The organism is Aeromonas aquatilis (assembly GCF_054052405.1).
Map to the genome: position 1 here is coordinate 1 of NZ_JBSTYP010000026.1, position 57,671 is coordinate 57,671.

General features: G+C 58.0%; 45 protein-coding genes (1 of these 45 running past the window's edge). 19 read left to right on the forward strand and 26 right to left on the reverse strand.

The genetic code is table 11. The annotated features are described in order from the left end of the window. Nucleotides 1–154 precede the first annotated feature (154 nt). Together ACW5W8_RS12090 and ACW5W8_RS12095 are read right to left on the reverse strand one after the other, a co-directional pair. Nucleotides 155–1,360, reverse strand: coding sequence for a c-type cytochrome (locus tag ACW5W8_RS12090; protein ID WP_498628103.1), 1,206 nt, complete (start codon nucleotides 1,358–1,360; stop codon nucleotides 155–157). Next, on the reverse strand, nucleotides 1,357–3,282 hold the full coding sequence (locus tag ACW5W8_RS12095) for an NAD(P)-binding protein (protein WP_498628104.1): 1,926 nt from the start codon (nucleotides 3,280–3,282) through the stop codon (nucleotides 1,357–1,359). Before ACW5W8_RS12095 ends, ACW5W8_RS12090 begins: the two co-directional genes overlap by 4 nt. Nucleotides 3,283–3,649: 367 nt before the next feature. Here ACW5W8_RS12095 and ACW5W8_RS12100 point away from each other — a divergent pair, with 367 nt between their 5' ends. Then, nucleotides 3,650–4,024: a DUF805 domain-containing protein gene (locus ACW5W8_RS12100; protein ID WP_075114395.1), complete on the forward strand. Its 375-nt coding sequence runs from the start codon at nucleotides 3,650–3,652 to the stop codon at nucleotides 4,022–4,024. An 82-nt stretch (nucleotides 4,025–4,106) separates the two neighbouring features. On the opposite strand, the gene ACW5W8_RS12105 is transcribed toward ACW5W8_RS12100, so the two are convergent. The 7 genes from ACW5W8_RS12105 to ACW5W8_RS12135 all read right to left on the reverse strand — a co-directional run bounded on the left by ACW5W8_RS12105 (nucleotide 4,107) and on the right by ACW5W8_RS12135 (nucleotide 19,356). Then, complete coding sequence (locus ACW5W8_RS12105; RefSeq protein ID WP_498628105.1) at nucleotides 4,107–5,210, reverse strand: ElyC/SanA/YdcF family protein; 1,104 nt, start codon at nucleotides 5,208–5,210, stop codon at nucleotides 4,107–4,109. A gap of 335 nt (nucleotides 5,211–5,545) precedes the next feature. After that, nucleotides 5,546–6,298 carry a DNA/RNA non-specific endonuclease gene (locus ACW5W8_RS12110; protein WP_498628106.1) on the reverse strand — a complete coding sequence of 251 codons (753 nt, stop codon included), beginning with the start codon at nucleotides 6,296–6,298 and terminating at the stop codon, nucleotides 5,546–5,548. Between the two features lie 235 nt (nucleotides 6,299–6,533). Continuing rightward, nucleotides 6,534–8,426 carry a PTS fructose transporter subunit EIIC gene (locus tag ACW5W8_RS12115; protein WP_498628107.1) on the reverse strand — a complete coding sequence of 631 codons (1,893 nt, stop codon included), beginning with the start codon at nucleotides 8,424–8,426 and terminating at the stop codon, nucleotides 6,534–6,536. Nucleotides 8,427–8,868: 442 nt separating this feature from the next. Then, a complete protein-coding gene (locus ACW5W8_RS12120; protein WP_498628108.1) occupies nucleotides 8,869–11,307 on the reverse strand; it encodes a GH92 family glycosyl hydrolase in 2,439 nt (812 codons plus the stop codon). A gap of 306 nt (nucleotides 11,308–11,613) precedes the next feature. Then, the gene (locus tag ACW5W8_RS12125) at nucleotides 11,614–14,139 is read right to left on the reverse strand and encodes a GH92 family glycosyl hydrolase (RefSeq protein WP_498628109.1); all 2,526 of its coding nucleotides are present in this window, start codon (nucleotides 14,137–14,139) and stop codon (nucleotides 11,614–11,616) included. A 62-nt stretch (nucleotides 14,140–14,201) separates the two neighbouring features. Then, entirely contained in the window at nucleotides 14,202–16,604 is a 2,403-nt protein-coding gene (locus ACW5W8_RS12130) for a GH92 family glycosyl hydrolase (protein WP_498628110.1), read from the reverse strand. Between the two features lie 55 nt (nucleotides 16,605–16,659). Then, entirely contained in the window at nucleotides 16,660–19,356 is a 2,697-nt protein-coding gene (locus ACW5W8_RS12135; RefSeq protein WP_498628111.1) for a GH92 family glycosyl hydrolase, read from the reverse strand. Between the two features lie 76 nt (nucleotides 19,357–19,432). Between ACW5W8_RS12135 and ACW5W8_RS12140 the strand changes: the two genes are divergently transcribed. After that, the gene (locus ACW5W8_RS12140; protein ID WP_498628112.1) at nucleotides 19,433–19,597 is read left to right on the forward strand and encodes a hypothetical protein; all 165 of its coding nucleotides are present in this window, start codon (nucleotides 19,433–19,435) and stop codon (nucleotides 19,595–19,597) included. Nucleotides 19,598–19,994: 397 nt separating this feature from the next. Here the strand turns inward: ACW5W8_RS12140 and manA are convergent, their stop codons facing one another. Beyond that, a complete protein-coding gene (manA, locus tag ACW5W8_RS12145) occupies nucleotides 19,995–21,185 on the reverse strand; it encodes a mannose-6-phosphate isomerase, class I (RefSeq protein WP_498628113.1) in 1,191 nt (396 codons plus the stop codon). 116 nt (nucleotides 21,186–21,301) lie between these two features. On the opposite strand from manA, the gene ACW5W8_RS12150 reads away from it, so the two are divergent. Together ACW5W8_RS12150 and icd are read left to right on the forward strand one after the other, a co-directional pair. Continuing rightward, nucleotides 21,302–22,174, forward strand: a complete 873-nt coding sequence (locus ACW5W8_RS12150) for an AraC family transcriptional regulator (protein ID WP_498628114.1) — start codon at nucleotides 21,302–21,304, stop codon at nucleotides 22,172–22,174. 156 nt (nucleotides 22,175–22,330) lie between these two features. Continuing rightward, entirely contained in the window at nucleotides 22,331–23,584 is a 1,254-nt protein-coding gene (icd, locus tag ACW5W8_RS12155; RefSeq protein WP_033114311.1) for an NADP-dependent isocitrate dehydrogenase, read from the forward strand. A 72-nt stretch (nucleotides 23,585–23,656) separates the two neighbouring features. Here the strand turns inward: icd and ACW5W8_RS12160 are convergent, their stop codons facing one another. The 3 genes from ACW5W8_RS12160 to dsdX all read right to left on the reverse strand — a co-directional run bounded on the left by ACW5W8_RS12160 (nucleotide 23,657) and on the right by dsdX (nucleotide 26,827). Beyond that, on the reverse strand, nucleotides 23,657–23,833 hold the full coding sequence (locus tag ACW5W8_RS12160) for a hypothetical protein (RefSeq protein ID WP_005337712.1): 177 nt from the start codon (nucleotides 23,831–23,833) through the stop codon (nucleotides 23,657–23,659). 308 nt (nucleotides 23,834–24,141) lie between these two features. Further along, on the reverse strand, nucleotides 24,142–25,473 hold the full coding sequence (gene dsdA / locus ACW5W8_RS12165) for a D-serine ammonia-lyase (RefSeq protein ID WP_498628115.1): 1,332 nt from the start codon (nucleotides 25,471–25,473) through the stop codon (nucleotides 24,142–24,144). 16 nt (nucleotides 25,474–25,489) lie between these two features. Then, a complete protein-coding gene (gene dsdX / locus ACW5W8_RS12170; RefSeq protein ID WP_498628116.1) occupies nucleotides 25,490–26,827 on the reverse strand; it encodes a D-serine transporter DsdX in 1,338 nt (445 codons plus the stop codon). A 223-nt stretch (nucleotides 26,828–27,050) separates the two neighbouring features. Here dsdX and dsdC point away from each other — a divergent pair, with 223 nt between their 5' ends. Continuing rightward, complete coding sequence (gene dsdC, locus ACW5W8_RS12175) at nucleotides 27,051–27,995, forward strand: DNA-binding transcriptional regulator DsdC (protein WP_498628117.1); 945 nt, start codon at nucleotides 27,051–27,053, stop codon at nucleotides 27,993–27,995. 152 nt (nucleotides 27,996–28,147) lie between these two features. Here dsdC and ACW5W8_RS12180 read toward each other — a convergent pair whose 3' ends face one another. The 3 genes from ACW5W8_RS12180 to ACW5W8_RS12190 form a co-directional block, all read right to left on the reverse strand. After that, nucleotides 28,148–28,324 carry a hypothetical protein gene (locus ACW5W8_RS12180; RefSeq protein ID WP_005337704.1) on the reverse strand — a complete coding sequence of 59 codons (177 nt, stop codon included), beginning with the start codon at nucleotides 28,322–28,324 and terminating at the stop codon, nucleotides 28,148–28,150. 311 nt (nucleotides 28,325–28,635) lie between these two features. Further along, nucleotides 28,636–29,085 carry a C40 family peptidase gene (locus tag ACW5W8_RS12185; RefSeq protein WP_005337703.1) on the reverse strand — a complete coding sequence of 150 codons (450 nt, stop codon included), beginning with the start codon at nucleotides 29,083–29,085 and terminating at the stop codon, nucleotides 28,636–28,638. Between the two features lie 194 nt (nucleotides 29,086–29,279). Continuing rightward, complete coding sequence (locus ACW5W8_RS12190) at nucleotides 29,280–30,188, reverse strand: hydrogen peroxide-inducible genes activator (protein ID WP_498628118.1); 909 nt, start codon at nucleotides 30,186–30,188, stop codon at nucleotides 29,280–29,282. A gap of 146 nt (nucleotides 30,189–30,334) precedes the next feature. Here ACW5W8_RS12190 and ACW5W8_RS12195 point away from each other — a divergent pair, with 146 nt between their 5' ends. Beyond that, nucleotides 30,335–30,937 (forward strand): peroxiredoxin C, encoded by a 603-nt coding sequence (locus ACW5W8_RS12195; protein WP_236562004.1) that lies wholly within the window; start codon nucleotides 30,335–30,337, stop codon nucleotides 30,935–30,937. Between the two features lie 255 nt (nucleotides 30,938–31,192). Here ACW5W8_RS12195 and ACW5W8_RS12200 read toward each other — a convergent pair whose 3' ends face one another. The 6 genes from ACW5W8_RS12200 to ACW5W8_RS12225 all read right to left on the reverse strand — a co-directional run bounded on the left by ACW5W8_RS12200 (nucleotide 31,193) and on the right by ACW5W8_RS12225 (nucleotide 37,389). Next, nucleotides 31,193–32,158, reverse strand: coding sequence for an alpha-L-glutamate ligase-like protein (locus ACW5W8_RS12200; protein ID WP_431360827.1), 966 nt, complete (start codon nucleotides 32,156–32,158; stop codon nucleotides 31,193–31,195). Nucleotides 32,159–32,161: 3 nt separating this feature from the next. After that, a complete protein-coding gene (locus ACW5W8_RS12205; RefSeq protein WP_498628119.1) occupies nucleotides 32,162–33,700 on the reverse strand; it encodes an inactive transglutaminase family protein in 1,539 nt (512 codons plus the stop codon). 3 nt (nucleotides 33,701–33,703) lie between these two features. After that, nucleotides 33,704–34,492 (reverse strand): ATP-dependent zinc protease family protein, encoded by a 789-nt coding sequence (locus ACW5W8_RS12210; RefSeq protein WP_005337698.1) that lies wholly within the window; start codon nucleotides 34,490–34,492, stop codon nucleotides 33,704–33,706. Between the two features lie 52 nt (nucleotides 34,493–34,544). After that, complete coding sequence (cmoB, locus tag ACW5W8_RS12215; protein WP_498628120.1) at nucleotides 34,545–35,522, reverse strand: tRNA 5-methoxyuridine(34)/uridine 5-oxyacetic acid(34) synthase CmoB; 978 nt, start codon at nucleotides 35,520–35,522, stop codon at nucleotides 34,545–34,547. Beyond that, nucleotides 35,519–36,265 (reverse strand): carboxy-S-adenosyl-L-methionine synthase CmoA, encoded by a 747-nt coding sequence (gene cmoA / locus ACW5W8_RS12220; RefSeq protein ID WP_498628121.1) that lies wholly within the window; start codon nucleotides 36,263–36,265, stop codon nucleotides 35,519–35,521. The genes cmoB and cmoA overlap by 4 nt, the downstream gene beginning before the upstream one ends. A gap of 275 nt (nucleotides 36,266–36,540) precedes the next feature. Beyond that, nucleotides 36,541–37,389: a DUF72 domain-containing protein gene (locus tag ACW5W8_RS12225; RefSeq protein WP_498628122.1), complete on the reverse strand. Its 849-nt coding sequence runs from the start codon at nucleotides 37,387–37,389 to the stop codon at nucleotides 36,541–36,543. Between the two features lie 162 nt (nucleotides 37,390–37,551). Between ACW5W8_RS12225 and ACW5W8_RS12230 the strand changes: the two genes are divergently transcribed. The 3 genes from ACW5W8_RS12230 to ACW5W8_RS12240 all read left to right on the forward strand — a co-directional run bounded on the left by ACW5W8_RS12230 (nucleotide 37,552) and on the right by ACW5W8_RS12240 (nucleotide 40,444). Then, a complete protein-coding gene (locus ACW5W8_RS12230) occupies nucleotides 37,552–37,803 on the forward strand; it encodes an FmdB family zinc ribbon protein (protein WP_005337686.1) in 252 nt (83 codons plus the stop codon). A gap of 32 nt (nucleotides 37,804–37,835) precedes the next feature. Next, nucleotides 37,836–39,602: an aspartate--tRNA ligase gene (gene aspS, locus ACW5W8_RS12235; protein ID WP_124928985.1), complete on the forward strand. Its 1,767-nt coding sequence runs from the start codon at nucleotides 37,836–37,838 to the stop codon at nucleotides 39,600–39,602. 101 nt (nucleotides 39,603–39,703) lie between these two features. Next, on the forward strand, nucleotides 39,704–40,444 hold the full coding sequence (locus ACW5W8_RS12240) for a YebC/PmpR family DNA-binding transcriptional regulator (protein ID WP_482322302.1): 741 nt from the start codon (nucleotides 39,704–39,706) through the stop codon (nucleotides 40,442–40,444). A gap of 606 nt (nucleotides 40,445–41,050) precedes the next feature. Here ACW5W8_RS12240 and adhE read toward each other — a convergent pair. After that, nucleotides 41,051–43,717 carry a bifunctional acetaldehyde-CoA/alcohol dehydrogenase gene (gene adhE, locus ACW5W8_RS12245; protein ID WP_498628123.1) on the reverse strand — a complete coding sequence of 889 codons (2,667 nt, stop codon included), beginning with the start codon at nucleotides 43,715–43,717 and terminating at the stop codon, nucleotides 41,051–41,053. An 829-nt stretch (nucleotides 43,718–44,546) separates the two neighbouring features. On the opposite strand from adhE, the gene ACW5W8_RS12250 reads away from it, so the two are divergent. From ACW5W8_RS12250 to ACW5W8_RS12280, 7 genes are all read left to right on the forward strand, one after another. Continuing rightward, entirely contained in the window at nucleotides 44,547–45,182 is a 636-nt protein-coding gene (locus ACW5W8_RS12250) for a YchE family NAAT transporter (RefSeq protein WP_498628124.1), read from the forward strand. Between the two features lie 279 nt (nucleotides 45,183–45,461). Next, nucleotides 45,462–47,081, forward strand: a complete 1,620-nt coding sequence (locus ACW5W8_RS12255; protein ID WP_498628125.1) for an ABC transporter substrate-binding protein — start codon at nucleotides 45,462–45,464, stop codon at nucleotides 47,079–47,081. A gap of 98 nt (nucleotides 47,082–47,179) precedes the next feature. Continuing rightward, a complete protein-coding gene (gene oppB, locus ACW5W8_RS12260) occupies nucleotides 47,180–48,100 on the forward strand; it encodes an oligopeptide ABC transporter permease OppB (RefSeq protein ID WP_005337672.1) in 921 nt (306 codons plus the stop codon). 14 nt (nucleotides 48,101–48,114) lie between these two features. Beyond that, on the forward strand, nucleotides 48,115–49,026 hold the full coding sequence (gene oppC / locus ACW5W8_RS12265; RefSeq protein ID WP_139407229.1) for an oligopeptide ABC transporter permease OppC: 912 nt from the start codon (nucleotides 48,115–48,117) through the stop codon (nucleotides 49,024–49,026). 54 nt (nucleotides 49,027–49,080) lie between these two features. Continuing rightward, a complete protein-coding gene (locus tag ACW5W8_RS12270) occupies nucleotides 49,081–50,061 on the forward strand; it encodes an ABC transporter ATP-binding protein (RefSeq protein WP_498628126.1) in 981 nt (326 codons plus the stop codon). Then, complete coding sequence (gene oppF / locus ACW5W8_RS12275; protein WP_498628127.1) at nucleotides 50,062–51,057, forward strand: murein tripeptide/oligopeptide ABC transporter ATP binding protein OppF; 996 nt, start codon at nucleotides 50,062–50,064, stop codon at nucleotides 51,055–51,057. A gap of 298 nt (nucleotides 51,058–51,355) precedes the next feature. Further along, nucleotides 51,356–52,300, forward strand: coding sequence for a TerC family protein (locus tag ACW5W8_RS12280; protein ID WP_482322899.1), 945 nt, complete (start codon nucleotides 51,356–51,358; stop codon nucleotides 52,298–52,300). A 63-nt stretch (nucleotides 52,301–52,363) separates the two neighbouring features. Here ACW5W8_RS12280 and alr read toward each other — a convergent pair whose 3' ends face one another. Beyond that, on the reverse strand, nucleotides 52,364–53,590 hold the full coding sequence (gene alr / locus ACW5W8_RS12285) for an alanine racemase (protein ID WP_498628128.1): 1,227 nt from the start codon (nucleotides 53,588–53,590) through the stop codon (nucleotides 52,364–52,366). Nucleotides 53,591–53,763: 173 nt separating this feature from the next. Between alr and ACW5W8_RS12290 the strand changes: the two genes are divergently transcribed. After that, a complete protein-coding gene (locus tag ACW5W8_RS12290) occupies nucleotides 53,764–54,213 on the forward strand; it encodes a methyltransferase family protein (RefSeq protein WP_498628139.1) in 450 nt (149 codons plus the stop codon). Between the two features lie 95 nt (nucleotides 54,214–54,308). On the opposite strand, the gene tapW is transcribed toward ACW5W8_RS12290, so the two are convergent. Together tapW and ACW5W8_RS12300 are read right to left on the reverse strand one after the other, a co-directional pair. Beyond that, nucleotides 54,309–55,448, reverse strand: a complete 1,140-nt coding sequence (gene tapW / locus ACW5W8_RS12295; RefSeq protein ID WP_498628129.1) for a type IVa pilus ATPase TapW — start codon at nucleotides 55,446–55,448, stop codon at nucleotides 54,309–54,311. A 58-nt stretch (nucleotides 55,449–55,506) separates the two neighbouring features. After that, nucleotides 55,507–55,863 carry a DMT family protein gene (locus ACW5W8_RS12300; RefSeq protein ID WP_005353120.1) on the reverse strand — a complete coding sequence of 119 codons (357 nt, stop codon included), beginning with the start codon at nucleotides 55,861–55,863 and terminating at the stop codon, nucleotides 55,507–55,509. Between the two features lie 112 nt (nucleotides 55,864–55,975). Between ACW5W8_RS12300 and ACW5W8_RS12305 the strand changes: the two genes are divergently transcribed. Beyond that, entirely contained in the window at nucleotides 55,976–56,710 is a 735-nt protein-coding gene (locus ACW5W8_RS12305) for a substrate-binding periplasmic protein (RefSeq protein WP_498628130.1), read from the forward strand. Nucleotides 56,711–56,806: 96 nt separating this feature from the next. Next, a protein-coding gene (gene btuC / locus ACW5W8_RS12310; protein WP_498628131.1) for a vitamin B12 ABC transporter permease BtuC crosses the window boundary here: on the forward strand, nucleotides 56,807–57,671 show its 5' portion. The gene runs 143 nt beyond the window's last position; 865 of the gene's 1,008 nt are visible here — the first part of the coding sequence; the start codon lies at nucleotides 56,807–56,809; the stop codon falls past the right edge of the window.

Sequence of the window (57,671 nt, forward strand, 5' to 3'; positions counted from 1 at the left end):
GGTTCTCTGAGCATGGTGCAGTCCATTTATTGACCATGCAGCAATTAGATCAAACCCCGGGATCGGCGTCCAGGGGTTTGTCAGCAGTCTGCAACGGGCCTCCAGTGGAGGCCCGTTTTCTTATGGCACTTGGCCAAGAGAGAGCTGGCAGCCCTTACTCCTTGCCGTGCAGCTGGCGCTGGGCCTTGACCGCCGCCGCTTTGACGGCGGTGCCTTCATTGCCCCAGGAGGCGCGCAGGGTGTTGACCAGCTCGGCAAGCCGCTCGTCATCCATGGTCCAACCATAGCCCGGCATGTGGTAACCCAGATGGCCGTGGGTGACCGGGGTCTCGGCGCCGTGCAGCAGCACATTGATCAGGCTAGACGGATCGCTCGCCAGCACGGTGCGGTTGTTGACCAGCGAGGGGATGACGTGGTCATTGCCTTGGCCGTTGACCCCGTGACAGGTGGAGCAGTACATGGCGTAGTCCGCCTTGCCGCTGGCACTGGCATAGGCTCGGGCCCCTTTCTCCGCCACCGGCTCATCTTTCAGATCGGTGAGATAGGTGGCGATGCTGGCCAGATCGGCGTCGCTGAAATACTGGCTGCTGTGAGTGATCACTTCCCCCATGGGGCCCGCGACCGCTTCATGCTGGCTGCGGCCGGTTTTCAGCAGGTCGATCAGCGCCTGCTTGCTGTATCGGCTGCCGCGAATATCGGGGGCATACCAGCCATCCAGCGCCGCCCCGCTCAGGTAGACGGGATCCGCCTCGGTCAGCGCTTTCTCCTGCATGCCAAGCCCGCGCGGGGTGTGGCAACTGCCGCAGTGGCCGGCGCCTTGCACCAGATAGGCGCCGCGGTTCCACTCTTCGCTCTTGCCTGCGACCGGGGTGAAGCGGCTGTCGTCGTGATAGACCCAGTTCCAACCCATCAGCGGCCAGCGCATATTGAGCGGCCAGGGGATGTCGCTCTCCTTGTTGGCGATGGCCAGCGGTTGCACCTCCTTCATCAGGTAGTGATAGAGATTTTCGAGATCCTTATCGCTCATCTTGGCGTAGGCGGTGTAGGGCATGGCCGGATAGAGGCGATGGCCATCGCGGGCCACCCCTTCGCGCATCACCTTGATGAACTCCGGCAGGCTGTAGTTGCCGATACCGTGGGTCTTGTCGGGGGTGATGTTAGTGGCAAATACGGTGCCGATGGGGGTCGGGAACCCTTTGCCGCCCGCCAGCGGCTTGCTGGTTTCGCTGGTGTGACAGGCAGCGCAATCGCCGAGCTTGGCCACGTATTCCCCCGCAGACATGGCGGGGGCTGCGTTGGCGGCAAGGGCGGGCAGGGCCAGCAGCAGGGCGCTGGCGGTCAGTGACAGGGCGCGGCTCATTGGGCACCTCCCTTGCTCATGGCGACCAGTTCGTTGACGGCGCGCCACGCTTCGTCGATGGCGGCGTGGGCGTAGGGGCTCCAGCCTGCATCCGAGTTGGCGATGGTGATGTTGCCGATCGGCTGGCGACCCAGTTCAATCCATTTTTCGCACTGCGCTTCGTCATCAAACAGGGTGTTGGTGACATAGGAGTAACCGTGAGACCAGCGGTTGACCGTGATGGCGAGGATATCCTGCTCATGGTTGAAACCGGCGCTGCCGAGCATCCCCTGCAACTGTTCGCGGATCATCTGCTCATGCTGTTCGAACGGCATGCCGAGGATCATGGCGCGCCCCTTGCGGGACTGCTCGCGTGCCGAGAGGCCGCTGCCCGGCAGGGTCGGCACATAGACCATGTGCAGGCACATCGGCTGATCCGGGCTCTTGGGATGCTCGTAGCCACCCATGCTGACCGGATAGTCGAGCTTGACCCGGCTGTAGGGGGCTGCCGGGGAGTAGACCTCGTGTACCCCCAGCTTGACGAATGCTTGCCAGTTCTTGATCACCACCTTGGTGTAGACCAGCGGCGCCTTGGCATTCTGGCGCAGCGCCTCCTTCTGGGGCTCCGGCATCTCGGGCACCATGTATGGGATCATCATGTTGTAGCCAGCCATGATCGACTGCCTGGCGCGCACCCGGTGCAGTTTCCCTTCTTTGATATAGGTGACATCCACAGCCAGCTTGCCATCGGCGAGGCGCACGTTTTTCGCCTGCAGCGCCGTGCTGCCAAGGCGCAGTTGTACCTTGTGCTCCGGCAGGTCGAGCTTGCTGTAGTCAAACTTGGCCAGCACCACATCCTGCATGGTGTGACCCGGTGCCACCTGCGGGATGAGCTTGCGCACCATCAGGCGGGTGAGGCCGGCGTTGCCATCCGGGAAGTGGAAGATGTAGGGATCGTCCAGCTCGGCCTGCTCCTCGGCATCGAGCGGCGTCAGGTTGAGGCCGCCAAAGCCGGGCAGGGCACAGAGGCGGGCGTCGGCGCAGGCGGTGGCATCGATGCCGACGGCCTGAAAATCGTTGGTACGTTGCTGGAAGTAGGTGATGGCACGTTCGCTCAGGCCCACCTTGTCGCGCAGGAAGGTGGTGTAGCTGTTGCGGGTGATCCACTCATCCTGCTGCTCGCGGGTCATGCCGCTCAGGTAGTCGGTCTTCTCCTCGTGCAGGGCCAGCAGGGCTGCCTTGTCGGCATCATCGAGCGGGAAGTCACCGATAAACTCCGCCAGTGGCCGGCCATTCAGGCGATCGCGCGGGATGTCATCCGCCACGTTATGGCCCGGATCGCCGTTTACTATCTTGTTGACGCCAAAGTGCTTCTCGTCGAAATAGACGCCGCGGCTGAGCCCCAGATCCGGATAGAAGGTCTGCTGGAAACCGGCGGCCAGCTCGTCGATGTTGACCTCCAGCGCCTTGAGCAGACCGAGCGCCACCGGGCTGTAGACCGAGCGCGGCGATTGCAGGGATTCACTACCGCCGTAACCCAGTCGCAGGCCATCGGAAGTGGTGAATTCGTTGCGCTTGGCGTGGCCGCCGAAGTCATCGTGGTTGTCGAGCAGCAGGATCTTTTTATCCGCGCCGAGCAGTTGCTGATAGAAGCAGGCGGCGGCCAGACCGCTGATGCCGGCGCCGACGATCACCAGATCGTACTCCCCCTCAAGGGGAACATTGGCAAAGTCATACTGTTTGCCATCGCGGGCGATGCTGTGGGCCGGTTCGAAAGAGCCCGGGTGGTTGCCGCGCAGGCCGGTGAGGGCGGGCGGGTAGGCCAGGGTTTTATCCGCCAGCGTGCTGCCGCCTTCGGCAGCCTTGAGCAGATTGATGGGGGCGACGCCCGCGGCAATGGTGATGGCAACGCCGTTGAGAAAATCTCTGCGTGTAATACTCATGGCTATCCCTGTGTTAGGAGAAGTAATGAATAAGTGGATTCATTATGGGAGGGAGACACAGATCCTGTTCAGGATTGGGCGCCGAATCTACCGTTATCCTCACGCTGAGTCCATACGATTGCTAATGGATTATTAAGCACCATTTTCCTGCTTGTGACGAGAGTGATGCGCTGATGGGGGTAATTTGCCCTGTTACAGGGCAAATTATCTTCCGGCTCGGTCGGTCAATGATTGCCGCAGCAGATTAGTTTGGGAGGCGTTCGGGCATCCTTGTCGACTCGGGGGGATGATCGCGCTAAGCTCTTAACTACTTGTTTTATCGAATCTCTTTTTTATTCATAGGCATAAAGGCCACTCAGGAGGCGCAATGAACTGGTATATCTCGGTCCTCAAGCAATATGCGGTATTCAGCGGACGGGCCCGTCGCACCGAATACTGGATGTTCGTGCTGTGCAACATCATCGTCATGCTGCTGCTCGGCATGGTGGACAAGCTGATCGGCGGCGACAAGGAGCTGATCAGCTCCATTTATTCGCTGGCGGTGCTGCTGCCATCGCTGGCGGTGGCGGCCCGTCGCCTGCACGATACCGACCGCAGCGCTTGGTGGCTGCTGCTCGGGCTTATCCCAATTATCGGCACCCTGGTGCTTATCTACTTTATGGTTTGCAACGGTCAGCAGGGGCCAAACCGCTTCGGTGACGATCCCAAAGCGGCCCCCTCGCAGGGCTTTATCGTCAGCTAACGGGCGCGGCTTGGCCAATCATCGGCCAATCAAAAGAGAGGGAGGCATCACGCCTCCCTCTCTTTTTCGTGTTGATGGCCGATCAACGCTCGATCAGCGGGGCGGAGCGGTAGCTCCACATGCCGTAGGTGCGCAGGGCATCGCGGTAGATGCCGAGCAGCTCGCTCTCGCTCGGGGTGGCAAGCTCCTCGAGGGGTTTGTCGGGGTAGCTGACGCTCGCCACCTTGATGTTGGCCGGGCCAATCTGGTCGCAGGCGATTTCCAGCACCGCCTGGCCGCGGCGCACATGGCTGGCAGAGCTCACCAGCACCGCATAGTCAATCTGGTGGCGGGCGAGGGCATAGGCGCTGTAGAGGGCGTTATCCACCGTGCTGGTGGCGTAGTTCTCTTCAATCAGGCGGCTGCGGTCGATGCCGTGGTTGGCCAGCCAGTCAGCCATCAGCTTGCCCTCGGTCTGGCGGTTCTGCGGTACGCCGCCGGTCAGGATGATCAGCGCTTCCGGGTCGGCTTTGGCCAGCGCCAGAGTGGTTTGCAGGCGGCCCAGCAGGATCTTGTCCATGCTGCCGTCTGGATTGAGGGCGTAGCCCAGGGTGACGATAGCGCGTTTGCCCTCCTTGGTGGCCTTGACCTGATCCTCGGTCAGTTCGGTCTGCAGCGGGGCGGCGGTGATCCGCTGCACCCGGGCGATGATCTCCTCCAGATCGGCGGCGCGGCCACTGTTGCGATCCGCCACTTTCGCCAGATAGCTGCGGGAGGCCTCCTTGTTACCCTTCACCAACTGCCAGATGGCGAGATAGCTGTTGATGTCGAGATCATCGGGGGCGACGGCCTGCGCCTGCTCCAGCAAGGTGATGGCGCGGCTCAGGTTGCTGTTGTAGATCTGGGCGTTGGCTGCCGAGATGAGCAGGTCGGTGCGGTAGGGTTCAAGCTGGTAGGCGGCCAGCAGCCGCTCGGTCACCAACTCCATATTGCTCGGCATCTTGGCGGTAAAACCGGCGTGGGAGATTTTGGCTGGCGACTTGTAGATCTGCAGCGCTTCGCCGAGCAACATGTCCACCGCTTGGCGTTTGCTGACCAGGGTATTGAGGTCGTGCTCCATTTGCATCGAGCTCTCGGCCGCTTGCAGGGCGAGGGGCGAGAGCGCCAGCAGGCCGCCGAGGGTGAGGGCTAGAAGGGTCTGTTTCATCAAAAGGTCCTCTGTCGGGCTGAATCGCGCCGTGGTGCGCCGGCGTGTGGGCCGATGGGATAAGGCAAATATGCGTCAATTCAGTCTGTTAGTGCCAAAGAGAGGGCAATATACCAGTTAACGGTGCGGCAAACTGTGAGTCGTGGCGGGTCGTCGGGTGATGCCACACCAGTGGCCGCAAAAATGGCCGCAAAAGTGGCCGCAAAGGGTCAGCTACCATCTGAAAGGGACAGGGAGAGCGTGACTCCCCCTGCTGGGAGGGGCGCTGACCCCTCCCTCTATCGCGATGCAAGACTGATGGCGTTTCAATCTATCTGCGGATGAGTTGTTCGCGGTCAGTTCCACATCGGGGAGACGCGGGCTTCCAGCGTCTCTTGCTGCTCTTCGGGCATGTTGCTGAAGAAGTTGAGCTGGGTTTGCTCTTCTACCTCGCGTACCGATACCCGGTAATTGGGGATCTGGCTGGTGGGAATATCTGCTTGCGGCATGATAAAGGCGATGGCCTGCAGTCTGGCCGGATCCATCACGATTCGGTAGTAGGCACTTGGGATCGTCACCCCCTGACCGATGGACTCTTCAGAGCCGGTAAAGATGGGGCCGGTGATCACCTGTACATCCTGGCGTGCGATGGCCCATTGGCGGGTCTTTTCCTCCAGAATACGCCACGCCTTCTGGTTAAGGGCGGGTAACTGAGGGGTCATGTTGGTCAGCAGGAAGCTCTGCTTCATGGTGATGTCGCTGGTGGCCATGTCTGCTGCAGGCGCCTGATGGCCACGATCGTAGCCCGAGCCTTTGTAATCGGAGAGCGTCGCGCGGTAGGCGACCGGTACCTCCTTGTCTTCGGCGAAGGCATCCTTGCGTTTGACCTTGCCCTGCGCGCTTTGGGTGGTCATCTGGTAGGAGACCCACTCAGACACCTTGTGGTCATAGTTGTAACCCGCCGCATAGCCAACACGGCAGAGCTGCTGATCCGAGTCGGAAGGTGTGCCGAAGCGCACATGTTCGCCGCAGGCAAAGCCCGCGGCAAAGAGCGGGGTAGCACCGAAGGTGAGGGTAACAGCCAGAACCAATTTATTGATTTTTGTCATTTTTGTGATGCTCCAGTTTAGTAGGCGGAGCCATTTGACATGAGATCTGACCAGCGCTTCAATTGCAGTTTTTTTACACGTTGTGGAATTGTGACGGCTCGCCAAGATCCGTGATGTGACTGGTTAATATGTTTTAAATCAGTGACTTGGTCGGTGGGATGATATGCGGTTGCTCGGCAGGCAACGAAAAGGGGCCCGTGATGGGCCCCTTGTTATAGGTGGAGTCTGACTGCTATCAGGCGGCGTTTGCCTTGTTGCCCAGCGTGCGGGCCAGCAGTGCTTCCGGGTTGTGGATCGCCTCCTTGGTCTTCACGTCGATGACCTCGATATCGGTGAAGCGCTCGCGGTTCTTGATCGCCACATCGTGGGCGAAGATGACGCAGCGGGCGTTGGCGACATCCTTGGCGGTGATGCGGTTGATGATGCCGTTGGCGCCCTGGGTCTCGACCTTGATCTTGATCCCCTGCTTGGCGGCGGCCTTCTGCAGGCTCTTGGCGGCGAGGAAGGTGTGGGCAACGCCAGACGGGCAGGCAGTGATGGCCAGAACGTCTGCTTCCCCTTCCGCTTCAATGACTTCGAAGCTGGTTTGGGTGGTAGTGACGTCATCTTCTTCGCTCACCGGCTTCTTCAGCAGGTTGACGATGATGGCTGTGGTCAGTGCGCCGAGGATGGTGCCCAGGATGTAACCCATCTTGCCTTCTACTACCGGCAGGACAATCCAGCCACCCCAGGGGGCGTGGTTGATGCTGTGCATCATAAAGCCGGTGATGTTACCGACGATACCGCCTGCGACGATGGCCGGGATAACACGCATGGGGTCAGCTGCGGCAAACGGGATGGCACCTTCACTGATACCGATCATGCCCATGATGGCGGCTGCTTTACCGGATTCACGCTCTTCTTTCTTGTAACGCTTCGGAGACATGAAGGTCGCCAGCGCCATACCCAGCGGCGGTACACAGATGGCGATACCGACGCCGCCCATCAGCCAGGGCTGGGTGTTGACCTGAGTCTGGGCAAACAGGGTAGCAACCTTGTTGACCGGGCCGCCCATGTCGAAGGCAGTCATACCACCCAGAATGGCACCCAGCATCACTTTACCGGAGCCCGCCATGCTGGAGAGCCAGTGGTTCATCCCTTCCATCATGGCGGCGATCGGTGCACCGATCCCCCACATCACGATGCCACACACCAGGAAGGTACCGATCAGCGGATAGATGAAGATGGAACCAAGGGAGGTCATGGAGTCAGGCAGCTTGATCCGTTTGAGCTGATTGACCACGAAACCGGCGATAAAGCCCACCAGAATGGCGCCGAGGAAACCGGTTTGATAGTGCTGAACGGCAATCCAGGAGCCGATCATGCCCGGGGCCAGGCCCGGCTTGTCAGCCAGCGAGTAGGCGATGTAGCCACCCAGTACAGCGGTAAACAGGGTCAGACCGGCGATACCCATGGTCGCCATGTCTTTAAGGAAGCCCGCTTCCGGCACGGCGCCCTTGCCGCTCATCATCACCGACAGTGACAGCAGCACACCGCCCGCCACGATGAAGGGGATCATGTGGGAGGTACCAAACAGCAGGTGCTGCTTCATGGTGTTGAGGCGATCCTTGAAGGTGCGATCGGTGGGTTCAGCCGGGGCAGTGGCAGCCGGTTTGGCGGCCGGGGCCGGTTTTTCTACTTTCGGGCCTTGCTTGAGCAGGGTCAGCGCTTGCTCGACGGTGGTGGCGGCTTTCATCTGCTCGATAAAGCCCGGTTCCAGCAGACGGGTAGAGAGCTCGGCCAGCACTTCGATGTGGTGGTTGGCGCCGCCATCCGGGGAGGCGATCATGAAGATCAGCTGGGTCGGTTTGCCATCTTCGGCACCGTACTCGATACCCTGACGGCTGACACCGATGGCAATGGCCGGACGACTGACCGCCTTGCTCTTGGCGTGGGGCAGGGCCACACCCTGCTCGAAGCCGGTGCAGTCCAGCTGCTCGCGGGCCCAGACATCTTTGACGAATTGCTGTTGATCAGACACGGCGCCATCGCGCGCCAGCATCTGTGCCATCTCGTCGAACAGAGCCTCCTTGCTGGTGGCCTTCAACTCCAGGCAGATGAGTCTGCCGTTGGTCATGGTGGGTAACATCTCACTCTCCTTCCCTGTAAGGGCTAAGTCATGCGTTGCGAATTGGGCTCATTATTGCCCTCAAGGGTAGGGTTGGACAGGCGATGAATGTAGCAATAACTGGATTTTTGTTGCATGGTTTTGCTGGTGTGATCCAGCTCGCAAATTGTTGTTCTTTAACTCAATAGTTGTTTTTGTTTAATTAATGGCAGGATGTGACAGCGGTCAAGGTATGACAGAAAAACCCTTGTAATGGGATTTACAGCCATTTTTTGCGGTTTATTGCCCGATTTAAGGCAGATTTGAGAAATACGGGTTAATGGCTGAACCAGGGCTTTCCACTGGAAAATAAAATGGCCCAGCGCTGATTGGATTTTATCAATCCATCTGGCGTGGGCCGTCGGGTATCACAAAGTGACATTTTCGGGTTGCGTGCTGAATGTCACCTCAATGCTATCGTTCGTTACTTTTGTGGCGGAGTATCGCCCATCACGAAGTGGAGGTTGCCCCCCGGTACAAACTCCTTGTGCTCGAAGAAGAGACCATCCTTGAGCGGTTTGCCATTGATGGTGACCGACTGGACATAGCGGTTCTTGGCACTGTTGTTATCGGCGATGATGGTGAAGGTTCCCCCCTTGACCGGGATGGTCGCTTTGGCAAATAGCGGGCGGCCAATGGTGTAGACGGGATCTGCCGCATTCACCTGATAGAAGCCAAGTGCTGACATCACATACCAGGCTGACATGGAGCCCACATCCTCGTTGCCGATAATGCCTGCCGGGGTGTTCGAGTACATGGTGTCGAGGATGTAGTCGACCGTCTCCTGGGTCTTCCAAGGCTCCGAGGTCCAGTTGTAGAGATAGGGAATATGGTGGGAGGGTTCATTCCCGAAAGCGACCTGCCCAATCAGGCCGGTCATGTCAGCGGTCTCCGACCCCTGGCTCTCGGCGGTGAAGGTGGCATCCAGATTTTGCTTGAAGGCCGCTTCCCCACCCATGGCGGTTTTCAGCCCCTGGATGTCATGGGGGACAAACCAGGTCCACTGCCAGGCGTTGCCCTCGGTGTAGTTGCCGGTCTCATGCTCGGTGCCATAGGGATCAAACGGCGTCATGAAGGATCCATCGATCATCACCGGACGCATGAAACCGGTCACCCCGTACTGGGCGTATTCGGCTGCATTGTGATCGAAGTAGCGCTGGTAGCCGTTCGAACGGGCCAGATAGCGCGCCTCTGTCGCCTTGTTGCCCGCCGCCTTGGCGATCCGGGCGATGGCCCAGTCGTAGAAGGCGTTTTCCAGACCGTAGGAGACCGACTCGAGGGTGTAATCAGCGAACACCGGCTGACCATCGATCCGCTGCACCGCCGGTGCAAAGCCGTTCTTCTCGATGTAATCGATATGGTTGGTCAGGGTCTTGTCCAGCACCGCCTTGTCCCACTCGGTCGCCAGCATGGGGTAGTTGGTATAGGTGGAGGAGTCGGTGGCGGCCTTGAGCGCCAGATTCTTCTCCTGTGCGCTGAAGGCATCGGGGTATTTGGTGATGGCATCGGCAATCACCACGACCGCCGGATAGCCCACCATGGTGCCGGTCTCATCCCCCAGATGCTCCCACTTGGGCAGCAGGCCGCTCTCCAGATACTTCTGGATCAGGTTCTTCGCATATTGCACGGCGCGGGTCGGTTCGGTGATGGTCTTGAGGGGGTGCAACGCCCGCTGGGTGTCCCACAGTGAGTAGACCGAGAAATTGGGCTGCTCTTCGCTCGCCTGACCATAGTGGATGGAGTAGCTGCCTTCACCCTTGGCCTGTGCCCCTTTGCCCATGCCGCGGAAGCTGCCGTCCACATCCTGATGGACGATGGGGGCGATCTTGGTGTGATAGAGGGCTGTGTAGAAGATCTCGTTTTGCTTCTGGCTGCCCCCCTCGATGGTGAAATTGAGGGCGTTGGCCCACTTCTCGCGGGCATTGGCGCGGGCCTCGTCGAACGAAACATCCCCTTCGGCCTGGTAGTTTTTCCGTGCACCGGTGGCATCCACCGCCGAGAGGGCAACTTTGGCATTGAGCTGGGCAGAACCGCCCTCTTCAAATTCGACGTAAGCGGTGACATCCGCTTTGGATTTGGCCTTGTGCTCGGCGCTCAACCCCTCGACCGGCACACCACCGGCTAGGAGGTATACCTTTTTGATCTTCTTGTCGAAGGTGGCATAGAAGAAGATCTTCTGGTTTTTTGCCCAGCCGGAGAAGTGGGTGGCATCCCGCTCGCCGGTGATGGTGTAGCCATCTTCGCTGACAGTGAGTTTGTTGCGCAGCGAACTCGAGCCCCAGTCGCTGTTGAGGATCGAGTTCAAGTCGATCTTCAGCCGTTGGGGTTCACCCTGGGGATAGGTGTAGCGGTGAAAGCCTACCCGCTCGGAGCTGGTCAGCTCGGCTTTGATGCCATTCTCGGCGATGCGCACCGCATAGTAGCCAGGCTCGGCCTGCTCGGACTTTTTGTCCATTTTGACCGAGATGGCCTTGCGGTAATCATTGTTCGGCTCGATGTATTTGGCCTTATCTTCGGTAAAGGGCAGGAACAGAATATCCCCGAGCCCCCCCATGCCGGTGCCGGAGAGATGGGTGTGGGAGAAACCGAACAGGGTGTCTTTGTCGAAGTGATAGCCGGAGGAGGAGTGCCAGCCTATCAGCTCGGTATCTGGCGAAAGTTGCACCATTCCTTCGGGCACCACGGGGCCGGGGAAGGTGTGACCATTAAAACCAGTGCCAACGAATGGGTTCACGTATTGCAGCACATTGGTTGGCGTTGGCTTTTGCTCGTCGTTATTGGCGCTGCCGTTATCCGCATCGCAGCCGGATAACATGGCGACGGTGCTGGTCAGGGTAATGGCCAGAATTTTTTTCTTGAACATATGGAACGGCTCCATCGGGTAGGGGTGGGCTGTCATGATCTATTTTTTAGATGCCGGGTTGATACCTGAGCAATATTAAGGCTCGGTGGTGTTAATTCCGGCGGCCGTTATTATTCCCATGCCAGCAGTTTCATCGACAGAGTAAAAAAGTGTCATTCACTAGACTTTTGTGACAAGGCGGTCTGTTTGTGATCCGCGTATCATGTGGTGCAGTACGTCATATTTTTTGAGTGTTCTTGTGAATCGACCAAAAAAGAGGCCCAAAGGAAGCTTTGGGCCTGAGCATATATTGGCAATGGATGAGGGTTATTTATTATCTGAGCGGGTCGGTTTTTGCGCCGTCATGATAAATTTCAACTCACCACCTGCTCGAATATCGCTATGGTTGAACGTCAGGTTTTCCCCCAAGGGTTTGCCATTGATGGTAACCGATTCCACATAGATATTTTGGGGGCCATTGTTTTCGGCGCTCACGGTGAATTTCCCGCCATCGATATCCATCGTTACCTTGTCAAACAGTGGTCGACCTATGGTGTAGACCGGGAGCCCCGGCGTGACCTGATAGAAGCCAAGTGCACTCATGATGTACCAGGCCGACATTTGCCCCACGTCCTCATTGCCAATCAGCCCTGTGGTGGTCGGGTGGAAGAAGCTGCGCACCGCCTGATCCACATACTCCTGGGTTTTCCACGGCTCTTTGGTCCAGTTATAGAGATACGGAACATGGTGATCCGGTTCGTTCCCCATCACGAACTGGCCGATATAGCCGGTCATATCCCCCTGCGAGGTATCGGCGTTGGAGTTGGCGGTGAAGAGGGCATCCAGATTCTTCCTGAATTTCTCCTCGCCACCCATTACCTCTTTGAGCCCCTCGATATCGTGGGGAACAAACCAGCTCCACTGCCAGGTGTTGCCTTCGGTAAAGTCCTGTCCCCGGTGTTCGGCCCGATAGGGCCAGAAGATGTCATAGCGGCTGCTGTCGTTGATGTCGCAATTTTGGGGTGGTGTGATCGGGTTGCCATTGTTGTCGATGGCGCAGGAGGGATAGTTGTTGACCCAACTGCCATCGACATTTTTGGGGCGCATAAAGCCGGTCGAACCATATTTGCCATATTGCGCCGGGTTGTAGTCAAAATAGGCGCGCCAGGTAGTCGCCCGGGCCAGATAGCGGTTCTCTGCGGATTTGTCGCCAGCCAGGCGGGCCAGCTGAGCGATACACCAGTCATAGTAAGCATTCTCGACACCGTACGAGACGGATTCGTTGACCAGCTCATCGTACTTGTCCTGCGCCATGCAGCCCTCTTCCGGCTTGAATTTGACGTTGGCAGGTACATAGCCGTGCTGCTCGGCATACTGGCCGTGACGGGTCATCACGGTGAAGCGCTTGTCACCGTTCCAGGGATCCTGATAGGGCACCCAGGTTTTGGTCAGCTCAAGGTCAAAATTGGCGGAGACGTTGGCCGCCTGCAGTGCCAGCTTTATCTCTTCCGGCGTGAATGCATCCGGATATTTGACGATGACATCGGCGATGATGGAGACCGCCGGGTAGCCGACCATCTCGCCGGTATAGTCGGAGTGCAGCTCCCATTTGGGCATGATGCCGCCGGTTTTATATTTGTTGAGCAGGTCGTGCACATAGTCGATGGCGCGCTCTTTTTCGATGATGGTCTTCAATGGGTGGGCTGCTCGGAAGGTGTCCCACATGGAGTAGACCGAATAGTTGGTAAAGCCCGGCTTGGCCTGATGCACCTTGCCATCCATTCCGCGATATTGACCATCCACGTCCTGATAGACGAAGGGGGCAATGTAGGTGCGATAGAGCGAGGTATAAAACATCGTCTTGTCAGCATCGCTGCCACCTTCCAGGGTGAACTTATTGAGCACTTTCGCCCATGCCTGTTTGTTCTCCTGCACCACCTGATCGAAGCGGTAGCCATGTTCATCGGCGCGCAGGTTGACCATGGCCCCCTCAATGCCGGTGCCCGAGATCGCCATCTTCATGGTGATGGGCTGTTCCCCTTTGGCAAAGTTGAGCTGGGTCACCACATCCCGCACCCGGGGTCTGGTTTCGCCATACCCGATGTAATCGGCCAGCCCCACCTCGGTGTCGCTGCTCAATTTGCCATCGACATAGAGGACCTGATCCACAAACGGCTCGGAAAACTCGGCGTAGAAAAAGACCGTCTGCCACTGCCCCCACTCGTTGCTGGTTCTGGCTCCGGCAATGGCGTGGTCGCTCACCCGCTTGAAGTAAATGTTGCGGGAGTGATTGCCGTATTGCTCCAGCAGCTCGTGCTGCAGATCAAGCTGGACTTTGCGATCTTCACCCGCCGGATAGCTGTAACGGTGGAAGGCAACCCGCTGGGTGGCAGTCAGCTCGGCCTTGATCCCGGTCTCTACCAGATCGGCCTTGTAATAGCCCACCTCGGACTGTTCGCTCGTCTTGTTGATGGTGACCGGATCGGTATTGCTGCCGGTGAAGGGTAAGAAGGCGAAATCATTGAGATCCCCCTTGCCTGCCCCCGAGATGTGGGTGCTGCTGAAGCCGGAAAGCTTGGCCAGATGGTGGTGATAGTCAGAAGGGGAGCCCTTGCCATTCCAGTTGGCCGGATTCCAGTTGTCCGGGCCCGGCTGGATCATCCCCTCCGGCATGACCGGGGCCGGATTGACATTGCCCAACCCATCGGTGCCGATCAGCGGATCGACATATTGCAGCACCTGCAGGTGGTTATCGGGGCGCTCATTATCGGTGGTGGTCTCATCGTTTGTGTTGCAGCCATAAAGACCAAGCAGGGTGGTCACCACGATGGCCAGCTTATGGGGTTTGAACATCTGTTGCTCCTGAATGCCGGATATGAAAATGCGGCAAGCCGGGTGGCTTGCCGCTTGCAGAGTTACGGGGTCGGTTTCTGATTGGTCATCACAAAGCGCAGCTCACCACCGGGATAGATTTCGCTGTGGGCGAAGGTGTTGTACTGGTTGAGTGGCTTGCCATTGATAGTCACCTCTTTGACATAGAGGTTGTCCGGGCTGTTGTTCTGCGCCACGACGTTGAACTGGCCGTTGGGCAGGTTGATGGTGACCCGGTCAAAGATGGGACGACCGATGGTGTAGGTCGGGTCGCCAGGGGAGATTTGATAAAAGCCCATGGCGCTCATGATGTACCAAGCCGACATCTGCCCGACATCTTCATTGCCGATCAGGCCATCCGGGCTGTTTTTGTAGAACTCCTTGTAGACCCGGTCGAGGTACTCCTGCGCTTTCCAGGGCTGGGCGGTACGGTTGTAGAGGTAGATGACGTGGTGGGAGGGCTCGTTGCCATGAATGTACTGCCCGATGTACCCCGTCATGTCCTGATGTGCTTCGCCCCCGTTGGGGTCGGCGTTGAACAGGTTGTTGAGCTTGTCGTTGAGCCCCTGCTGGCCGCCCATGATCTCGGTCAGCTTGTCGAGATCCTGCATGAAGGACCACTGCCACTGCCAGGCGTTGCCCTCGGTATAGTAGAAGGCATCCGACTTGTAGGGATCGAAATCGGCCGCCGCGTATTTCAGGGCGCACGGGTCGCCGTTTTTCAGCTCGGTCGGCACGAAGAAGCCCTTGCCATCGGCATTGCCAGCCTGGGGATCCCAATGCTTGAGCGAGTTGTAGGAGCGCTCCTTGAACTCTTGATAGGTGGTCATGTCGCCCGCGGCTTTCGCCATCTCGGCGATGGTCCAGTCATAGAAAGAGAACTCCAGCGAGTAGGAGACCGAGTTCCAGTTGGGATAACGGACGCACTGCTCTTTCTCGTGATAGCTGAGCTGACCGGCCATCAGCGAGCTCAGGATGTCGTCATGGATCTGCGGGTAATCGGCAGGCCGGTAGTGGGCCGATTTGACCGAGGCTTCCAGTGCCTCTTGCGCATCGATCAGCCCCTTGGTCACCGCATCGGCAAGGATGGCCGCCGAGGGGTAGCCGATCATGGTGCCGGTTTCCGAGCCGTGGCCTTCCCATTTGGGCAGCAGGCCGAACTCCACGTTGGATTTGCGGATCAGATCCTTGGCGTAGAGAGTCGCCTGTGGCGGGTCCATGATGGTCCACATGGGGTGAACGGCGCGGAAGGTATCCCAAGTCGAGTAGATGGAGTAGTTGGGGGTATCGCCAGGTTGCAGGGTGCGCAGGGTGCCCTGCATATCAAGATACTTGCCATCCACATCGTAGAGCTCGATAGGGGCGATCATCATGTGGTAGAGGGCTGTGTAGAAGTTGGTCTTCTCGGTCTCCGTCCCCCCTTCAGTTTTGAGTGTTGTCAGCTTTTCGGCCCACGCGTATTCGGCGTCTGACTTCACCTTGGCAAAGTCAAAGGTGGGGGCTTCCGCCTCCAGATTCTTCTGTGCTCCTTGCCAGCTCACCGCCGAGATACCGACCCGGATCTCGAGCGGTTGGTCACCCTGGCCAAAATTGAGGTAGGCGGTCAGGTCATCCCCTTGATAGACGCTGTTGGGGCGCATCTCCCGGGTGGGCATCTTGTCCTGCTCGCCCAGCATGGCCCTGGCCACAGGTTGGTTGAATTTGGCGTAGAAGAAGATGTTCTGGCCCTGATGGTTCTGTCCCTGGAACCAGCCAGTGGAGGTTTTGCGGCCACGCAGGGTGTACTCATCCACCACTTCGATTTTGTTTTTCAGCGATTGGCCGTTGTTGTTCAGCAGAGTGTGGCCCAGATCGAATTTCACATTGCGATCCGCTCCTTTGGCGAAGGTGTAACGGTGCAAACCGACCCGTTTGGTGGTGGTCAGCTCAACTTCAATCTCCCCCTTGTTCAGTCTGGTTTGGTAATAACCGGCGCTGGCGTGCTCATTGGTTTTGTCAAAGGCGTTTATTTGGGCGTCGGCCATCTCGGCGTAGGGCAGTACCAGAATGTCGCCCAGATCGGTGGCGCCGGTGCCGGAGAGATGGGTATGGGAGAAGCCGTAGAGCGGAACATCGGTTGCGACGATCTCGCCCGTGAGGTAATTGGAAGAGTCCCAGTAGCCGGAGGCTGAGTGCCAGGGATTTAGCCCGCTCTCGTGATCGGTGTTGGAGCCAATAAAGGTATCCGGTGAGAGCTGCACCATGCCGGCAGGGCGGGTGGCTCCGGGGAAGGTGTGGCCGGATGCGGCGGTGCCTATCATGGGGTCAACGTATTTCAGTACCGACAGATCGACAACCGGAGTCACCGGTTTTTCGATAGCGGTAGACTCGCTCTCACTGTTGCAACCGGCGATGCCACCGGTCAGCGCGGCAATCACCGCAAGAGAAAGAAGATTGCACTTGAACATGGTCATTCCATTTTTGAGTGGTGATAGGGGAGGGAACCCTCCCCCGAACAGGTGATTAACGGGAGCCGGCAGGCAGGTCGCCTTCGTGCAGGAAGGTGCCGATACCTTGCGCGGGCGGCAGATCTTCCGGCTGGCTGGCCCAGTTCTGATTGGGGCTATCGCCCATCACGAATTCAAGCTTGCCGCCACTGAGGATTTCCTCATGGGTGAGGTAGCTGCGATTGAACTCGCTGCCATTGAGGCGAGCGGACTGGATGTAGATGTTGTCGCGGCTGACGTTCTGGGCCGTTACGGTGAACTGCTTGCCAGCCCCCACATCGAGCGAGGCGGTTTCGAACATGGGGGTGCCAATCTCGTAGATGCCGGAGGAGGCATTGACCGGGAAGAAGCCCAGCGCCCGGAACACGAACCAGGCAGAGAGGGTGCCAAAGTCATCGTTGCCACAGATGCCGTCAGGGGTGTTCTTGTAGCAGACGTTGGTGGCTGCCACGATGGCGGCCTGTCCCTTCCAGGGCTGTCCTACGTAGTTGTAGAGGTAGGGCACATGGATATCGGGCTCGTTGCCCTGCACATGCTGTCCCACGTTGCCGGTGTTGAATACCGGGAACTGGTTGTCGCCAGCGTTGCGATCCGGATAGGTGCTCCAATACTCGTCCAGCCGTTTGGCAAACAGTTCGCCCCGTTTGGCCTGAGGATTCTGGGTCTGGTCGAACCGGGTCATCAGATCGACTAGGCCATGAATGTCATGTTGAACGCTGAAGGCGTATTGCCAGCCGTTGGACTCGGCGAATGACCAGTTGAACATGTCGGGGCGCCAATCCTTGCCCACTGCCCGGCCGGTTTTCGGGTCTACCCAACCGGCATCAATGAAGTTGCCAGCGTAGTCGCGGGCTTTGAACCACCCCTTGTACTGCTTGCCACCAAAGTCAAACTGCGCCTGCCAGTTCTTGGATCGATCGGCAAACTCCTGATAGCGGGGGTCACTTTCGCCAAATACTGTCTTGATCGATTGGGCGATCGCCCAGTCATTCATGGAGTACTCCAGCGAGTAGGAGGCGGTCCAGGCATCTTTGAAGGGGGAGTGCGATTCCCAGTCATTGCCCGGCGGAGTGTCATGCAACTGGGCAGGCACATAGCCTTGCTGCTCGTACTCCTTGATCCAGGCGACCCCCTGGCTGGTGGCTGCGCGGGCGTCGGTGATCATGGCGGTCACCAGTCGCTCCTTGATCTCCTGACGTTCCGCATCGCTGAAGCCCAGCGCGATCATCCGTCTGTCCAGAGAGCCTTTGGAGAGCACGTCGTGGATCACCGGCGTGGAGTGCATCCCCATCATCATGCCGGTCTCGTTACCCTTGAAGGTCCACTCCGGCAATCTGCCCTTGCGCAGGTTGCCCAGATCGTCCAGCCACTCCTCCTCGGCGTAGGAGAGCATGGAGAGCACGACGTCAGCGAGGCGGTCCGGCTCCAGCAGTGACGAGAGAGGCTGTACTGCGCGGTAGGTGTCCCACAGGGAGAAGGTGTCGTAACGGGTAAAGTCCGCTTTGCCATCCCGATTGGCATCGGCGGTGCGTACCGATTCCTTGAGGGTGTCGATCTGCTCGCCCCACGGTGTGTTGCCATCCGGGTAGGCATTGCGTCCCTGATGCACCTGGCGGTAGCGCCCATCCAGGTCGGAGTGGATGGTCTGGCCCAGATAGGTGTGGTAGAGCGCGGTATAGAAGGTCTGCTTGTACTCCTCATCCCCACTGACCCGGATCTTGCCCAGCTCCGCTTCCCATTTTTGAGTCGCAGCCTGACGGACATCGTCGAACGACATGTTGGCCACTTCGGTCATGTTGAGGGAGGCTCCGGTGTTGCCATCCTTGCCAATCTCGACGTTGGAGAGGGCCACTTTGGCCTCGACGGTCAGGCCGGCCGCCGCGGTATCAAACTCCACATAGGCGCGCGCGTACTGATATTTGCCACGGGTCTCGTTGCCGATCTCGGTGATGCCTTCCGGCACATCCATATATCGGTTCTGATCCTTGTCGAAGTAGGCGAAGCGGATGTTCTTGATGGGCTGATCGAACTCCATCACGAAAAACTCTTTCTGGCTGGGGGCCCAGCCGTCAGAGAAGCGATGGCCTTCGACCCGGTTGTTGGTTTTGTCCCATTTCAGGTAGGAGTCGGAGGTGTAGTCCCAGTTGACCTTGAAGCCGAGGTTGACCACGATTTCCGACTTTTTATCCTGCGGGAAGGTGTAGCGATGGACGCCCACCCGATCCGAGGCGGTCAGCTCGGCCTTGATGCCGTAATCCCGCAGATCGACCTTGTAGTAGCCCGCGGTTGCCTCTTCATCCTTGTGGCTGTAACGGGAGGCCTCCAGATTCAGTGACGACGATCCTTCGTTCAGCATGAAATTGGAGCGTGAGTTGATCGGCATCACCAGAATATCGTTGAGATCGCCAGCACCGGCCCCCGAGAGGTGAGTGTGGGAAAACCCGGCGAGGCGGTTGTCGTGGTAGTAATAGCCGGAGATATATTCCCAGCCATTGGCCCCATTATTGGGCGACAGTTGCACCATGCCATGCGGGGTAGTGGCACCAGGATAGGTGTTGCCCAAATTACCTGTGCCAATAAACGGATTGACGTAACGGGAGACGCTGGTCTCTTTGTTTTCGTTGTCTGTCGTGTCACTGTCAGTTTGACAGCCAGATATACCAGCCAATCCGGCAAGCACGGCACAAGCGAGTAGAGAACGTTTTAGTTTCATATTTGTCGCCATCGGTTAGTGTGAGTAGGGTACGGAACGTATAAAAAATCGGATAATGCAGTCGCCGGATCTGCCAATGAATATCTGCCTGATGGGAGGGGCACCTGCATGTATTGCCCGAATATCACTGGATATACTTGGTAATACGGTCAAACATCAGCCAGATAAATGGACAATGAAAAATCTGGCAATACAGGCGGTAAAAATAACAGCGCAGGACAAAACAGGCATGTTCGCCTGAGTTTGAAATAATGGGTTCTGCCTCATCTGAAATAAATGGCAAAATTGTCGCTATATCTTGAATATATAAATAATCTGACGCGCTCTTCCTGCTGCCTGTAAATTAACGATTTCTATTATTTCTGTGATTAATTTTTGGTAACAGAGGAAAAAAATGGCATTAACTGGATTTTTATGACGGGTGCGGGAGGGTGTGAGCTGGCTCGCATAACCGCAGGGTAGCGTGACCATGGAGGCTAAATGATATTAATCATTATAAGTCAACGTGTTATTCTTCGGCGTTGGGTTAAATGCCTGACCTTGTGAGTCGTACCAGCCCCGAGGTGGTCAGATGAGCTGGAAAAAAGGGCCCTGCAGGGCCCTTTGAACAGAGGGGGCGAGCCGATGGCTCAGCAGGATCAGCGGTTGCTGGCGCGGGCAAAGCGCCCTTCAGCAGCAACGCGGTAGTGACCGGTGCTGGTGGGCACAAAAGCAGATTGCCCGATGGTCAGTGTCAGACGCTCGCCATCCTGGCCAATCAGGGTGATGGGCCCGTCGATGGCGAACAGGATCTCGGCATTGCCGGTGGTCAGGGCATGTTCCCCTGCGCCATACACGCTGAAGGTGAAGTCCGGTACCGGCACGTCGAAGTGCTGTACTGTGCCTTCCATGCGGGGGCTGAGCAGGATCTGGTCGTCCGGTTTGGCGACGCAGCGGGTACAGGCCAGCAGCTCCGGCACATCCATGTATTTGGGGGTCAGACCGGCACGCAGCACGTTATCGGAGTTGGCCATGATCTCCAGACCTGTGCCGTGGATGTAGGCGTGGGGGGTCTGGGCATCGAGGAACATCGCCTGACCCGGCGCGAGCGTCACCACGTTGAGCAGCAGCGGCGAGAAGAGCCCCACATCCCCCGGGTACTGGTTAGCCAGATTGCTGATGGTGGCGAAAGTCTCTTCATCCTGATGGGCGGCGGCATAGGCCAGCAGGCCAGCCAGCGCCTCATCCTTGCGCTCACCGCAGAGGATCAGCAGTTGGTGGAAGAAGTGTTGCAGGCCCGTTTCATCCTGTGACTGGCGCAGTGCCGCGGTCAGGTCGGCCAGCGCGGGCAGCGCCATGCGATCGAACTGGGCCAGGATAGCCGGGATGGCGCGAAAGCCGTTCATCGCCTGATAGCGGGTGAGTGCAAAGACCAGCTCCGGCTTGTGGTTCGGATCCTTGTAGTTGCGGTTGCTCGCCTTGATATCGATGCCTGCGGCCTCTTCTCTGGCAAAACCGGCTTCTGCCTGTGCCTTGCTCGGGTGCACCTGAATGGAGAGCGCCTGCTCGGCGCAGAGGACCTTGAACAGGAAGGGGAGTGAGCCGAAGCGCGCCTGGGTGGCTTCGCCCAGCATGGCGACGGGGTTGGCGTCAATCAGGCTGGAAAGCTTCACGCTCTCGCCCGCCAGAGTCACTTCGGAGCAGCCATTGGGGTGCGCGCCCATCCACAGTTCAGCTTGTGGTTTGCCTTCGGGATTTTTGATGCCAAACAGCGTGGTCAGGGAGTCACGACTGCCCCAGACATAATCCTGGATCGGGTTGCACATTAGAAAAAACGGCGGGTAGCTCATGGATGGCTCCTTGTATCAGAACGATTTTTTGGGAATTTCAGTCTGGCGCGGACTATAGCATGGCAGGGGCAGCGCACCGCAATCGGTTGCTCTCTGCATCTTGATCAGGATCATTCATGAGTATCATCTTTACCCAGCTGTTGGATGGCTTTCTAAGTGAGGGGGAAGGCTTTGAGAAGGTCTTGTTTGCCTCTGACAAGGGTGTACCGCCCTGTTTCAGTTATCAGGTCAACTTCCCGCGTCTTGAGCTGGTATTCAGTGGCCACTATCTCAACCAGATCTGGTCTCAGGAAGGGGACGTGCAGTCGGTACAGATGGGGCAACGGGAGGCGATGTACATTCCCCCCAACGGCTGGAACAAGCCGGACTGGGACAACGACTGTTCCGTGCTCAGCCTGTTGTTCGGCAAGCGCCAGATAGGCTTCAGTCTGGTGAGCAAGCACAAGGGGGATACCGGTTTCTTCGATGTGCAAAAGCACAGTATTCAGGCCGGTGCCGGACGGGCGCTCGATCATATCCTGCTCTCCCTCAACACCCTGGCTCAGGAGCCGGTGAGGGCACCGATGGACAACCATCTGCTGCAGGCACTGCTCAGTTACTCACGGCAACTGCTGGTGGAGTCGGAGAGCGCGCGTCCCCGCGGCGCCGATCTCTTCCACGGTATCTGTATCTACATTCAGGAAAACTTTCACCGTCCCATCGGCCGCGAATGCATCGCCGCCCGTTTCAATCTCTCCCCCAGCCACCTCTCCCGCTTGTTCCGCCAGCAGGGGCACATGCGGCTGGCGGACTACATCAGCTGGGTACGGCTGGAGCGGGCCAAGTTCATGCTGAAAAAGTACCGCTTTCGCCTCGAAGAGGTCGCCAATCGCTGCGGTTTTACCGACGTGAACTACTTCTGCCGGGTGTTCAAACAGAAGACCGACTTGACCCCTTCACAGTACCGTTCCCTGAGTCAGCCGCAGGCGGCCAGCGAGCTGGAGGGATAACGGGGCGGGGTTGGGAAGGCGTTGTAGCGGCGTGCTGGCGGGTGGCTACCTCTTTGGTCTGACATGCTTGCTTGTCGTTTTATTATGAAAATGAATGGGCTAAGATGGCCGCGCGCAACGAACAAGTTGATAACAAACGGAAGTTAGGAGATGCCGATGGAAAGCAAAGTAGTAATCCCGACCCAGGGCCAGAAAATCACAGTCGATGCCAGCGGCAAGCTGCAGGTTCCCAACCATCCGATCATTCCGTTTATTGAAGGGGATGGCATCGGTGTGGACGTCACCCCTGCCATGTTGAATGTGGTCAATGCTGCGGTCGAGAAAGCCTACAAGGGCGAGCGCAAGATCGCCTGGATGGAGATCTACACCGGCGAGAAGTCGACTCATGTCTATGGCGAAGGTGCCTGGCTGCCGGCCGAAACCCTGGATTTCATTCGCGAATACTGTGTGGCCATCAAGGGCCCGCTGACCACGCCGGTCGGTGGCGGTATCCGCTCTCTCAACGTGGCTCTGCGTCAGGAGCTGGATCTCTACATCTGCCTGCGCCCGGTGCGTTACTATGACGGCACCCCGAGCCCGGTGAAACGTCCGGATCTGACCGACATGGTGATCTTCCGCGAAAACGCCGAAGACATCTACGCCGGTATCGAGTGGAAGGCCGACAGCGCCGAAGCAAACAAGGTGATCGCCTTCCTGCAAAACGAGATGGGCGTGAAGAAAATTCGCTTCCCGGAGTCCTGCGGTATCGGCATCAAGCCGATGTCCAAGGCCGGTACCGAGCGTCTGGTGCGTGCCGCCATCGAGTATGCCATCGATAACGATCGCGACTCAGTGACCCTGGTGCACAAGGGCAACATCATGAAGTTCACCGAAGGTGCCTTCAAGGATTGGGGCTATGCTCTGGCTCAGAACGAGTACGGTGCCCAGCTGATCGACGGCGGCCCCTGGTGCTCCTTCAAGAACCCGAAAACCGGCAAGACCATCGTCATCAAGGATGTCATCGCCGACGCCTTCCTGCAGCAGATCCTGCTGCGCCCGGCCGAGTATGACGTCATCGCCTGTATGAACCTCAACGGCGACTACATCTCCGACGCGCTGGCCGCTCAGGTAGGCGGTATCGGTATCGCGCCGGGTGCCAACATCGGTGACGGCGTGGCCCTGTTCGAAGCGACCCACGGTACTGCGCCGAAGTATGCCGGTCAGGACAAGGTCAACCCGGGCTCCCTGATCCTCTCCGCCGAGATGATGCTGCGCCACATGGGCTGGGTTGAAGCGGCCGATCTCATCATCAAGGGGATGGAAGCGGCGATCCGAAACAAGACCGTCACCTATGACTTCGAGCGTCTGATGGAAGGGGCCACCCTGCGCTCCTGCTCCCAGTTTGCTCAGGACATGATCGACCAGATGTAATCTGCTGCTTGCCAGAAACGCAAAACCGGCGCCATGTGCGCCGGTTTTTTTATCGCGAAAGAGTGAAGGGGCTTATTGCGCCTGCTCTACGTGTTGCTGATAGCGTTGCTGCCATTTGCTGGTTTCTGCTTCATCACCCTGTGCCTTCCAGAAGGCGCAGATGGTGTTGGCAAGTTCCGAAGCCATCGCGTGATCTCCGTCACGTCGACTCATCAGATAATCTCCCAGCCAGCTTTGATATTGTTTCATTACCCGATCTCCTTATCTCATGTGCCCTTGAGGGTGCCCACCTTGACGGGAGCCTGTCGGCCCATCCTGGGGGGAACATCATCAGGCATGATGGTGCAAAGTCACGACCCGGGCAGAGAGCCCGATGGGCAATCTGGCGGCGAACGTGACGCGAGATGTCAAAAAATGAGCGCCATTTTAGCACAAACTGACCAACTTGGGGAAATTGTCACCATGGATTGCGACAGAACTGCTCCATCCCCTTGTTCCCAAAACAGAAAACCCGCCGTGATGGCGGGTTGATTTGCAGATAAATGTGGCAAAACAGCCTAGATCTTGGCGCTGGCCAGGTACTTTGCCATCTCTTCGGCCGGTACCATGCCGCCGCCGGTGGCCCATACCAGATGGGTAGCTTGTGCCATGGTGGTGGCATCGAAACCGCGCGCCGCCTGCCACTCGGGATTGGCAGCCACGCGCCACGGGCCGGCCATGCCAGCCAGTGCGGATGGCTCGAGTTTGATCTGCTCATCGCGCGCCAGCAGTCCCAGCAGGTCATACATCTCCTGATCGCTCAGGGAGTAGAAGCCATCAAGCAGTCGTTCCATGGCGCGGCCGACGAAGCCGGAGGCGCGACCTACCGCGAGGCCGTCGGCTGCGGTGATGTTATCGATGCCCAGATCCTGCACCGCAATGGCATCGTGCAATCCGGTGTGGACCCCCAGCAACATGCAGGGGGAGTGAGTGGGCTCGGCGAAGAAGCAGTGAACGTTATCCCCGAACGCGAGCTTGAGACCAAAGGCCACGCCGCCCGGGCCGCCACCCACGCCGCAAGGGAGGTAGACAAACAGCGGGTGGTCGGCATCCACCTTGATACCCATCTCGTCGAACTGCATTTTCACCCGCTCGCCCGCCACCGAGTAGCCGAGGAACAGGGTGCGGGAGTTCTCGTCGTCGATAAAGAAGCAGTTGGGATCGCGCTCGGCCTCTTTGCGCCCCTGTTCCACCGCCACCCCGTAATCTTCGGCATATTCGACCACGATGACACCGTGTTCACGCAGCTTGTGCTTCTTCCACTCCCGCGCATCGGCAGACATGTGGACGGTGACGGTAAAGCCGAGCTTGGCGCTCATGATGCCGATGGACATGCCAAGGTTGCCAGTGGAGCCCACTGCGATGCTGTACTGGCTGAAGAACTGGCGGAACTCATCCGTGAACAGTTTGCGATAGTCATCCTCTTCCCGCAGCAGACCAGCCTTGATCGCCAACTGTTCGGCGTGAGTCAGCACCTCGTAGATACCGCCTCGCGCCTTGATGGAGCCGGAGATGGGCAGGTGACTGTCTTTTTTCAGCAGCAGTCGACCAGTGACCTCAACCCCGTAGCGTCGGTTGAGCGTAGCCTGCATCGCCGGAATAGCGGCGATCTCGGACTCCAGAATACCTTTGCTGGTGCGGGTCTCGGGGAAGGCTTCGCACATGTAGGGGGCGAAGCGGGCAAGTCGGGCGGAAGCGTCCGCCACATTGTTGCTATCGAGCCCCACATAGGGCAGACCGACTGCCAGGGTAGTGGCATTGGGGTTGAACCAGGTAACCGGCTCGAGCGCGATCAGGGATTGCACCAGTGGAAATTGGCTTGTGAGCTGTTGTACGTCGATGTTTTTCATGGGGTTCTCGGTCTTGTTACACGATATAAGAGAGCAGGAAAGTACCGGCCAGCGCCATCAGGGAGGCGACAAAGGTGGCGGTGGTGTAGTACTTGAGCGTTTCGTTAAGGGTGGCGCCGCAATACTGCTTGACCAGCCAGAACAGGGAGTCGGTCACCATGGTGCAGCCGATGGCACCAGAACCAATGGCCAGGGTCATGATCTCCGGGCTGATGTTCGGGTAGTGCGCCATGATGGGCGATACGATGGCGGTGGCGCCCATCATGGCGACGGTGGCGGAGCCCACGGCGGCGTGCAGCACGATGGCCACCAGCCAGGCGAGCAGAATGGGGTGCATATCCAGCTGGGAGAGGATGGTAGCCAGAGAGTCGCCCAGGCCGCTTGCCTTGAGTACCCCGTTGAAGGCGCCACCCGCCCCGATAATAAGCAGAATGTTGGCGATGGAGGAGAAGCACTCCTCGGTCTTGTTAAGCAACCCCTCCATCTTCATCTGCTGGCGGATCCCCAGCACGTAGTAGGCGGTGAAGGCGGCGATAAACATAGCGGTGATGGGGTTGCCGATGAACTCCAGCACGGTATAAAGGCCGCTGGCGTGATCCATGTTGAGCTCGGCCACGGTCTTGGCCAGCATCAGCAGGATGGGCAGCAGCACGGTGAAGAGAGAAGCGCCCAGGGTCGGCAGGCTTGCCTCATCGCGGGCCTTGATGTCGGCAAAGGCCGCGGGCACCTCCTTGAACGGAACCCGTTTGCCCAGCAGCTTCAGAAACAGCGGGCCGCCCACCAGCGAGGCAAACAGCCCGACCGCGAGGCCATAGACGATGACGGAACCCACGTCGGCACCCAGCTGATTGGTAACATAGAGCGCAGCCGGGTGGGGTGGCACGATACAGTGCACGGCCATCAGGGCGGTACAGAGCGGAATGGCCAGGGTCAGCAGCGAGGTTCTGGTCTTGCGGGCGATGGAGAAGGCCAGCGGAATGAGCAGCACCACGCCGACTTCGACGAACAGGGTGATGCCGCACACCAGACCGACCAGCACCATGATCACCTGGGGCGAAAGCCAGCGGCATCTCTGCAGGGCGAGACCGATGCGCTCTGCCGCGCCCGACACTTCCATCATCTTGCCGAGTATGGTGCCAAGGCCGATGACGGCGGCGAGAAAGCCCAGGGTGCCACCGATGCCCTCTTCCATGGCATTGACCATTTTGAGCGGATTCATCCCCATCATGGTGCCGACATAGAAGCTCGCCAGCAACAGGGCCAGGAAGGGGTGGATCTTGCCTTTCACAATGGTGACCACGATAAGAATGATGCTACTTAGCAGGGTAGCGATGACCCATAACTCTGAACTCATACTGCGCCTCGACATCTGTTGTGTGTGATTGTTTATGCGCTATTGAATGAAAATTGCAGCCTCCTGACAAATGATGAAATTCGACTGATGGATGATCTGAGGTGATGCAAAAGCACTGCATACATCACATTTTTTAGATGAAACATTATTTGGGTCTTTTGAGTTCATCTAAAAGGGTGGCCAGCGGGTGTATTATCGGCGGCCATTGCAGAGAGGAAGATGAATGTATAACGGGGATAATTACATATCGCGCAACAAGCTGCTGAGTGGATACCAGCTGGCCAAGTTGCATACCTTCGAGGCGGCCGCCCGCCACGGATCTTTCGCGATGGCAGCCGATGAGCTGTCGCTGAGCCCCAGTGCGGTGAGCCACCGGATCAGCGCGCTGGAGGAGGAGCTGGGGTTTAAGTTGTTTGAGCGCTTTCACCGTAAGGTGGTGCTAACGGCAGAGGGGCAGCGAGTGTTCTGGGCGCTCAAATCCTCGCTGGAGTTTATCAATCAGGAGATCCTGGAGATCAAGAATCAGGAGCTCTCCGGCACCCTGACCATCTATTCGCGGCCCTCCATCGCCCAGTGCTGGTTGGTGCCAAGACTGGCGGACTTCTCCCGCCTGCATCCGCAGATCGAGCTCAATATCATCACCGGCAACGAGAACATCAATCTGCACGGTTATGGCATTGATTTAACTCTCTATTTCGATGAGAAGAGCCCGGACCGGCTCGCCATCCATCCGCTGATGGATGAGTACATGTTGCCGGTCTGCAGCCCGCAATATGCCGAGCTGCACGGGCTCATCGGCAATCCTGCCAACTTGTCGCGCGGTCGTTTGCTCCATGATCGGCAGGCGTGGGGATTTGACTCGGACACCGACGAGTGGAGCAGTTGGGCTCGTCATGCCGGGGTCAGCCTCGAGGCGTGCCAGCTGAACATGGGCTTTGATCGCTCGGATCTCGCCATTATCGCCGCAATGAATCACGCCGGTGTGGCCATGGGGCGCAAGAATCTGGTGAGCAAGCGGCTGGCGCGCAACGAGCTGGTGGCCCCTTTTGCCGGGCTGGAGGTCAATTGCGAGCAGCGTTATTACATGGCGACCCTGCCGAATCGGGAGTGCCCCAAAATCCAGGCCTTTATCGACTGGGCGCAGGGGATGGCTGCCGAGATGGAATGAGCCGCAGTTGTCAGGCGAGAGAGCAAAATGACGGCGGCAACATGCGAGTTAACGGAGGTAGCGGTTTAACATGGCGGGAAAATAGGGGAGGGTGTCAGCGGAATAGCCTTGCTGCCAACCCCGGGTGGCTGGCAGCAAGGGAGTGGTCGAGATCAGGTGGTCTTTTCCAGATGGTTCTGGTAAATCTGCTGCCACTTGTCCAGTTCGTTTTCATCCCCCTGCTGCTGCCAGAACTCGCAGATGGAACTCGCCATCTCGCATGCCATGGCGTGGTCACCGTCACGGCGACTCATCAGGTATTGCCCCAGCCAGCTTTGATACTGTTTCATTGCACGATCTCCTTATCTATTTAACCCTTGATACTGCAGCTGTGGGCCACCCGTCCGGCAGTGTTGCGCCACACTCCACTTTCGCCTCGCGCTGCTTGTTATCGCCTCGCTTGTTATCAATCAGGACAGAGAGCGTATAAGAAAAAGGCAGAAGTGTTAAAAGTTGGCCAACACCTTATCACAAAATGGTGTGATATGCAGGCCTTGGGGTCAATTGAGTTATAAGCGTGGGTTGTGTGTCCCGACTTAGCGACAGGGATTGACGGAGAGTAGCGGCACGCAACTTGTGTCGCGAGCAGGCGAGTGGGCGGTTACTGGGTCACCCGACGCGCCTGCCAGTAGCGACTGTTCCAGTAGACGTTGTCGAGACGGGAGCGGATCACCCCCTTGCTGGTGGAGGCGTGAATAAACTCGCCAGCACCTGTGTATACCCCCACATGATATTGCTGCCAGCCGGTTTTGAAGAAGACCAAATCCCCGTGTTGCAGCCGGTAGCGATCCACCGGTTTGCCAATGCTGGCCTGAGATTCGGTGGTTCGTGGCAGGTTGAAGCCCAGCACCTGACTGTAGGCGAGCTGGGTGAAGGCGGAGCAGTCTAGCCCGGCGCGGCTGGCGCCGCCCATGCGGTAGGGAACACCGCGCCACTGTTGGTAGAAGCCATCGAAGGCACTGCTCTGCCGAGGGGCCGGAGGTGGCTCCGGCGTGCTGGAACAGGCGGCCAGCAGCAGAGTCAGCAGGGATAGCAGCAGCTTGCGATACATCGGGCTCTCTCCACGGACGGGTCTACCAAACGAGACATTTATCGAACGCCATATCCTGCCAAATCGTTCTGGCGGCAGGAGGGCACGCGACAACTTTTCCATCATAAACAGGGATCTGGCTCCAGACCTAGTCTCCGAGAGGAAAAATGTGGTGGGGAACTGAAAAACGCCAGCCCGAGGGCTGGCGTTTGTTGTCACTCGTTGTGGCTGATCAGCGGTTTAAGCAGCTCGGCCAGTTTGTAGAAGGTCTGTACCCGGGTGGTGCTGGGGCGCCAGACCAGCCCGATCTCGCGATAGGAGGTCTCTCCCGGCAGCGGGATGGCCACCAGATCGGAGTTGGCAAGAATGCCGGCATCGATGGCCATCTGCGGCAGGAAGGTGGTGCCAAGACCCGCTTCCACCATCTGCACCAGGGTGTGCAGGCTGGTGGCGGCGAACGGGTTGATCTTGCTCTTGTCCCGCAGTCGGCAGGCGCTCACTGCGTGCTCGGTGAGGCAGTGCTCCCGCTCCAGCAGGAAGATGCTCTGGTTGGGCAACTCCTTGTAGTCGAACGGGGTATGCAGACCGGCCGCCATGCTGGCGGGCATCACCATATGGAACGGATCCTGGCCGACGGTCTTGCAGTGAAATCCCCCGATCTCGATGGGCAGGGCGAGGATCAGCAAGTCGAGCTGACCCTGTTCCAGCTGCTTGAGCAGATTGCTGGTGGTGTCTTCACGCAGCAACAATTCGAGGTCAGGATAGATTTTGCTGCACTCTTTCAGCAGCTTGCTCAGCAGGAAGGGGGCGATGGTGGGAATGCAGCCAAGACGTACCGTCCCCTGCATCACGCCGCCCTGATGTTGCCCGAGCTCCATCAGATCCCGCGCATCGGAGAGCAAATTGCGAGCGCGCTCGACGATTTCCATGCCGACTGGGGTCATAATGAAGCTCTTGTGGTCCCGCTCCACCAGTTGCAGGTTCATCATGTCCTCCAGCGTCTGGATCCCGGTACTCAGGGTCGACTGGCTGACATGACAGGCCTTGGCGGCGCGGTTGAAGTTCTTGTGCTCATCGAGAGCGACCAGATATTGCAGCTGTTTGAGGCTGGGCCAACGTTGCATAGAAAAACCCGATTAACGCTATCTATTTAATTTGATTTAACTAATCTACCACCGGGTCTATAGTTTGTCGCTTGAATTAGATGGACTTGGCTCTAGGTAGCCCAATCCTCACCGGATTGTTCACTTCACATAAAGAGGAATTGAATATGGTATTGGTAGGCCGTCCCGCACCCGATTTTACCGCCGCAGCTGTTCTGGGTAATGGCGAGATCGTTGATTCATTCAACCTGTCATCCCACATCAAAGGCAAAGCTGCCGTTGTCTTCTTTTATCCGCTCGATTTCACCTTCGTCTGCCCGTCCGAGCTGATTGCCTTCGATCACCGTTATGAAGAGTTCCAGAAGCGTGGCGTGGAAGTGATCGGTGTTTCCATCGATTCCCAGTTCTCCCACAATGCATGGCGCAACACCAAAGTGGAAGATGGCGGTATCGGTCAGGTCAAATACCCGCTGATCGCCGACGTGAAACACGATATCTGCAAAGCCTATGACGTTGAGCATCCGGAAGCCGGTGTGGCGTTCCGTGGTTCCTTCCTGATCGACAAGAACGGTGTCGTTCGTCACCAGGTTGTCAACGATCTGCCGCTGGGCCGAAACATCGACGAGATGCTGCGCATGGTCGATGCCCTGCAATTCCACGAAGAGCACGGCGAAGTGTGCCCGGCTCAGTGGGAAAAAGGCAAAAAAGGTATGCAAGCCTCTCCGGACGGCGTTGCCAAGTACCTGTCCGAGAATGCTGACTCCCTGTAATCGGTCGCACTCTGCTTGAAGAACCGGCGTTTTGGCGCCGGTTTTTTTATGCCTGCGATTTACCTATCCCCTGATATATCGAGGGTCAGCATCTCATTCCGAAACGACGAGTACGCCACTGACTGCAGCTTGGAATAGCGAAGACGAAGGGGCGAGAATAGTGTGACCGATAGCTGGAGCTGGGATGTGCCAACAGACAAACAACAGCCATAAAAAAAGCGCGCCATAGGCGCGCTCAGTTCACAAGCGGAGGTGTTACTCCTCAAAGATCCCGAAGTGATCCTTGGCGAAATTGACCCGCTGCTCCACGTTCATCTTCACCTGTCCCAGTTTCTCGATGGTCTTGAGATTGGGCACCAGGCCGCGACCGTTGGCGATCTGGATGGCAAGGCCGGGACGGGCGTTGAGCTCCAGCAGCATGGGGCCGCGGAACTTGTCCAGCACCATATCGGTACCGATATAACCCAGACCCGACATCTCGTAGCAGGAGGCGGCCAGGGTGAGCAGGGTATCCCAGTGTGGGACCTTGAGCTCATAGAGATCGAGGCCAGTGTCCGGATGGTGGCGCAGCGGATTGCCAAACTGCACCGCCCGCAGGGCACGACCGGTACGCAGGCACAGACCCACCCCCACGGCGCCCTGGTGCAGGTTCGCCTTGCCGTCGGAGGCTGCGGTGGAGAGGCGCATCATCGCCATCACCGGGAACCCCTTGAAGATGATGACCCGAGCATCGGGTACCCCTTCAAAGGAGTAGCCGTCGAACACATCATCGAAGTTGATGAGGCCTTCGACCAGCGCCACGTCGGGCTTGCCCCCCAGCGAATAGAGCCCCGCCAGAATGTTGGAGACATGGCGCTCCAGATCCTGACCGTTGGAGGCGCTACCGTTGGGCTTGTAGAAGAGGCCATCTTCCTGGCGCAGGATCACCAGGATCCCCTTGCCACCCGAGCCACGAGCCGGCTTGATGCAGAAGCCCGGCCAATCTTTTACCAGCTTGGTGATGCGACCCACATCGTGCTGGGCACGGATAGTACCGATCAGCTCGGGCACGGTAACCCCTGCATCCAGCGCAATTTGCTTGGTCTGCAGCTTGTCATCCACCAGCGGATAGAGGCTGCGCGGATTGTAGCGGCTGATGTAGGAGTGGTTGCGCTTGTTCATGCCGAGGATGCCTGCCTGCGACAGGCTCCACGGGGTGGTGTATTTTTCCCAGAACCACATCTGTTACTTGTCCTTACCCGGGGTGGCACCGGAACGCATTTCGTCTACCAGCGGCTTGAAGCGCTTGAGTTCGCTCAGCTTGTAGCCGGTGTAGTTACCCATCAACAGCACGGTCGCCATCAGCACCAGCTGCAGGCCGAGGAAGTTGAAGGTGAGGTGACGAATAAGCTCGTTATCCATGGCCAGATAGGCGATGACAGCCACCAGCAGGGAGCCGCCACCCTGGCGGAATACCTCTTTCGGGCCCTCTTCTTCCCACAGGATGGACATCCGTTCAATGGTCCAGGAGAGGATGATCATCGGGAAGAAGGTGATCTTCATACCATCGGTCAGTCCCAGCTTGAAGGCGAACGCGGAGAAGATCCCTATCATCGAGATAACCATGATGATGATTGCCGATATTCGGGCGACCAGCAGCAGGTTAAGCCGCGACAGATAGGAGCGAATAATGAGACCAGTGCCGACGATCAGCAGGAAGCCGATGAGACCGGTGACCAGCGAGGTCTGGATAAAGGCGACCGCGATCAGCACCGGCATAAAGGTACCTGAGGTCTTGATCCCCACCAGAACCCGCAGGAACACCACCATCAGTACGCCGATCGGGATCAGCAGCAAGCCCTTGAACAGGGTCTGCTCTTCCAGTGGCAGGCTGTGGATGGAGAAGTTCATCATCTCTGATTTTTCGAACTTCTGCGCCAGAGCAACGCTGACCGGCTGCTCCTGCTCGATCATCGAGAAGCTGACACGGGAGTTGTGACCACCGGTCACGTCCAGCAGGGCGCCGGAGTTGTATTCCCACAGCAGCAGGTTGGCCGGACGACCCTGTTCACCGCTTTGCGGATTGAACAGTTTGTAGTCGGTCGGGCTGTTGAATACCTGCAGGTAATCCACCAGCTCCTGACGACGGCGGCCATCTTCCAGATTCAGAGCATGCACCACGCGGGTGGGGACGTCAGCATTGTTGAGCAGCTCGGCGATCAGGTTGGCGCGGCTCTTGTGCTTTTTCAGCAGCTCGGCGTTCTGCTCCTGTTTCTCGATCTCCTTGATGATCTCGCGAGTCAGGGTGTAGCCGTCGGCAGAGCGCTCCTGTGCCCGCTCGAGGATCTGCTTCATCGCGGTGGCATAAGGCTCACTCTCGATTTGCTTCTCGATGGCAGGCGGCTGCGGATTGGCGGCCGGTTTGGCGTGGGCATCCGCCATCATGTCGACGCGGTAGTAGAGCTCCTGACGGCCGGAGGCGGTGCGGATGGACCACTCGGCGCGGGCATCGCCATCTTTCTCGACGAAGGAGAGGCCGTAGCCGGGGCTTGCGGCGTTCTCGTTCATCAGGGTGAAACCGGGCTGGGTGCCCGGAATGGCCAGGGAGGCGATCACCGGCTCGCCGGTCGCCTCGAACTCCAGCTTGGCTTCGATGGACCAGATCTGGCGTTTTTCACCGGGCGTCAGCGGTACATCCAACGCGATATGGTGATAAATCGTCATCCCCAGGCCGACAATGTACAGCAGGGCTACCAGCAAATAGAACGGCTTACGGGAAACCATGGATTATTTCACATCCTTGAGCTTGGGTTTGGGTTGGATATATTCGCGGGCCACATCAACCACGGCGATGTCTTTCAAAAATTCGCGACCCAGCAGCACCGGGAAGGTCATGTCGCTGCGGTCCTTCAGGGTAAATTCGGCTTTCTCGGTCATGTCGCCAATCCGTACCGCCAGACGGACCACCGGACGGCGGTCGAGATCGTCGGCAGAGGCCTGACGCACCCGCACATGACGCACCAGCGGCGCTTCGATCTGGATCTTGTCGTCCACTTCCTGATGGCTCAGGAAGAAGCGCACCCAGTTTTTGCCGTTGCGCTCGAAAATGGTGATCTCCTGCGCACTGATGGAGGAGGTGGTCGCACCGGTATCGACCCGCGCCTGGAAGGCGTCGTTGGCCGCATCAACCCAGATCCACTCGGCTTCACCGACCATCAGCTTGCCATCGATGGTGTGACCCTGATTGGGGGCCGGGCACTTCTCGGTGGGGATGGCCATCGGCTTGGGGGGCTCGGAGGGGAGGGTGGCGAGCTTGTGGTCTACTTGCTTGACGGACTCTTTCATATTGGTGACATCTGTGTTGAGCTGAACCAGCAGGTGCTGTTGCTGCACATACTGCTTCTGTTGCTGTTCCATGGATGTTTGCAGGCGCTGCTCGCTCTGGCTCAGCTCGCTACGAAGCTCGGCCAGCGTCAGAGCAGGGACCTGAGGCGCTTTTTCCATATTGACACACCCGCCGAGACTAAGCAGGGAGAGCAGGGTCATTCCTTTTAATTTGCTTTTCATGTCATTCATTTAACTGTGCTTCCTGGAATGGGGTCAGTGTAACTTCCACAAGCGCCACCGGCTAGTCTTTGGCCTTGCGGGCAATCAGTACGGCACGTTTCGGCGCCGGGTGTCCTTCTACCGTGAGTGCCGGATTGTCTGGATCCAGATAGTCACTCAGGGATTCATTAATCATCCAGTCGGTACGACGCTGTTCGTCGGTGCTGGTCATATTCTCGTCTACTATCCGCACGTCGGTGAAGCCGCAGCGCTCGACCCACAGCTTGAGGGCGCGGCTTGAAGGAATAAACCAGACGTTGCGCATCTTGCCGTAACGGTCAGTGGGCATCAGCACGTCGTTGACCCCGCCATCGATCACCAGCGTCTCCAGCACCAGCTCGCCATCATCTTTCAATTGATTGCGCAGCTGCTCGATGTGCTCGATGGGGGATTTGCGGTGATAGAGCACCCCCATGGAGAAGACGGTGTCAAAGGCACGCAGCTCCGGCAGCTCCTGAATGCCGAGCGGCAACAGGTGGGCGCGCTGATCATTGCCCGCAAAGTGGCGAATAGCCTCAAACTGGCAGAGGAACAGCGGGCTCGGATCGATGCCGACCGCGAGCTTGGCCCCTTCACCCACCATGCGCCAGAGGTGGTAGCCGCTGCCGCAACCCACATCCAGCACGTAACGGCCTTCGAGTGGGCTGATATGGGGCAGCACCCGATCCCACTTCCAGTCAGAGCGCCACTCGGTATCGATGTGGATGCCGTGCACGGTGAACGGCCCCTTGCGCCAGGGCATGAAGTGGCGCAGCAGGCTCTCGACCTTCTTGCGCTCTCCTTCGGCCAGGCTCTCGGCAGAGCCGATTTCGACCCGGCTTTTCAGCTCGACGTGTTCAGGAGCGACCACCGGCAGCTTGTTGAGGGCGCGGTTCCAGCGCGGCAGGTCGCCATGCTGGTTGTCATGTTGCCAGGCGTGCAGCTGGGCGGGCAGGGTATGCAGCCAGTGGCTCAGCCGGTTTTTGGCAATCAGTTGATAGAAATTGGCAAAGTCGATCATGGCTGGGCGTCGCTGGATTTGATGGCAATCATGGAGCCGAAGTTGAAACACTGGAACCAGAGATCCTGATGGACGAAACCGGCATCTCGCAGACGGGCCTGATGCACCGGCAGGCTGTCGGTGCGCATCACGTTCTCAAGGGCGGTGCGTTTCTGGCTGATCTCCAGCTCGCTGTAGCCATTGGCCCGCTTGAAGTCGAGATGCAGATCGATGAGCAACTCGTTGACCGGTTCATCTTCGAAGCGGAACTTTTCGCTCAGGATCAGGATCCCACCCGGGCGCAGACCATCGTGAATGCGCTGGGTCAGGGCGGCCCGTTTCTCTGGCTCGACAAACTGCAGAGTGAAGTTGAGTACCACCACGGAGGCGTTCTCGATCTCGATGTCGCAGATATCCGCCTCTACCAGCTCCACCGGCACCTCGGATTTGAAACCGGAGAGGTGGGCGCGGGCGCGCTCAATCATCGGATGGGAGAGATCCACCGCGGTGATGCGGCAGCCGGGCTGGCTGACATGGCGACGCATCGCCTGGGTTGCGGCGCCCAGTGAGCAGCCGAGATCATAGAGTCGGCTCTCGGGTTGGGCGTAGCGGGCGGCCATCATGCCGATGGCAGAGATGATGTTGCTGTAACCCGGCACCGAGCGCTGGATCATATCGGGAAATACGTCGACGACCTGTTCGTCAAAACAGAAGTCTCCCAATCGGGCGATCGGGGCGGCAAAAATTTGATCTTTGGTATGCATGCTGGCGCAACCTGACAGTCGGGACATCACCCGGCTGTATTGTTCAATTGAGTCGTTGGGTGACACCCATCAGAGTAGATTTATCACCTGTTTACGAACGGGGTAGCTGGTCATGAAATCCTTTGGACCTGTCCGGTTCGTACGGGCCATGTTCCGGACCCTTACTTGGGGCGGTAGTGTAGAGGATTGATGGCCGTTTGTCTTGACGCCAGGGCTTGCCACGCCACAAAAAAACACTTTTTTTGCAGCGAAACGATGGCCGCAGAATGGGTTGGCTAAAAGCGCAGCACTCCCTGCCGTGCGCGATCGTTTTCCCCCGGCCAGGGGGCCATCTCCTGCTCCAGCAAGCGGGTGATCTGGCGGGCCAGCTCAGGTGCCTGGGCGTTGTCGGCAGTATGTATATAGAGATAGAGATCTTTCCCCTCCGCGAGCCACTGGCGCCAGTGGGGTAGCCAGCTGGGCAGGAAGGGGTGATTGGCTGCCGGATCCGGCAGGCCGATAAAGCGCACCATGGGGGCGTTGGCGGTGGCCAGCAGATGCACCGGCAGGCGCGGTTTCTTGCCATGGGCATCGACAAGGGCTGGCGTGGTTGCTTGCACCGAGAAGAGTGGCCGGCTGTCGAGCATCACCCGGTTCACACCCTGTTCCATCAGCAGCCGGTTCAATGCCCGCTCGGCCTCCCCCTTGGCGAAGAAGTCAGGGTGACGCACTTCGAGGGCGTAGCGAAACTCCCGCGGCAGCCGCTCGATAAAGGCCGCCAGTCTGGCCAGCCCCTCTGGCCCGAAACGGGCGGGCAACTGCAGGGTGAGCAGCCCCAGCTTGTCGTGCAGCGGGGCGAGCAGGCGAATAAAGTCGGCGACTTGTTTGTCTGCGCTGACCAGATCGCTCTGGTGGCTGATGGTTTGCGGAAACTTGAAGTTGAAACGAAAGTGATCGGGCACCGCATCGGCCCAGCGCTGCACCGTATCCGGCGTCGGCAGGGCGTAGAAAGTGGTGTTGCCCTCCACCGAGTTGAATACGGTGGCGTAGTGGGCGAGATGTTCGGCAGGCTTAGCGCCCAGACCCAGCAACTGGCCGGGCCAGCCGGGGTGGGACCACTGTGGCAGGCCCAAATAGAGGCTCATGGTGGCTATTCTCTTCGCTCTTGGTGCATTCGTGCCGATTTTTTGCCCGTTTTTTGTCATCGAGTGCAAAAAACTGGCGAAAGGAGGGCGCTGGCCATTTTACCCAAAAGGGGGTTTTCCTCTATAATGCCAGCCCTTTTGTTTTTCAATTTCTTGTGACCCATGCCTATCTACGAATATCGTTGCGACGTCTGTGGCCATGAATTGGCAAAACTGCAAAAGCTTTCCGATGCCCCCCTGACCGACTGTCCGGCCTGTAGCAAGCCGAATCTGGTCAAGCTGATATCGGCGGCAGGCTTCCGGCTCAAGGGAACCGGATGGTACGAGACTGATTTCAAACCGGGTAAGAAAAAGAATCTGGCCAGCTGTGAGACAGACGGTGCTTGCCAGTCGTGCCCGGCGGCCCAAGGTTAACCGTCTCTCTACAATTTCGAAGGAAGAAGTCCATGCGCTCTATCTATTGCGGACAGGTCAATGAGGCCCATGCTGGGCAGACCATTACATTGTGCGGTTGGGTTCATCGTCGTCGTGATCTCGGCGGTCTGATCTTTATCGATATGCGCGACCGGGAAGGGATCGTTCAGGTGTTCTTCGATCCGGACAAGCCGGACGCGTTTGCCCTGGCCTCCGAGCTGCGCGGCGAGTTCTGCATCCAGGTGACCGGCGTGGTGCGCACCCGTCCCGAGTCCCAGCGCAACAGCGACATGGCCACTGGCGCCATCGAAGTGTTCGCCCACGAACTCAACATCATCAACCGTGCCGAGCCGCTGCCGCTGGACTTCAATCAGGTCAACAGCGAAGAGATCAGCCTCAAGTATCGCTACCTGGATCTGCGTCGTCCCGAGATGGCCAAGTACCTGAAGACCCGTGCCAAGGCCAGCGCCTTCGTACGCCGCTTCATGGACGAGCACGGTTTCCTCGATATCGAGACCCCGATGCTGACCAAGGCCACCCCGGAAGGTGCCCGTGACTATCTGGTACCGAGCCGCGTGCACAAGGGCAAGTTCTACGCTTTGCCGCAATCTCCCCAGCTGTTCAAGCAGTTGCTGATGATGTCCGGCTTCGATCGCTACTACCAGATCGTCAAGTGCTTCCGTGACGAAGACCTGCGTGCCGACCGCCAGCCGGAATTCACCCAGATCGACGTGGAGACCTCCTTCATGACCGCACCGCAGGTGCGTGAAGTGATGGAAGAGATGATCCGCAAACTGTGGCTGCACATCCTGAATGTGGATCTGGGCGACTTCCCGATCATGACCTTCGACGAAGCCATGCGTCGCTACGGCTCCGACAAGCCGGACCTGCGTCTGCCGATGGAGCTGGTTGATGTGGCTGATCTGCTGACTGCCGTCGAGTTCGCCGTGTTCGCGGGCCCCGCCAACGATCCGAAAGGCCGTGTGGCTGCCCTGAAAGTCCCGGGCGGTGCCGAGCTCTCTCGCAAGCAGATCGACGAGTACACCAAGTTTGTCGGCATCTACGGTGCCAAGGGCCTGGCCTGGATGAAGGTCAACGAAGCGGCAAATGGTATCGAAGGCGTGCAGTCTCCGGTTGCCAAGTTCCTCTCTGACGCCATCGTGCGCGAGATCCTGGCTCGTACCGGCGCGGCCGACGGCGACATCATCTTCTTTGGCGCTGACAGCAAGAAAGTGGTCTGCGATGCCATGGGCGCCCTGCGTCTGAAAGTGGGCCGTGATCTGGGCCTGCTGGAGAACAGCTGGAAGCCGCTGTGGGTCATCGACTTCCCAATGTTCGAGGAAGATGGCGAAGGTGGTCTGGCCGCCATGCACCACCCGTTCACCGCGCCGAGCAACATGAGCCCGGCCGAGCTGAAAGCCAATCCGGTGGGTGCTTACGCCAACGCCTATGACATGGTGATCAACGGTTACGAAGTGGGTGGCGGCTCTGTTCGTATCCACAACAGCGAGATGCAGGCCACCGTGTTCGACATCCTGGGGATCACCCCGGCGGAACAGCGCCTGAAGTTTGGCTTCCTGTTGGATGCGCTGAAGTACGGCACCCCGCCGCACGCCGGTCTGGCCTTCGGTCTGGACCGTCTCAGCATGCTGCTGACCGGCACCGAAAACATTCGGGACGTCATCGCCTTCCCGAAAACCACTGCGGCCGCCTGTCTGATGACCGACGCCCCCAGCCTTGCCAACGCCGCCCAACTGGGCGAGCTGGCGATTGCAACCACCGTCAAGGGTGATGAGTAAGCCGATACCGGTACCGGAGGCCGCCGCCGTGCGGCCTCTGTGTTTCCCTTGGGTTAGTCATGATCAGTGTTACTGACATTTAAAAATAACGGAGAGTCTCTATGGCAGGTCACAGTAAATGGGCCAACATCAAACACCGCAAGGCTGCTCAGGACGCCAAGCGTGGCAAGATCTTCACCAAGCTGATCCGCGAAATCACTACCTCCGCGCGTCTGGGTGATGCCGATCCGGCCAACAACCCGCGTCTGCGTGCTGCGGTGACTGCCGCCCTGACCAACAACATGACCCGCGACACCATCAACCGTGCCATTGCGCGTGGCGCCGGTGGTGGTGATGGCGAACAGCTCGAGACCATCGTATACGAAGGTTACGGCCCGGCTGGCTCTGCCGTGATGGTAGAGTGCCTGACTGACAACCGTAACCGTACCGTAGCCGAAGTGCGTCACGCCTTCAGCAAGTGCGGTGGCAACCTGGGTACCGACGGCTCCGTCGCCTATCTGTTCAGCAAGAAAGGTCTGCTGACTTTTGTTGGCGTGGACGAAGATGCCCTGATGGACGCCGCGCTGGAAGCGGGCGCCGATGACGTGGTGACCGAAGAGGATGGCTCCATCGAGGTGTACACCACCCCGAACGACTTCGGTACCGTGCTGGATGGTTTGGAAGCTGCCGGCTTCAAGGCCCAGAGCGCTGAAGTGACCATGATCCCCTCCACCGAAGCGGAGCTGGATGCAGAGACTGCACCCAAGCTGATGCGCCTCATCGACATGCTGGAAGATTTGGACGACGTGCAAGAGGTTTACCACAACGGCTCCATCTCCGATGAAGTCGCTGCGACCCTCTGATCGCCGAATCGTACTCTCCCGATGGCAGCCAGATGGCTGCCATTTTTTTATCTTTGCATCATGGTAACTGCTGATGTGTCAGTTGATCACCCGGTGCAACAACTCTCTTCACTGACAGTCTTTCCCGCTTTCTCCGCGCATTATCATGGCTCTGTTCCTGCCTGTCGGTTGGCCCGCACGTACGCCAGTCGGCAGTTCTGCTGCGTTGCGCTAGCGAGGCTCTGCTTATCCTGTTTATCACTCCTTTAGCTCTGTAGATGGGGTTCAGTGCTCGCATCTGCCCATCAGGGTAATTGCGCTGCGTTGAGTTGCGTTGCGGGTAGGGGAGAGGAGAGGAGAGGAGAGGAGAGGAGAGGAGAGGAGAGGAGGTGATGGAGCGTGCTCTTGTTATCACAGTTGGCCCATCAATACAGAGTCACAGGTTGGGATGTCGATAACGGATTGGCTGGGGCGAGTTGGTTGGTTGGTTGGTTGGTTGGTTGGTTGGTTGGGAAGTTAGGGGCTGCACTAGCGCAATCAGCAGGGAGATGATGGCTGTGATTAGTGGCAGGTGGCAGATAAAAAAAGCCCGCGCAGTGCGCGGGCTTGTTATCTCAGGACTGGTTATCAGGCCTTGGATTTCTTCTTGCCTTCAACCTTGGCTTCAACCGGGGCAGCAGTTACCGGAGCGGCTTCGGTGAAGGGACGGCCGTAGTAGGAGTCCAGCAGAACCTGCTTCAGCTCGCTGATCAGCGGGTAGCGCGGGTTGGCGCCAGTGCACTGGTCATCGAAGGCTTCGATGGACAGCTGGTCAACCTTGGCCAGGAAGTCAGCCTCGGCAACGCCAGCTTCGCGGATGGAGGCCGGGATACCCAGGGTAGCCTTCAGCTCGTCCAACCAGGTCAGCAGCTTCTCGATCTTGGCGGCGGTGCGGTCACCGGCAGCAGTCAGACCCAGGTGGTCAGCGACTTCGGCGTAACGACGACGAGCCTGCGGACGGTCGTACTGGGAGAACGCAGTCTGCTTGGTCGGGTTGTCGTTCGCGTTGTAGCGGATGACGTTGCTGATCAGCAGGGCGTTGGCCAGACCGTGCGGAATGTGGAACTCTGCACCCAGTTTGTGAGCCATGGAGTGGCACACACCCAGGAAGGCGTTGGCGAACGCGATACCGGCGATGGTGGCAGCATTGTGCACCTTCTCACGAGCGATCGGGTCGTTGGCACCGTTCTGGTAGCTGGACGGCAGGTACTCTTTCAGCATTTTCAGGGCTTGCAGCGCCTGACCGTCGGAGTACTCGTTAGCCAGTACGGAAACATAGGCTTCCATGGCGTGAGTCACGGCATCGATACCACCGAAAGCACACAGGGACTTCGGCATGCCCATGACCAGGTTGGCATCAACGATGGCCATGTTCGGGGTCAGCTCGTAGTCAGCCAGCGGATACTTCTGACCAGACACTTCATCGGTTACTACCGCAAACGGAGTGACTTCAGAGCCGGTACCGGAAGTGGTGGTGATACAGACCAGTTCGGCCTTCACGCCCATTTTCGGGAACTTGTAGATACGCTTGCGGATGTCCATGAAGCGCATGGCCAGATCTTCGAACGCAGTGTTCGGGTGCTCGTACATCACCCACATGATCTTGGCCGCATCCATCGGTGAACCACCGCCCAGCGCCAAGATAACGTCCGGTTTGAAGGAGTTGGCCATCTCGGCACCCTTGCGAACCACAGCCAGGGTCGGGTCAGCTTCTACTTCGTAGAACACTTCCACTTCCATATTCTGTGCTTTCAGCAGGCTGACCAGTTCATCGGCGTAGCCGTTGTTGAACAGGAAGCGGTCGGTCACGACCATGGCACGCTTTTTACCTTCCAGGTCGCTCAGAGCGATCGGCAGGGAACCACGACGGAAGTAGATGGATTTCGGAAGTTTGTGCCACAGCATGTTTTCTGCCCGTTTTGCGACTGTCTTCTTGTTGATCAGGTGCTTCGGACCCACGTTTTCGGAGATGGAGTTGCCGCTCCAAGAGCCGCAACCCAGGGTCAGGGACGGTGCCATTGCGAAGTTGTACAAGTCACCGATACCGCCTTGGGTAGACGGAGTGTTGATCAGGATACGCGCAGTCTTCATCTTGTCGCCGAAGTACTTGATGCGGTCAGCGTTGCGGTCCTGGTCGGTGTACAGACCTGAGGTGTGGCCGATACCACCGATGTTGACCATGTCACAGGCCATCTCAACGGCGTTTTCGAAGCTGCTTGCACGGAACATACCGAGCAGCGGGGACAATTTCTCGTGAGCAAACTCATCTTCTGCACACAGCTTGGCGCCTTCACCGATCAGGATCTTGGTATCAGCCGGTACAGTCACGCCTGCCATCTCGGCAATCTTGGTAGCCGGTTGGCCAACGATGTTGGCGTTCAGGGCACCGTTGATCAGGATAACTTTACGCACCTTGTCAGCATCTTCTTTGGAGAGCACGTGGCCCTTGTGAGATGCAAAGCGCTCTTTAACCTGGTCGTAAATGGCATCAACCACGATGACAGCTTGCTCGGAAGCACAGACCACACCGTTATCGAAAGTTTTGGACATCAGCACGGACGCAACAGCACGCTTCACGTCGGCGGTCTCGTCGATAACGATAGGCACGTTACCGGCACCCACACCGATAGCAGGCTTACCAGAGGAGTAAGCTGCTTTCACCATGCCCGGGCCACCGGTGGCCAGGATCAGGTTGATGTCTTCATGCTTCATCAGAGCGTTGGAGAGCTCAACGGACGGTTGGTCGATCCAGCCGATGATGTCTTTCGGTGCACCAGCGGCAATGGCTGCATCCAGTACCAGCTTGGCTGCGGTATTGGTGGAGTTCTTGGCACGGGGGTGCGGGGAGAAGATGATGGCGTTGCGGGTCTTGAGCGCGATCATGGATTTGAAGATCGCAGTAGAGGTCGGGTTGGTGGTCGGAACGATACCACAGATGATACCTACCGGCTCGGCGATGGTGATGGTGCCCATCTGAGTGTCTTCACTCAGAATGCCGCAGGTCTTCTCTTCTTTGTACTTGTTGTAGATGTATTCGGAGGCGAAGTGGTTCTTGATAACCTTGTCTTCGATGATACCCATACCGGATTCTTCCACGGCCATCTGGGCCAGGGGGATACGGGCGTTGTTGGCGGCCAGGGCGGCGGCACGGAAGATCTTGTCTACCTGCTCTTGAGAGAAGCTGGCGAATTCACGCTGTGCTTCCTTAACGCGGGCGACCAGTGCATCCAGTTCAGCCAAATTGGTTACTGCCATGTTTATCTCCTGATTATTTGAAAACTGTTTAGTAAGACGTTGGCAATGCCCGGCAATTATAGTCGCCCTGTCAAGGCGGTATCGTTGCAACAGCTTTTTCACATGCCTTACTAAATCGCTTTCTGAGTCGATTATAGAGCGGGCCTGACTCAGAAAAACTTGATCTGGATCATGTGTAACAAAAGAACAAAAGAAATTTTATTTCACAATCCTTGTTTGAGTGATGTTACAGGAGTGTGCGGGCAAGGGGAAGGTGGAAGACTTGTTGATACATGGTAATAAACCACATTTATCAAATGGTTAATTACACTTTGCTGCCTAATTGCAGAGCCATTTTGGCTGTGTAGGTTAGCAAATATGAGTGAATCGTTTTCAAAGCAACCGACAAACGCGCTTTATTTCAGCATTTGTTGCGAAAATGATTGTTGTTTTAATCCATGACTAGTCGGCTTTATTGCCCGAAGGGGGCCATTTATGCCCGCTTTCCCCGTGTTCTCCTGCCGAGTCACTGTTTGTGGTGGCAGGTCAGAAATAGGGGGAGACCAGAGGGGGAGTCTCTCGAGTCGTTTTGGTATTCGGTTACACACTACAAGCATGTCTGACCATGATCGGCAGGCTCCGCGTTCACTCTTGTGACGAGGGTCGGGCGGTGGCAGGGGCTTTTGGCATCCGTTTATGCCAGTTAGCGCGGATGCATTAGATGAACTAACTAAAAACCCCCAGAAATGGTGAGATTATTTGATTGGTGCCTGCTCTGGCTATGATGTAAATTTACGCACGAAATTAATGGACTGGCCCGCTGGGCCCGAAACTCTATTGGAAGGCGCCTATGGCAGCAATTGACGTCTCTTTGTATCTGAAGTTTTTTGTCGGTTTGTTCGCAATTATCAACCCGCTTGGTTTGTTGCCGGTGTTTGTCAGCCTGACCAGCCACCATACCCAGGCCGAGCGGATGAAAACCAATACTACCGCCAATATCGCGGTGATGGTGATCCTGCTGGTCTCCATGTATATGGGGCAACTGATCCTCGATGGGTTTGGCATCTCGTTGGCATCGTTCCGGATCGCCGGGGGGTCGCTGATCACCCTGATAGCCTGGTCGATGCTGCAGGGCAAGCTGGGCGAGGTAAAGCACAACAAGCAGGAGAAGGGTGAACTGGCAGTACGCGAGTCTATCGCCGTAGTGCCGTTGGCGCTGCCGCTGATGGCGGGCCCCGGTGCCATCTCCTCGGTTATCGTCTATGCCAGCCAGAGCCACTGGCAGCAACTGATCGGCATGTCAGTGGTGGTGGTGGTCTTCTCCTTCTGCTCCTGGCTCATCTTTCGCGCCGCACCGCTGTTGTTCAAGATCATGGGCAATACTGGCATCAACGTGGTGACCCGTATTATGGGTCTTATCATGATGTCGCTGGGTATCGAGATCATGGTGGCCGGCATCAAGGGGGTTTTCCCCAGCCTGATGTGAGCCAGCTCCACTTTATGAAAGCCGGTCCTCGTGACCGGCTTTTTATTGGTTGCTTTTTATCCAGTCTTTTCTAGAATCGGTCGTTTGTGTAAAAAATGAGCGCAGCGCTGGTGTTTTAATACTGAAAAAGCGCGCCTGCGCTGGTTTTTTGACCGGAAAACACCGATTACCCTGACAATATCTGTTGCATTATCGTAATTGGCAGGGAATTATGCTGGAAGCGGGTTTTAACCCCGTCACTTTAAGAAACGCATGGAATGTTCTTGTTGGAGTAAGGAAATGACTCATAAAAAAACAATGATTAACACAGTTCTGATGGCTGCACTGTTTGGTGGCGTCAATGTGGCTCAGGCTGCCGATGTCCCGGCGGGAACCAAGCTGGCTGAAGTCCAGCAACTGGTAAAAGGCAATGGCTCGGAGCCTGCGACCCTTGACCCGCACAAGACCGAAGGAACGGTCGAATCCAATATCCTGCGCGACCTGTTTGAAGGTCTGGTGGTATCCGGTCCCAAGGGGGAGGTGCTGCCCGGGATAGCTGAAACGTGGGAAACCAAGGATAACAAGCACTACGTCTTCCACCTGCGCAAAGATGCCAAATGGTCCAACGGGGATCCGGTCACCGCCCACGATTTCGTTTATGCCTTCCAGCGTGCGGTTGATCCCAAGACGGCTTCTCCCTACTCCTGGTATCTGGAGATGCCAACCATCGCTAACGCCACCGACATTATCGCCGGCAAGAAGCCTGCCGATACTTTGGGTGTGAAGGCGAGCGATGACTACACCTTCGAAGTGCAGCTTGAGAAAGCGATCCCTTACTTCGTCAGCATGCTATCTCACACCACCACCTACCCGGTGCCGAAGAAAGTGATCGAGAAATTCGGTGACAAGTGGACCCAACCCGAGAACATGGTATCCAACGGTGCTTATGTACTGAAGAAGTGGGTGGTCAACGAGCGTATCGAGCTGGAGCGTAACAAGCAGTACTGGAACGATGGCAAGACCGTGATTAACTCGGTTGTTTATCTGCCGATCCAGTCTACCAACGCCGATCTGAGCCGTTATCTGGCCGGTGAGGTGGATCTGACTTACACCACCCCCATCGAGCGTTTCAAGCAGCTCAAGAAAGATTACCCCAACGAGCTGAAGGTGACCGGTCTGGTCTCCACTTACTACTACCAGTTCAATTTCAAGCACAAGCCGTTTGACGATGTACGCGTGCGAACTGCGCTCTCCTATGCCATCGACCGTGACGTGATTGCTGACAAGGTGATGGGGCAGGGCCAGACGCCTGCATACGGTCTGACTCCTGACTATGTGGACGGGTTCAAGCCGGTGGTCGCCGAGTGGTCGAAGATGACTCAGGCCGAGCGCGATGCCAAGGCGAAAGCGCTGCTGCAAGAAGCCGGGTTTGATGCCAGCAAGCCGCTCAAATTCGAGCTGCTTTACAACACCGATGACAACCATAAAAAGGTCGCGGTCGCTGTTGCCTCCATGTGGAAGAAGCTGGGCGTGCAGGTGAGTCTGGTCAACCAGGAGTGGAAAACCTATCTGGAGACCAAAAAGCAGGGGCAGTTTGACGTCGCACGTGCTGGCTGGAACGCAGATTACAACGAAGCATCCTCCATGCTGGACCTGATGCAGACCACCCACGGCACCAATGACGGTAAGTACTCCAACCCAGCTTATGACAAGCTGATGGATGAATCCCGTGATCAGGTTGATGATGTGGCTCGCAACAAGCTGTATGCCGAAGCCGAGGCCATTCTGGCCAAGGACATGCCTATTGCTCCCATCTATGAGTATGTTACCCCGCGTATGGTGAAACCTTATGTCGGCGGTTACCCGGCCAACCCGCTGGATAACCTCTACAGCAAAGATATGTACATCATTGCTCACTGATTTAAAGCAACAAGTCGCATAACAAGCAGGGCCCGCCAGACGGCGGGCCTTTATTACAACCGCGACCATTTGGAAGCAGTCCAGGACAGGTAATGTCTATGTTGAAATTCATTTTTAAACGGCTATTGGAAGCGATCCCGACTCTGCTGGTCTTGATCACCGTCTCTTTCTTCATGATGCGTTTCGCCCCCGGTAACCCCTTTACCAGCGAGCGCTCACTGCCCCCCGAAGTCATCGCCAATATCGAGGCCAAATACGGGCTCGACAAACCCATTGGCATGCAATATCTCACCTACCTGGGCAACCTGGTGCAGGGTGATTTGGGCCCCTCTTTCAAATACAAGGATTTCACCGTCAATGATCTGGTGAGTCAGGCGTTGCCTGTTTCCGCCAAGATCGGGACCACGGCCTTCTTCTTCGCCGTGCTGCTGGGGGTCACCTTCGGCACCATAGCGGCACTGAAACAGAACACCATCATCGACTATCTGCTGATGTCGTCGGCCATGGCCGGGGTGGTGATACCGGGCTTTGTGCTGGCACCCTTGCTGGTGCTCTTTTTCAGTATTCATCTGGGTTGGTTCCCTGCCGGTGGCTGGCAGGGCGGTGGCATTCAGTTTATGGTGCTGCCGGTATTCGGCATGATGATGTACTACATCTCTGCCATCTCGCGGATCATGCGGGGCAGCATGATCGAGACCATGAACTCCAACTTCATCCGTACCGCCCGTGCCAAGGGCTTGCCGCTGCGTCACATCATCCTGAAACACGCACTGCGTCCGGCCATGCTGCCGGTGGTCTCCTATCTGGGGCCGGCGTTCGTCGGCATCATCACGGGGTCCGTGGTGATCGAGACCATCTTCGGCCTGCCGGGGATTGGCCAGCTGTTCGTCAACGGTGCTCTGAACCGTGATTACTCCATGGTGCTCGGTCTGACCATTCTGGTCGGCGCCCTCACCATCACCTTTAACGCTGTGGTCGATATTCTCTACGCCTTTATCGATCCCAAGATCCGTTACTAATTCGGGAGTTCATCATGGTTGTTTCAACTGAAAAACGCGATGCCGTCGAGGCGTTCGCGCAAAAGGTAGAGGTGGTGGAGGGGCGCTCCCTGTGGAAGGATGCCCGTCGCCGTTTCCTGCGCAACAAGGCGGCCCTGACCAGCCTGATCATTCTGACCATTATCGGTCTGGCGGTCATCTTTGGCCCCCATCTGTCCCAATACACCTTTGACGATCCGGACTGGGGCGCCATGCAGTCGCCGCCGGATATGGAAGCGGGTCACTACTTCGGTACCGACAGCCTGGGGCGCGATCTGTTCGTGCGCACCTTGCTGGGCGGTCGCATCTCGCTGATGGTCGGCATCATGGGTGCCATGGTGGCCGTCATCATCGGTACTTTGTATGGCGCGGCCTCCGGTTTTATCGGCGGGCGGGTCGACAGCCTGATGATGCGGGTACTGGAGATCCTCAACGCCTTCCCCTTCATGTTCTTCGTCATCATGCTGGTCACCTTCTTTGGCCGCAATCTGGCGCTCATCTTTATCGCCATCGGGGCGGTGAGCTGGCTCGACATGGCGCGGATCGTGCGCGGCCAGACTCTCAGCCTCAAGAGCAAGGAGTTTATCGAGGCTGCCCACGTCTGTGGCGTCTCCAAGTGGAAGATCATCACCCGTCACATCGTACCGAACGTACTCGGAATCGTGGCCGTTTACGCCACCTTGCTGGTGCCGGGGATGATCATGTTTGAATCCTTCCTGAGTTTCCTGGGCCTTGGGGTTCAGGAACCGATGACCAGCTGGGGTGCCCTGCTGGATGAAGGCTCCAAGTCGATGGAAGTGGCCATCTGGCAACTGCTGTTCCCCGCCGGTTTTATGGTGGTGACCCTGTTTTGCTTCAACTTCCTCGGGGATGGTCTGCGTGACGCCCTCGATCCGAAAGATCGTTAATCGAGCATCGGATCGACAGGAAAGCATCACGAAAGATCGATAAGGAGTTTTTATATGAAGTTACTGGATGTGAAAGATCTGCGGGTCGAGTTCAAGACCCCGGACGGCAATGTGGTGGCGGTCAACGACCTCAACTTTTCTCTCTCTGCGGGTGAAACCCTGGGGATTGTCGGCGAGTCTGGCTCCGGCAAATCCCAGACGGCCTTTGCCATCATGGGGCTGCTGGCCAAGAACGGCATTATTACCGGCTCTGCCAAATTTCAGAGGGAGGAGATCCTCAACCTGCCGGAGTCCAAGCTCAACAAGATCCGCTCCGAGAAGATCGCCATGATCTTCCAGGACCCCATGACCTCGCTCAACCCCTACATGAAGGTGCAGGATCAGCTGATGGAAGTGCTGATGTTGCATAAGGGCGTCAGCAAGGCGGAAGCGTTCGAAGAGTCGGTACGGATGCTCGATGCGGTCAAAATTCCCGAAGCACGCAAGCGGATGGGCATGTATCCCCACGAGTTCTCCGGCGGTATGCGTCAGCGGGTGATGATCGCCATGGCGCTGCTCTGCCGGCCGCAACTGCTGATCGCCGACGAGCCGACCACCGCGCTCGACGTGACCGTGCAGGCCCAGATCATGACCCTGATGAACGAGCTCAAGCGCGAGTTCAACACCGCCATCATCATGATCACCCACGACCTTGGCGTGGTCGCCGGTATCTGCAACAAGGTGCTGGTGATGTATGCCGGTCGTACCATGGAGTACGGCAAGGTAGACGATATTTTCTATCGCCCGAGCCACCCCTACACCGAAGGCCTGCTGCGCGCCATTCCTCGTCTCGATACCGAAGGGGAAGTGCTGCCCACCATCCCGGGCAATCCGCCCAACCTGCTGCGTCTGCCCACCGGCTGTCCCTTCCAGGAGCGTTGCCACCGTGTGAGCGATATTTGCGGCCAGCAGTCACCGATCCTCACGCCGTTCAACGACGGTCGGGAGCGTGCTTGTCACTGGGTTTCGGATGCCATGAACAAGGGGGCCAACTAAATGGGTGCCGACAAAAAATTGCTGTTGGAAGTGTCTGACCTCAAGGTCCACTTCAGTATCAAGAGTGGCAAGGCGTGGCCCTGGGCCAAACCGTCCGATCTCAAGGCGGTCGATGGTGTGACCTTGCGTCTCTATGAGGGTGAAACCCTCGGTGTGGTGGGGGAGTCCGGTTGCGGCAAATCGACCTTTGCCCGCGCCATCATCGGTCTGGTACCGGCCACCGATGGCAAGGTGGTGTGGCTGGGTGATGATCTCACCAAGCTCGATCAGAATGCCCTGCGCGAGAAGCGCAAAGAGATCCAGATGATCTTCCAGGACCCGCTGGCTTCTCTGAACCCGCGTATGACCATTGGCGACATCATCGCCGAGCCGCTCATCACCTTCTACCCCAACCTGCCGCGGGAAGAGGTGAAGGAGAAGGTGCGCGCCATGATGAGCAAAGTGGGGCTCTTGCCCAACCTGGTCAACCGCTATCCGCACGAGTTTTCTGGCGGCCAGTGCCAGCGGATCGGGATTGCCCGGGCGCTGATCCTCGAGCCCAAGATGATCATCTGCGACGAGCCGGTCTCGGCGCTTGACGTCTCCATTCAGGCGCAGGTGGTCAACCTGCTCAAATCCCTGCAAAAGGAGATGGGGTTGTCGTTTATCTTCATCGCCCACGATCTGTCGGTGGTCAAGCATATCTCCGATCGGGTGCTGGTTATGTATCTGGGCAACGCCGTCGAGTTGGGGACCCGCAAGGAGATCTTCGCCAATCCGTTGCACCCCTACACCAAGGCGCTGATGTCTGCGGTGCCGATCCCGGACCCTGAGCTGGAGCGCAACAAGGTGATCCAGATCCTGGAGGGGGACTTGCCCTCACCGATGAATCCGCCGTCAGGCTGCGTGTTCCGCACCCGCTGCCCGGTGGCTGGCCCCGAGTGTGCCAAGACCCGCCCTGTGCTGGAGGGGAACTTCGATCACGCGGTCTCCTGCCTCAAGGTCGACCCGCTCTGATGGGGATGTGTTGAACCTGTTTGCGGGGCTCCTTGATGGGGCCCCGATTTATTTTTGACGGTAGTGAAGATGCCTCTTGGCGTTATCTTTTTCCGCTGCTACTATCCGCGCAACAAGGGGAGTAACTTCTCGCCGGTTTGTCGTCATTACGGTGCATCCATTGAGATGTACCCGGCAGCCGGGCAGTCGATTAAAATTGGCTGTAAGTGAGACCTTGCCGAGAGGCAAGGTGTATCTGCTCCAAACGCAAACCCACGCCTCTCGGTTGTGGGTTTTGTCGTTTTTGGGAGAAGTGAATATGGGTGAATGGTGGATGTGGACCGGTTTCTTCAGCATAGTGCTGGTCCTGTTATGGATAGACATACGCTTTGTCGGTGGCGGCAAGTCACACAAGGTGTCGCTCAAAGAGGCGGGCATCTGGTCCCTTATCTGGATCAGTGTGGCCCTGCTCTTCAACCTGGCTATCTGGCTTTGGCTCGATCACAGCGCGGGACGTGAGATTGCCAACCAGAAAGGGCTGGAGTTCCTCACCGGCTACCTCATCGAGAAAGCGCTGGCAGTAGACAACGTCTTTGTCTGGCTGATGCTGTTCGGTTACTTTGCCATTCCGGCCGAGCTGCAGCGTCGGGTGCTGCTGTACGGGGTACTGGGTGCCATCGTGATGCGTGCCGGTATGGTGTTTGCGGGCAGCTGGCTCATCGAGCAGTTCCACTGGATCCTCTATCTGTTCGGCGCTTTCCTGCTGCTGACCGGTGCCAAAATGCTGTGGGCGGCCGACAAGGAGCCTGATCTCGCCAACAACCCGCTGCTGGGCTGGATGCGCCGTCGCTTCAAGGTGACCGAGACACTGGAGGGGGAGAACTTCTTCGTCTGGCGTGACGGTGTGCGCTATGCCACCCCGCTGCTGCTCATTCTGGTGCTGGTGGAGGTGAGCGATCTCATCTTCGCGGTGGACAGTATCCCGGCCATCTTCGCGGTGACTACGGATCCCTTCATCGTGCTGACCTCCAACATCTTCGCCATCATGGGTCTGCGAGCCATGTACTTCCTGCTGGCCGGTGTGGCTGATCGCTTCGCCCTGCTCAAATACGGTTTGGCGCTGATCCTGATGTTTATCGGGGTCAAGATGCTGCTGCTGGATATCTTCAAGATCCCGACCGGCATAGCGCTGGGCGTAGTCGCGTTGATCCTGCTGGCATCCATGGGGCTGAGTCTGTTTGTGACCCGTAAAAAGGCCGCTTAAACGCAACATCATTTAATACCAAACAACAAGGGCTCCCGCGGGAGCCCTTTTTATATCGTGTTATCAGCGTTTGATCTTCTTGGGGTTGGTGTAGCCCCAGATGGTGTACATGTCCGCCAACAGGGCGCCGTTGTACTCCTCCAGATCCGCCTGTTTCACTTCGGCTTCACCCTGACGGCCAAACAGCACCACCTCGTCACCGGGTTTGACCCCTTTCAGATCCGTCACGTCCACCATGATGGTGTTCATGGAGGTCTTGCCGACAACCGGCACCTTCTGACCCTGGATCAGCACATAGGCTTTGTTGCTGAGGGCACGGCGATAGCCATCGGAGTAGCCCAGCGGCAGGTTGGCGAGCCAGGAGTCACGCTTGAGAGTAAAGGTGCGGTCATAACCGACGGTGTTACCCGCGGCATAGTGGTTGACCGAGGCGACCTGGGTCTTGAACGCCATCACCCGCTTGTACTCGGTGTAGGAGGGGATGGAGTCACCGTAGAGCAGGCCGCCCGGGCGCACCATGTCGAAGTAGGCGTCCGGCACTTCCAGGGTGGCGAAGGAGTTAGCTGCGTGGATGGTGATCTTGCTGCGATCCAGCTTGCCCGCTTCCAGCAGCCACTGTGAGTCAAGCTTGAACTGGGCCAGCCCCATCTTGACGTCCTCTTTCTCCTCCACCGGGAAGTGGGTCATGATGCCGACCGGGGTGATCCCCTTGAGCTTGAGCATGGCCAGCGCATCCTGCTTGGAGTCGGCCAGACGCAGATCGATGCCGTTGCGGCTCATGCCGGCGGAGTTGAGCGCGATGTGCACCGGGATATTGGTGTGGTGGCGCTGGGCGATATCGGCGATGCCCTGGGCACTCACCAGACTGCCGATGAGCTCTTCCATCTGGTAGGGCAGGGCCTGCTCTACTTCGGCCGGGGTGGCGGCACGTACCCGCATCAGACGGCCGGTAAAGCCCTTCTCGCGGGCGACGCGCGCCTCTTCGTTGCTGGCGATGCCGATGCAGGGGATATTGGCCTTGACCACGGAGGGGACCAGCAGGTCGATGCCATGACCGTAAGCGTCGGCCTTCATGATGGCGCAGAGCTGCGGGCCCTTGTCGCCGAGGCGATCCTTGAGGGTCTGGATATTGTGTTCAAAGGCGCCCAGATCCACTTCCAACCAGGCGTTGCTGGCGGTTTGCTCCTGGCCGTTGCGATGATCCGTCGCAAGGGGCAGGTAGGGCGCCGCAACGGCTTGGCCCGCGAGCAGGCCGAAGATCAGGGTAGCCAGCAGAGTTTTCTTGTGCATGGTGATTCCTTTTTGTTATTCGCGTTGGATAGTTTGGACGGGGTCGGCCACATTGGTGGTGGTTTAACCACAACTTGTTGTTATTATTATGATCTTTGTCACTCTCAACAGGCGCTGACTGGTTGGGAGTCTACCGCAACACGGGTTCGGCCGACACTCGTCAGGGGAAGAAAATGGTCAATCTGGAGTTACGTTTGCCACCACCGCTGATCTTCCTGTTCTGTGCGGGAGGCATGTGGTGGTTGAGAGGGGAGCACCAGCCCGGCATCTGGGCAATGGCGCTGATGGCTATGCTGGTCGTGGCGGGGGGCATCATGGGCTTTGGTGCCCTGCAACGGTTTCGCCACCATCAGACCACTGTCAGCCCCACCAGGCCTCAGCAGACCAGTCGTCTGGTGACCTGTGGCGTCTATCGTGTCAGTCGCAATCCCATGTATCTGGGGCTGCTCTGCTGGCTGGCTGCCTGGGGCTGTTATCTCGGTGGAAGTTGGGTCTGGGTTGGGCCAATCGTGCTGGTGGCCTGGCTGACTCGCTTTCAGATCATGCCGGAGGAGCTGCTGCTGCGTGCCCGTTTCGGCGATGAGTATGTGGCGTATTGCCAGCGTGTTCGCCGTTGGTGCTGATTGGCAGTGATCTGCGTGAGCTTAGGGATAAGTCGGGCCAGCCGTGCTGGATAAAGAGAACCCCGGGCTGGCCCGGGGTTCTTGAGGGCGGCAGGTTAGAAAAAATCGCCTTTCTCGTCCTTGGTGGGTTCGAGGCTCCAGCCGGTGGCATCGCTGCTGCTGGCGATCTGCCCCTTCTCTTTCCACAGCTTGATCTTGAGGCGCAGGTTGTTGGCCGAGTCGGCGTTCTTCACCGCCTCTTCTTCCTCAATTACCCCTTCCACCACCAGATCGAACAGGGCGCTGTCGAAGGTGACCATGCCGAGGGCCTTGGATTTTTCCATCACCTCTTTGAGGCCGCCAAATTCGCCGCGCTTGATCATGTCACGGATGGTGTGGGTGCCGAGCATGATCTCCACCGCGGCCCGGCGGCCACCATCGGTGGTTTTCACCAGCCGCTGGGAGACAAAGGCCTTGAGGTTGTTGCCCAGATCGTTGAGCAGTTGTGGACGGCGTTCCTCGGGGAAGAAGTTGATGATGCGATCCAGCGCCTGGTTGGCGTTGTTGGCGTGCAGGGTGGAGATGGCAAGGTGGCCGGTTTCGGAGAAGGCCAGCGCATGTTCCATGGTCTCGCGATCGCGGATCTCGCCGATAAGAATGACGTCCGGCGCCTGACGCAGGGTGTTTTTCAGGGCTGCGTGGAAGCTGCGGGTATCCACGCCAACCTCCCGCTGGTTGATGATGCTCTTGCGGTGACGATGAACGAACTCCACCGGATCCTCGATGGTGATGATGTGGCCGCCGCTGTTGCGGTTGCGATGGTCGATAAGGGCCGCCAGCGAAGTGGATTTGCCCGAACCGGTACCGCCGACAAACAGCACCAGGCCACGTTTCTCCATGATGGTGTCGAGTAGCACAGGCGGGAGTTTGAGATCTTCAAAACGGGGGATTTCGGTCTTGATGTTGCGGGCCACCAGGGAGATTTCGTTGCGCTGCTTGAAGATGTTGACCCGAAAGCGGCCGATCTGGGGCAGTGAGATGGCGAGGTTCATCTCCAGCTCCTTGTCAAACTGCAGTTTCTGCTCGCCATCCATGATCTCGGCGGCGATCCGCGCCACTTCACCCGGCTCCAGCGGTGTTTCGTTGAGGGGGCGCAGGCCGCCGTTAAACTTGGCGCAGGGGGGGGCGCCGGTCGACAGATAGAGGTCTGAGCCATCCTGCTTGGCCAGGATCTGTAACATGTCTCGCAATTCCATTTTTTTGCCTCGTCGATCAATGAGATGCCATGAGCGGGATGATATTGAGTGTACAGCCTTAGGCGCCGGTCAGTTTCTCGCGAAAGACAAAAAAGACCGCACCGAGAATGCAGAGCCCTGCCCAGAGATAGTCCCATTTCAGATCTTCCTTGAGATAGAAGATAGAGAAGGGGACGAATACGGTGAGGGTGATCACTTCTTGCAGGATTTTCAGTTGCCCCACACTCATCACTGTGTGGCCGATGCGGTTGGCGGGCACTTGCAGCAGGTATTCGAACAGGGCGATACCCCAGCTCACCAGGGCGGCAATGATCCAGGGTTTATGGTTCATGCTCTTGAGGTGAGCGTACCAGGCGAAGGTCATAAAGACGTTGCTGCACAGCAGCAGACCGATACTGGCGAAAATCGGGTTCATAGGGTGCTCCTTGAAAATCCGGCGCATTTTATCCCTGAACCACGGGTTTTCATACGTGGTGCGGGAGGGTATTTTTAACCAACAGAATAAGCCGTGCGAGGTATGCGACGGGATGGGCAAGTTACACAGGATTGTGCTGTTACTGTTGTTTGCCGCGGGGTGGGTCAATGCGATGCCGATGCTGACGGTCGCGACCGATGTCTGGCCCCCCTTTCGTATTTTGCAGCCAGATGGACAGCTGCAGGGGATCGATATCGAGATCCTGCACCGGCTGGAGCAGGAGAGCGGCATCCGGCTGCAGGTGAAACGGATGCCCTGGGGCAGGGCGCTCAAGCAGATGCAGACCGGTCAGGTCGATCTGATGATTGGGCTCGCCTATACCGCCGAGCGGGCACAGTTCATCGACTATCTGCAGCCTGCCTACTACCAGTGCTGGCCGGCATTTTATGGTCAGCCGGTCAATGTGGCCCGGATCCACCAATACCGCGATCTGCAGGGGGTGAAGGTGGGCTATGTGCTCAACTCCGCCTACTTTGAGCCCTTCAACTCTGACAATCGCCTCGACAAGCACGGCGTGCCCACCGAAGATCAGCTGCTGCGCATGGTGCAGCGCGGTCACCTGCCGCTGATGATTGGCACCGACTGTCAGGTGGACTATGCCCTGAGTCAGGGAAATGCCAGCCGGATAGGCAAGGCGGACTACCGCCCCGCTACGCCGGTGAACCTCTATCTGGGGATGAGCAAGCACTCACCTCACCAGTCGCTGCGCCAGCCCTTGCTGGTGGCGCTGCAAAATCTGGTGGCCAGCGGCGAGATAAGCGTGATGGCCAAGCGTTACCAGCCTTGACCTTGGGTGGCAACCCACTGTTATCATGTGCTTTTCCTGCTTCCCCCGGCGCTGTGACAGGGTCGGTGATGAAGCCTTGTTATTCGGGGATCATCCTTGTACCTCTCCCTTATTGCCCGCCAGCAGCGCTGGCAGCGGCGCTGGCTCCGTGGCCTGACGCTGCTGACTCTGCTGCTGTTTCTTTTCTCCCTCGTCTGGGGCGAGTTTGTGCTGCTGCCCTGGCAGCCCCTTGGTGATCTCGAACAGCGCATCCTGCTGGAGCTGCGCCTGCCGCGCGCCCTGCTGGCCCTGCTGGCCGGGGCGGCGCTGGCCTGTGGCGGCGCCGTGTTGCAGGTGATGCTGCATAATCCGGTGGCCGAACCCGGTCTGCTTGGCGTATCGGGCGGGGCCGGCCTTGCCGCCATGGTGGCGATGGCGGTGGCCAAGTCCCTCGGCCTCTATCTGCCCGGCTGGGGGCTGTCGCTGGCGGCCTTTGGCGGTGCACTGCTGGTGACCATGCTGCTCATTCGGCTGGCGCGTCGCGCCCGCTTGGGCCATGCCCGACTGCTGCTGTTTGGCGTCGCCATCGGTATCCTCACCAATGCCGCCATGACCTGGTTGATGTACTTTGCCGACGACGGCTCCTTGCGTGAATTCATGTTCTGGATGATGGGCAGCCTCTCATACGGCAGTCAGCAGTTCGGCTGGTGGTGGCTGGTGCTGCCGCTCACTCTGGGCTGGCTCTGCTGGCAGGGCAAGGCGCTGCAACAGTTGCTGCTGGGGGAGACCCAGGCCCGGCTGATGGGGATGGATGTCGACAAGATGCGGGTACGGCTGGTGCTGGCGGTCTGTCTGCTAACTGGTGTTGCGGTGTCGTTATGTGGTGTCATCGGCTTTGTCGGGCTGGTAGTGCCCCATCTGCTGCGGCTCTGTGGCGGCAGCGATCAGCGCTTCCTGCTGCTCGCCTCGGCGCTCGGTGGCG

What these genes read in the sequence shown, in the direction of transcription:
- ACW5W8_RS12280 (WP_482322899.1), top strand. Translation starts at nt 51,356, where the DNA reads ATGGGTGAATGGTGGATGTGGACCGGTTTCTTCAGCATAGTGCTGGTC.
- icd (WP_033114311.1), top strand. Translation starts at nt 22,331, where the DNA reads ATGGAAAGCAAAGTAGTAATCCCGACCCAGGGCCAGAAAATCACAGTC.
- cmoB (WP_498628120.1), bottom strand. Translation starts at nt 35,522, where the DNA reads ATGATCGACTTTGCCAATTTCTATCAACTGATTGCCAAAAACCGGCTG.
- ACW5W8_RS12100 (WP_075114395.1), top strand. Translation starts at nt 3,650, where the DNA reads ATGAACTGGTATATCTCGGTCCTCAAGCAATATGCGGTATTCAGCGGA.
- ACW5W8_RS12205 (WP_498628119.1), bottom strand. Translation starts at nt 33,700, where the DNA reads ATGGTTTCCCGTAAGCCGTTCTATTTGCTGGTAGCCCTGCTGTACATT.
- ACW5W8_RS12290 (WP_498628139.1), top strand. Translation starts at nt 53,764, where the DNA reads ATGGTCAATCTGGAGTTACGTTTGCCACCACCGCTGATCTTCCTGTTC.
- alr (WP_498628128.1), bottom strand. Translation starts at nt 53,590, where the DNA reads ATGCACAAGAAAACTCTGCTGGCTACCCTGATCTTCGGCCTGCTCGCG.
- ACW5W8_RS12225 (WP_498628122.1), bottom strand. Translation starts at nt 37,389, where the DNA reads ATGAGCCTCTATTTGGGCCTGCCACAGTGGTCCCACCCCGGCTGGCCC.
- ACW5W8_RS12120 (WP_498628108.1), bottom strand. Translation starts at nt 11,307, where the DNA reads ATGTTCAAGAAAAAAATTCTGGCCATTACCCTGACCAGCACCGTCGCC.
- ACW5W8_RS12240 (WP_482322302.1), top strand. Translation starts at nt 39,704, where the DNA reads ATGGCAGGTCACAGTAAATGGGCCAACATCAAACACCGCAAGGCTGCT.
- ACW5W8_RS12250 (WP_498628124.1), top strand. Translation starts at nt 44,547, where the DNA reads ATGGCAGCAATTGACGTCTCTTTGTATCTGAAGTTTTTTGTCGGTTTG.
- ACW5W8_RS12115 (WP_498628107.1), bottom strand. Translation starts at nt 8,426, where the DNA reads ATGTTACCCACCATGACCAACGGCAGACTCATCTGCCTGGAGTTGAAG.
- ACW5W8_RS12150 (WP_498628114.1), top strand. Translation starts at nt 21,302, where the DNA reads ATGAGTATCATCTTTACCCAGCTGTTGGATGGCTTTCTAAGTGAGGGG.
- dsdC (WP_498628117.1), top strand. Translation starts at nt 27,051, where the DNA reads ATGTATAACGGGGATAATTACATATCGCGCAACAAGCTGCTGAGTGGA.
- ACW5W8_RS12230 (WP_005337686.1), top strand. Translation starts at nt 37,552, where the DNA reads ATGCCTATCTACGAATATCGTTGCGACGTCTGTGGCCATGAATTGGCA.
- oppC (WP_139407229.1), top strand. Translation starts at nt 48,115, where the DNA reads ATGGTTGTTTCAACTGAAAAACGCGATGCCGTCGAGGCGTTCGCGCAA.
- ACW5W8_RS12105 (WP_498628105.1), bottom strand. Translation starts at nt 5,210, where the DNA reads ATGAAACAGACCCTTCTAGCCCTCACCCTCGGCGGCCTGCTGGCGCTC.
- manA (WP_498628113.1), bottom strand. Translation starts at nt 21,185, where the DNA reads ATGAGCTACCCGCCGTTTTTTCTAATGTGCAACCCGATCCAGGATTAT.
- ACW5W8_RS12190 (WP_498628118.1), bottom strand. Translation starts at nt 30,188, where the DNA reads ATGCAACGTTGGCCCAGCCTCAAACAGCTGCAATATCTGGTCGCTCTC.
- ACW5W8_RS12125 (WP_498628109.1), bottom strand. Translation starts at nt 14,139, where the DNA reads ATGTTCAAACCCCATAAGCTGGCCATCGTGGTGACCACCCTGCTTGGT.
- ACW5W8_RS12300 (WP_005353120.1), bottom strand. Translation starts at nt 55,863, where the DNA reads ATGAACCCGATTTTCGCCAGTATCGGTCTGCTGCTGTGCAGCAACGTC.
- dsdX (WP_498628116.1), bottom strand. Translation starts at nt 26,827, where the DNA reads ATGAGTTCAGAGTTATGGGTCATCGCTACCCTGCTAAGTAGCATCATT.
- ACW5W8_RS12305 (WP_498628130.1), top strand. Translation starts at nt 55,976, where the DNA reads ATGGGCAAGTTACACAGGATTGTGCTGTTACTGTTGTTTGCCGCGGGG.
- ACW5W8_RS12110 (WP_498628106.1), bottom strand. Translation starts at nt 6,298, where the DNA reads ATGACAAAAATCAATAAATTGGTTCTGGCTGTTACCCTCACCTTCGGT.
- oppF (WP_498628127.1), top strand. Translation starts at nt 50,062, where the DNA reads ATGGGTGCCGACAAAAAATTGCTGTTGGAAGTGTCTGACCTCAAGGTC.
- ACW5W8_RS12160 (WP_005337712.1), bottom strand. Translation starts at nt 23,833, where the DNA reads ATGAAACAATATCAAAGCTGGCTGGGAGATTATCTGATGAGTCGACGT.
- ACW5W8_RS12180 (WP_005337704.1), bottom strand. Translation starts at nt 28,324, where the DNA reads ATGAAACAGTATCAAAGCTGGCTGGGGCAATACCTGATGAGTCGCCGT.
- ACW5W8_RS12130 (WP_498628110.1), bottom strand. Translation starts at nt 16,604, where the DNA reads ATGTTCAAGTGCAATCTTCTTTCTCTTGCGGTGATTGCCGCGCTGACC.
- ACW5W8_RS12140 (WP_498628112.1), top strand. Translation starts at nt 19,433, where the DNA reads ATGAATATCTGCCTGATGGGAGGGGCACCTGCATGTATTGCCCGAATA.
- ACW5W8_RS12195 (WP_236562004.1), top strand. Translation starts at nt 30,335, where the DNA reads ATGGTATTGGTAGGCCGTCCCGCACCCGATTTTACCGCCGCAGCTGTT.
- aspS (WP_124928985.1), top strand. Translation starts at nt 37,836, where the DNA reads ATGCGCTCTATCTATTGCGGACAGGTCAATGAGGCCCATGCTGGGCAG.
- ACW5W8_RS12090 (WP_498628103.1), bottom strand. Translation starts at nt 1,360, where the DNA reads ATGAGCCGCGCCCTGTCACTGACCGCCAGCGCCCTGCTGCTGGCCCTG.
- ACW5W8_RS12255 (WP_498628125.1), top strand. Translation starts at nt 45,462, where the DNA reads ATGACTCATAAAAAAACAATGATTAACACAGTTCTGATGGCTGCACTG.
- ACW5W8_RS12200 (WP_431360827.1), bottom strand. Translation starts at nt 32,158, where the DNA reads ATGTGGTTCTGGGAAAAATACACCACCCCGTGGAGCCTGTCGCAGGCA.
- oppB (WP_005337672.1), top strand. Translation starts at nt 47,180, where the DNA reads ATGTTGAAATTCATTTTTAAACGGCTATTGGAAGCGATCCCGACTCTG.
- adhE (WP_498628123.1), bottom strand. Translation starts at nt 43,717, where the DNA reads ATGGCAGTAACCAATTTGGCTGAACTGGATGCACTGGTCGCCCGCGTT.
- cmoA (WP_498628121.1), bottom strand. Translation starts at nt 36,265, where the DNA reads ATGCATACCAAAGATCAAATTTTTGCCGCCCCGATCGCCCGATTGGGA.
- ACW5W8_RS12135 (WP_498628111.1), bottom strand. Translation starts at nt 19,356, where the DNA reads ATGAAACTAAAACGTTCTCTACTCGCTTGTGCCGTGCTTGCCGGATTG.
- ACW5W8_RS12270 (WP_498628126.1), top strand. Translation starts at nt 49,081, where the DNA reads ATGAAGTTACTGGATGTGAAAGATCTGCGGGTCGAGTTCAAGACCCCG.
- ACW5W8_RS12210 (WP_005337698.1), bottom strand. Translation starts at nt 34,492, where the DNA reads ATGAATGACATGAAAAGCAAATTAAAAGGAATGACCCTGCTCTCCCTG.
- ACW5W8_RS12095 (WP_498628104.1), bottom strand. Translation starts at nt 3,282, where the DNA reads ATGAGTATTACACGCAGAGATTTTCTCAACGGCGTTGCCATCACCATT.
- ACW5W8_RS12185 (WP_005337703.1), bottom strand. Translation starts at nt 29,085, where the DNA reads ATGTATCGCAAGCTGCTGCTATCCCTGCTGACTCTGCTGCTGGCCGCC.
- tapW (WP_498628129.1), bottom strand. Translation starts at nt 55,448, where the DNA reads ATGGAATTGCGAGACATGTTACAGATCCTGGCCAAGCAGGATGGCTCA.
- dsdA (WP_498628115.1), bottom strand. Translation starts at nt 25,473, where the DNA reads ATGAAAAACATCGACGTACAACAGCTCACAAGCCAATTTCCACTGGTG.